The 55,123-nt window shown below is 72.0% G+C and carries 57 protein-coding genes and 2 tRNA genes (2 of these 59 only partly in view); 42 read left to right on the forward strand and 17 right to left on the reverse strand.

Going from position 1 to position 55,123, the window contains the following annotated elements; translation table 11 throughout:
• The 9 genes in view from GT358_RS05145 to GT358_RS05185 are tightly spaced (at most 22 nt apart) and all read right to left on the reverse strand, a layout consistent with a single transcriptional unit that may run on beyond the window.
• Window positions 1–300, reverse strand: the 5' end (the start) of a protein-coding gene (locus GT358_RS05145; protein WP_166581504.1) for a 3-methyl-2-oxobutanoate hydroxymethyltransferase. It extends 510 nt beyond the left edge of the window; 300 of the gene's 810 nt are visible here — the first part of the coding sequence; the start codon lies at window positions 298–300; its stop codon lies off the left edge, out of view.
• Window positions 297–608, reverse strand: a complete 312-nt coding sequence (locus tag GT358_RS05150) for a MocE family 2Fe-2S type ferredoxin (RefSeq protein WP_166581505.1) — start codon at window positions 606–608, stop codon at window positions 297–299. The genes GT358_RS05145 and GT358_RS05150 overlap by 4 nt, the downstream gene beginning before the upstream one ends.
• An 11-nt stretch (window positions 609–619) precedes the next feature.
• A complete protein-coding gene (locus GT358_RS05155; protein ID WP_166581506.1) occupies window positions 620–1,495 on the reverse strand; it encodes an aldose 1-epimerase in 876 nt (291 codons plus the stop codon).
• Entirely contained in the window at window positions 1,489–2,205 is a 717-nt protein-coding gene (locus GT358_RS05160) for an SDR family oxidoreductase (protein ID WP_371416220.1), read from the reverse strand. Before GT358_RS05160 ends, GT358_RS05155 begins: the two co-directional genes overlap by 7 nt.
• Window positions 2,202–2,954 carry an ATP-binding cassette domain-containing protein gene (locus tag GT358_RS05165; RefSeq protein WP_166581507.1) on the reverse strand — a complete coding sequence of 251 codons (753 nt, stop codon included), beginning with the start codon at window positions 2,952–2,954 and terminating at the stop codon, window positions 2,202–2,204. The genes GT358_RS05160 and GT358_RS05165 overlap by 4 nt, the downstream gene beginning before the upstream one ends.
• A 3-nt stretch (window positions 2,955–2,957) precedes the next feature.
• Window positions 2,958–4,019 (reverse strand): ABC transporter permease, encoded by a 1,062-nt coding sequence (locus GT358_RS05170; RefSeq protein WP_166581508.1) that lies wholly within the window; start codon window positions 4,017–4,019, stop codon window positions 2,958–2,960.
• The gene (locus GT358_RS05175) at window positions 4,019–5,008 is read right to left on the reverse strand and encodes a sugar ABC transporter substrate-binding protein (RefSeq protein WP_166581509.1); all 990 of its coding nucleotides are present in this window, start codon (window positions 5,006–5,008) and stop codon (window positions 4,019–4,021) included. The genes GT358_RS05170 and GT358_RS05175 overlap by 1 nt, the downstream gene beginning before the upstream one ends.
• Before the next feature lie 22 nt (window positions 5,009–5,030).
• Window positions 5,031–6,230: a mandelate racemase/muconate lactonizing enzyme family protein gene (locus GT358_RS05180; protein WP_166581510.1), complete on the reverse strand. Its 1,200-nt coding sequence runs from the start codon at window positions 6,228–6,230 to the stop codon at window positions 5,031–5,033.
• Entirely contained in the window at window positions 6,230–6,967 is a 738-nt protein-coding gene (locus GT358_RS05185; protein ID WP_166581511.1) for a FadR/GntR family transcriptional regulator, read from the reverse strand. Before GT358_RS05185 ends, GT358_RS05180 begins: the two co-directional genes overlap by 1 nt.
• Before the next feature lie 197 nt (window positions 6,968–7,164).
• Here GT358_RS05185 and GT358_RS05190 point away from each other — a divergent pair, with 197 nt between their 5' ends.
• Window positions 7,165–8,340 (forward strand): fatty acid desaturase family protein, encoded by a 1,176-nt coding sequence (locus tag GT358_RS05190; protein ID WP_243730707.1) that lies wholly within the window; start codon window positions 7,165–7,167, stop codon window positions 8,338–8,340.
• 7 nt (window positions 8,341–8,347) lie between these two features.
• Here the strand turns inward: GT358_RS05190 and GT358_RS05195 are convergent, their stop codons facing one another.
• Window positions 8,348–10,018 carry an alpha-amylase family protein gene (locus GT358_RS05195; protein WP_166581512.1) on the reverse strand — a complete coding sequence of 557 codons (1,671 nt, stop codon included), beginning with the start codon at window positions 10,016–10,018 and terminating at the stop codon, window positions 8,348–8,350.
• An 8-nt stretch (window positions 10,019–10,026) separates the two neighbouring features.
• The gene (locus GT358_RS05200; RefSeq protein WP_166581513.1) at window positions 10,027–11,052 is read right to left on the reverse strand and encodes an SDR family oxidoreductase; all 1,026 of its coding nucleotides are present in this window, start codon (window positions 11,050–11,052) and stop codon (window positions 10,027–10,029) included.
• 110 nt (window positions 11,053–11,162) lie between these two features.
• On the opposite strand from GT358_RS05200, the gene GT358_RS05205 reads away from it, so the two are divergent.
• Both GT358_RS05205 and GT358_RS05210 read left to right on the forward strand, forming a co-directional pair.
• Window positions 11,163–11,759 (forward strand): MOSC domain-containing protein, encoded by a 597-nt coding sequence (locus GT358_RS05205; RefSeq protein WP_166581514.1) that lies wholly within the window; start codon window positions 11,163–11,165, stop codon window positions 11,757–11,759.
• Window positions 11,760–11,892: 133 nt separating this feature from the next.
• Window positions 11,893–12,204 carry a hypothetical protein gene (locus GT358_RS05210; RefSeq protein WP_166581515.1) on the forward strand — a complete coding sequence of 104 codons (312 nt, stop codon included), beginning with the start codon at window positions 11,893–11,895 and terminating at the stop codon, window positions 12,202–12,204.
• Window positions 12,205–12,243: 39 nt separating this feature from the next.
• On the opposite strand, the gene GT358_RS05215 is transcribed toward GT358_RS05210, so the two are convergent.
• Entirely contained in the window at window positions 12,244–12,870 is a 627-nt protein-coding gene (locus GT358_RS05215) for a DUF882 domain-containing protein (RefSeq protein ID WP_166581516.1), read from the reverse strand.
• Window positions 12,871–13,163: 293 nt separating this feature from the next.
• On the opposite strand from GT358_RS05215, the gene GT358_RS05220 reads away from it, so the two are divergent.
• The 33 genes from GT358_RS05220 to GT358_RS05380 all read left to right on the forward strand — a co-directional run bounded on the left by GT358_RS05220 (window position 13,164) and on the right by GT358_RS05380 (window position 44,525).
• Complete coding sequence (locus GT358_RS05220; protein ID WP_166581517.1) at window positions 13,164–14,312, forward strand: TRAP transporter substrate-binding protein; 1,149 nt, start codon at window positions 13,164–13,166, stop codon at window positions 14,310–14,312.
• A gap of 57 nt (window positions 14,313–14,369) precedes the next feature.
• Entirely contained in the window at window positions 14,370–14,942 is a 573-nt protein-coding gene (locus GT358_RS05225) for a TRAP transporter small permease subunit (RefSeq protein ID WP_166581518.1), read from the forward strand.
• 27 nt (window positions 14,943–14,969) lie between these two features.
• Window positions 14,970–16,391, forward strand: coding sequence for a TRAP transporter large permease subunit (locus GT358_RS05230; RefSeq protein WP_166581519.1), 1,422 nt, complete (start codon window positions 14,970–14,972; stop codon window positions 16,389–16,391).
• Window positions 16,378–17,751 (forward strand): amidase, encoded by a 1,374-nt coding sequence (locus GT358_RS05235; protein ID WP_166581520.1) that lies wholly within the window; start codon window positions 16,378–16,380, stop codon window positions 17,749–17,751. Before GT358_RS05230 ends, GT358_RS05235 begins: the two co-directional genes overlap by 14 nt.
• Window positions 17,748–17,900: a hypothetical protein gene (locus GT358_RS05240; RefSeq protein ID WP_166581521.1), complete on the forward strand. Its 153-nt coding sequence runs from the start codon at window positions 17,748–17,750 to the stop codon at window positions 17,898–17,900. Before GT358_RS05235 ends, GT358_RS05240 begins: the two co-directional genes overlap by 4 nt.
• 110 nt (window positions 17,901–18,010) lie before the next feature.
• Entirely contained in the window at window positions 18,011–18,706 is a 696-nt protein-coding gene (locus tag GT358_RS05245) for an urease accessory protein UreD (protein ID WP_166581522.1), read from the forward strand.
• Window positions 18,706–19,008, forward strand: coding sequence for an urease subunit gamma (locus GT358_RS05250; protein ID WP_166581523.1), 303 nt, complete (start codon window positions 18,706–18,708; stop codon window positions 19,006–19,008). Before GT358_RS05245 ends, GT358_RS05250 begins: the two co-directional genes overlap by 1 nt.
• 20 nt (window positions 19,009–19,028) lie before the next feature.
• Window positions 19,029–19,334 carry an urease subunit beta gene (locus GT358_RS05255; RefSeq protein WP_166581627.1) on the forward strand — a complete coding sequence of 102 codons (306 nt, stop codon included), beginning with the start codon at window positions 19,029–19,031 and terminating at the stop codon, window positions 19,332–19,334.
• 141 nt (window positions 19,335–19,475) lie between these two features.
• On the forward strand, window positions 19,476–21,182 hold the full coding sequence (gene ureC, locus GT358_RS05260) for an urease subunit alpha (RefSeq protein ID WP_166581524.1): 1,707 nt from the start codon (window positions 19,476–19,478) through the stop codon (window positions 21,180–21,182).
• A gap of 8 nt (window positions 21,183–21,190) precedes the next feature.
• Window positions 21,191–21,643, forward strand: a complete 453-nt coding sequence (locus GT358_RS05265) for an urease accessory protein UreE (protein WP_371416221.1) — start codon at window positions 21,191–21,193, stop codon at window positions 21,641–21,643.
• Window positions 21,618–22,274: an urease accessory protein UreF gene (locus GT358_RS05270; RefSeq protein WP_166581525.1), complete on the forward strand. Its 657-nt coding sequence runs from the start codon at window positions 21,618–21,620 to the stop codon at window positions 22,272–22,274. Before GT358_RS05265 ends, GT358_RS05270 begins: the two co-directional genes overlap by 26 nt.
• 12 nt (window positions 22,275–22,286) lie before the next feature.
• Window positions 22,287–22,898, forward strand: coding sequence for an urease accessory protein UreG (gene ureG / locus GT358_RS05275; RefSeq protein WP_166581526.1), 612 nt, complete (start codon window positions 22,287–22,289; stop codon window positions 22,896–22,898).
• Window positions 22,899–22,965: 67 nt separating this feature from the next.
• Window positions 22,966–23,955 carry a Gfo/Idh/MocA family protein gene (locus GT358_RS05280; RefSeq protein WP_166581527.1) on the forward strand — a complete coding sequence of 330 codons (990 nt, stop codon included), beginning with the start codon at window positions 22,966–22,968 and terminating at the stop codon, window positions 23,953–23,955.
• 3 nt (window positions 23,956–23,958) lie between these two features.
• Window positions 23,959–25,530, forward strand: a complete 1,572-nt coding sequence (locus GT358_RS05285; RefSeq protein ID WP_166581528.1) for an acyl CoA:acetate/3-ketoacid CoA transferase — start codon at window positions 23,959–23,961, stop codon at window positions 25,528–25,530.
• Entirely contained in the window at window positions 25,518–26,297 is a 780-nt protein-coding gene (locus GT358_RS05290) for an enoyl-CoA hydratase/isomerase family protein (protein ID WP_371416222.1), read from the forward strand. Before GT358_RS05285 ends, GT358_RS05290 begins: the two co-directional genes overlap by 13 nt.
• Before the next feature lie 3 nt (window positions 26,298–26,300).
• Window positions 26,301–27,827, forward strand: a complete 1,527-nt coding sequence (locus tag GT358_RS05295) for an aldehyde dehydrogenase family protein (RefSeq protein ID WP_166581529.1) — start codon at window positions 26,301–26,303, stop codon at window positions 27,825–27,827.
• Between the two features lie 40 nt (window positions 27,828–27,867).
• The gene (locus GT358_RS05300) at window positions 27,868–29,127 is read left to right on the forward strand and encodes an ABC transporter substrate-binding protein (RefSeq protein ID WP_166581530.1); all 1,260 of its coding nucleotides are present in this window, start codon (window positions 27,868–27,870) and stop codon (window positions 29,125–29,127) included.
• A 55-nt stretch (window positions 29,128–29,182) separates the two neighbouring features.
• Window positions 29,183–30,088 carry a carbohydrate ABC transporter permease gene (locus GT358_RS05305; RefSeq protein WP_166581531.1) on the forward strand — a complete coding sequence of 302 codons (906 nt, stop codon included), beginning with the start codon at window positions 29,183–29,185 and terminating at the stop codon, window positions 30,086–30,088.
• Between the two features lie 50 nt (window positions 30,089–30,138).
• The gene (locus tag GT358_RS05310; RefSeq protein ID WP_166581630.1) at window positions 30,139–31,014 is read left to right on the forward strand and encodes a carbohydrate ABC transporter permease; all 876 of its coding nucleotides are present in this window, start codon (window positions 30,139–30,141) and stop codon (window positions 31,012–31,014) included.
• A 3-nt stretch (window positions 31,015–31,017) separates the two neighbouring features.
• Window positions 31,018–32,127: an ABC transporter ATP-binding protein gene (locus tag GT358_RS05315; RefSeq protein ID WP_166581532.1), complete on the forward strand. Its 1,110-nt coding sequence runs from the start codon at window positions 31,018–31,020 to the stop codon at window positions 32,125–32,127.
• Entirely contained in the window at window positions 32,124–33,623 is a 1,500-nt protein-coding gene (locus tag GT358_RS16900) for an FAD-dependent oxidoreductase (protein WP_371416223.1), read from the forward strand. The genes GT358_RS05315 and GT358_RS16900 overlap by 4 nt, the downstream gene beginning before the upstream one ends.
• Complete coding sequence (locus tag GT358_RS05325) at window positions 33,620–34,384, forward strand: 3-ketoacyl-ACP reductase (protein WP_166581533.1); 765 nt, start codon at window positions 33,620–33,622, stop codon at window positions 34,382–34,384. Before GT358_RS16900 ends, GT358_RS05325 begins: the two co-directional genes overlap by 4 nt.
• Window positions 34,384–35,964, forward strand: coding sequence for a GMC family oxidoreductase (locus GT358_RS05330; protein ID WP_166581534.1), 1,581 nt, complete (start codon window positions 34,384–34,386; stop codon window positions 35,962–35,964). Before GT358_RS05325 ends, GT358_RS05330 begins: the two co-directional genes overlap by 1 nt.
• A 3-nt stretch (window positions 35,965–35,967) precedes the next feature.
• Window positions 35,968–37,131 (forward strand): dihydrodipicolinate synthase family protein, encoded by a 1,164-nt coding sequence (locus GT358_RS05335; protein WP_166581535.1) that lies wholly within the window; start codon window positions 35,968–35,970, stop codon window positions 37,129–37,131.
• A 2-nt stretch (window positions 37,132–37,133) separates the two neighbouring features.
• Entirely contained in the window at window positions 37,134–38,135 is a 1,002-nt protein-coding gene (locus GT358_RS05340; RefSeq protein ID WP_166581536.1) for a LacI family DNA-binding transcriptional regulator, read from the forward strand.
• Complete coding sequence (locus GT358_RS05345) at window positions 38,132–39,460, forward strand: glycerate kinase (protein WP_166581537.1); 1,329 nt, start codon at window positions 38,132–38,134, stop codon at window positions 39,458–39,460. The genes GT358_RS05340 and GT358_RS05345 overlap by 4 nt, the downstream gene beginning before the upstream one ends.
• Window positions 39,461–39,472: 12 nt before the next feature.
• Window positions 39,473–39,546: transfer RNA gene (locus GT358_RS05350), tRNA-Cys, on the forward strand.
• A 269-nt stretch (window positions 39,547–39,815) separates the two neighbouring features.
• Window positions 39,816–39,890: transfer RNA gene (locus GT358_RS05355), tRNA-Phe, on the forward strand.
• A gap of 129 nt (window positions 39,891–40,019) precedes the next feature.
• A complete protein-coding gene (locus GT358_RS05360; RefSeq protein WP_166581538.1) occupies window positions 40,020–40,997 on the forward strand; it encodes a hypothetical protein in 978 nt (325 codons plus the stop codon).
• The gene (locus GT358_RS05365) at window positions 40,976–41,662 is read left to right on the forward strand and encodes a hypothetical protein (RefSeq protein ID WP_166581539.1); all 687 of its coding nucleotides are present in this window, start codon (window positions 40,976–40,978) and stop codon (window positions 41,660–41,662) included. Before GT358_RS05360 ends, GT358_RS05365 begins: the two co-directional genes overlap by 22 nt.
• A gap of 56 nt (window positions 41,663–41,718) precedes the next feature.
• A complete protein-coding gene (locus GT358_RS05370) occupies window positions 41,719–42,729 on the forward strand; it encodes a 2-hydroxyacid dehydrogenase (protein ID WP_166581540.1) in 1,011 nt (336 codons plus the stop codon).
• Window positions 42,730–44,208 carry an L-lactate permease gene (locus GT358_RS05375; RefSeq protein ID WP_371416224.1) on the forward strand — a complete coding sequence of 493 codons (1,479 nt, stop codon included), beginning with the start codon at window positions 42,730–42,732 and terminating at the stop codon, window positions 44,206–44,208.
• Window positions 44,209–44,219: 11 nt separating this feature from the next.
• Entirely contained in the window at window positions 44,220–44,525 is a 306-nt protein-coding gene (locus tag GT358_RS05380; protein WP_166581541.1) for a hypothetical protein, read from the forward strand.
• Here the strand turns inward: GT358_RS05380 and GT358_RS05385 are convergent.
• Window positions 44,522–44,860 carry a hypothetical protein gene (locus tag GT358_RS05385; RefSeq protein ID WP_166581542.1) on the reverse strand — a complete coding sequence of 113 codons (339 nt, stop codon included), beginning with the start codon at window positions 44,858–44,860 and terminating at the stop codon, window positions 44,522–44,524. The genes GT358_RS05380 and GT358_RS05385 overlap by 4 nt on opposite strands.
• Window positions 44,861–44,909: 49 nt before the next feature.
• Window positions 44,910–45,398, reverse strand: coding sequence for a metallophosphoesterase family protein (locus GT358_RS05390; RefSeq protein ID WP_208103328.1), 489 nt, complete (start codon window positions 45,396–45,398; stop codon window positions 44,910–44,912).
• Window positions 45,399–45,446: 48 nt separating this feature from the next.
• On the opposite strand from GT358_RS05390, the gene GT358_RS05395 reads away from it, so the two are divergent.
• Complete coding sequence (locus GT358_RS05395) at window positions 45,447–47,273, forward strand: ABC-F family ATP-binding cassette domain-containing protein (RefSeq protein ID WP_166581543.1); 1,827 nt, start codon at window positions 45,447–45,449, stop codon at window positions 47,271–47,273.
• 6 nt (window positions 47,274–47,279) lie between these two features.
• Here the strand turns inward: GT358_RS05395 and mazG are convergent, their stop codons facing one another.
• The gene (gene mazG, locus GT358_RS05400; RefSeq protein WP_166581544.1) at window positions 47,280–48,068 is read right to left on the reverse strand and encodes a nucleoside triphosphate pyrophosphohydrolase; all 789 of its coding nucleotides are present in this window, start codon (window positions 48,066–48,068) and stop codon (window positions 47,280–47,282) included.
• Between the two features lie 60 nt (window positions 48,069–48,128).
• Between mazG and GT358_RS05405 the strand changes: the two genes are divergently transcribed.
• From GT358_RS05405 to GT358_RS05415, 3 genes are read left to right on the forward strand one after another with little or no spacing between them, the layout of a single operon-like run.
• A complete protein-coding gene (locus GT358_RS05405; RefSeq protein WP_166581545.1) occupies window positions 48,129–49,289 on the forward strand; it encodes an amidohydrolase in 1,161 nt (386 codons plus the stop codon).
• A 3-nt stretch (window positions 49,290–49,292) separates the two neighbouring features.
• The gene (gene speB / locus GT358_RS05410) at window positions 49,293–50,258 is read left to right on the forward strand and encodes an agmatinase (protein ID WP_166581546.1); all 966 of its coding nucleotides are present in this window, start codon (window positions 49,293–49,295) and stop codon (window positions 50,256–50,258) included.
• A 3-nt stretch (window positions 50,259–50,261) separates the two neighbouring features.
• Window positions 50,262–50,864 (forward strand): cation transporter, encoded by a 603-nt coding sequence (locus GT358_RS05415; protein ID WP_166581547.1) that lies wholly within the window; start codon window positions 50,262–50,264, stop codon window positions 50,862–50,864.
• Window positions 50,865–50,909: 45 nt separating this feature from the next.
• On the opposite strand, the gene GT358_RS05420 is transcribed toward GT358_RS05415, so the two are convergent.
• Both GT358_RS05420 and GT358_RS05425 read right to left on the reverse strand, forming a co-directional pair.
• Entirely contained in the window at window positions 50,910–51,950 is a 1,041-nt protein-coding gene (locus GT358_RS05420; RefSeq protein WP_166581548.1) for an extracellular solute-binding protein, read from the reverse strand.
• A 220-nt stretch (window positions 51,951–52,170) separates the two neighbouring features.
• On the reverse strand, window positions 52,171–53,322 hold the full coding sequence (locus tag GT358_RS05425; protein WP_166581549.1) for a PQQ-dependent sugar dehydrogenase: 1,152 nt from the start codon (window positions 53,320–53,322) through the stop codon (window positions 52,171–52,173).
• A gap of 138 nt (window positions 53,323–53,460) precedes the next feature.
• Between GT358_RS05425 and GT358_RS05430 the strand changes: the two genes are divergently transcribed.
• Together GT358_RS05430 and GT358_RS05435 are read left to right on the forward strand one after the other, a co-directional pair.
• The gene (locus tag GT358_RS05430) at window positions 53,461–54,450 is read left to right on the forward strand and encodes an MDR family oxidoreductase (protein WP_166581550.1); all 990 of its coding nucleotides are present in this window, start codon (window positions 53,461–53,463) and stop codon (window positions 54,448–54,450) included.
• Between the two features lie 18 nt (window positions 54,451–54,468).
• A protein-coding gene (locus GT358_RS05435) for an aminotransferase class V-fold PLP-dependent enzyme (protein ID WP_166581551.1) crosses the window boundary here: on the forward strand, window positions 54,469–55,123 show its 5' portion. The gene runs 578 nt beyond the window's last position; the window shows 655 of its 1,233 coding nt (coding positions 1–655); it begins with the start codon at window positions 54,469–54,471; the stop codon falls past the right edge of the window.

Consider the following 55,123-nt stretch of genomic DNA (forward strand, 5'->3'; position numbering starts at 1 on the left):
GCGCAGGCTGGCCGAGCAGTAGACGGCGTCCGCCCCCCCGTCGAGCGCGCGGCCCGACCAGCGGAGGTAGTCGTCCGCGGTGCCGGCCTCGAGATGGGTCTGGCCGGTCATGGTGAAGATCCCGGGCGCGACCTCGCGGTAGCGGGGATGCGAGACGACCTCCCACGGGACGGAGGCGATGTCGATGCAGGCTGCTTCGGCGGCCGCGGCCTCGTCGAGGGAGAAGAAACGCAGCATGGTGAGCTGGCGGCGGCCCTTGAGCGCGCGCAGGTCGGCGATGGTGGGGCGGCGGCGGGTCATGGCAGGTCCACGAGCACGCGGGTGCCTTCGACCCGGACGGGGTAGGTACGCAGGGCGGTGCAGACGGGGGCGCGCAGCGGCGCACCGGTGCGGTAGTCGAACTGGCCGTTGTGCTTGGGGCATTCGATGATGTGGTCCATCACCAGCCCGTCGGCGAGGTGGACCTGCTCGTGGGTGCACAGCCCGTCGGTGCAGAAGAACTGGTCGTCCGGGGAGCGGTAGAGGGCATAGGTCCGCCCCCCGTGGTCCCAGCGGATCACGTCCTCCTCCTCGATGGCGTCGGTGGCGCAGGCGTCGGTCCAGGGCATGGGCGTCTCCGTCATGGCGTCCCGCTGGGGGACCAGTCGAGGGTCATCGCGGCCTCGAGCGTCTCGCCGGGGGCGAGGGGGACGAGGCCGGGGCGGTCGGGGAGGGAATGGGCGTCCACGGGGTGGGACACCGGCTCGAGGCAGAGAAAGGGGGCGCTGGCGCCGGGGGAATAGGCGAGAAGCGTGCCGAGGCCGCGGGCGGCGAGGCGGACGGAGACGGCGCGGCCGGAGGTCTGGAGCACCTCGGCCGTCCCGTCCCAGCCGTCGAAGGCGGCGTTGAGCCAGCCTTCGGGGAAGGGGCGGGGGGCGGAGAAGTCGAGCGTGGGGGGGAGCGGCTCGGGCGCGGGGCCGCGGGGCAGGTGGCGGTCGTCCTGCGGCCACCAGCCGGCGGCGGCGAAGCGCGCGCGGGTGCCCGCGTCGCGGGGAAACCACGGGTGGAAGCCGAGGCCCCAGGGCAGGGTCATGTCGGCGCGGCTGACGAGGCGGAGCGTGACGTGCAGCGCGTGGGGGGAGAGGTGCCAGGTCGCCTCGGCCTCGTAGCGCCAGGGGCCGAAGGCGCCGTCGGGCAGGCGCAGCACGGCCCGGGCGGTTTCGGCGGACGCGACCTGCCAGGGGCGCTGGAACGCGTCGCCGTGGATGGGGAAGGGCTCGCCCGCCAGGTTGGGGGGGAGGGGGTGGGTGCGACCGTCCCAGGCGAGGGGGCGGGAGATGCGGTTGGAGAAGGGCGCGAGCAGGTTGCAGGCGAGCGCGAAGGGGCCGGGGGGGCGCCCCTCTCCGGCCGAGAGGACGGGCAGGCCGCCCGCCGCGAGGGAGGCCAGCGCACCGCCGCGGGCGGGCGAAACGGCCGCGCGGGCGGGCCCTGAGGAGAGGACGAGGTCGTTCACCATCCCCCGTCCACCCCGATGTTCTGCCCCGAGATCAGGCCCGCGCGGTCCGAGCAGAGGAACAGCGCCAGTTCGGCCACGTCCTCGGGGCGGATGCGCTGCTTGACCGACTGGTGCTCGAGAACCCATGCCTCGTATTCGGCGAGGCGGTCGCCGAAGACGCGCCGCTCGGCCTCGGAGACGACAGCGCCGGGGGCGATGGCGTTGACGGTGATGCCCCAGGGGCCGAGTTCGCGGGCGAGCGCACGGGTCAGGCCGAGGAGCGCGCCCTTGGAGGCGACATAGGGCACGTAGCCCGTCCATTGCCCGTTCAGCGTGAGCGAGGTGAGCGAGACGATGCGGCCCCAGCCCCGCGCCTTCATGGCGGGCGCGAGCGCGCGGGCGAGCGCAAAGGCCGCGCCCGCGTTGACGCGCATCTGCTCCTCCCAGTCCTCGGGGGAGAAGTCCTCGAAGGGGCGGTTGAGGATCAGGGCGGCGTTGTTGACGAGAGCATCGAAGGGCCCGGCGGCGGCGGCCAGCGCGGCGGCCTCGGCCGGGCGGGAGAGGTCGGCAGCGAGGGGCTCGGTCCCCGGCGGGGCGGGCTGACCGGGCCGGTCGAGGGCCGTGACGCGCCAGCCCGCCCCGGCAAAGGCGGCCGCGAGGGCGCGTCCGATGCTGCCCGATGCGCCGGTGACGAGGACCCGCCGCCCCTCCATGCGCCCCCACGCCGTCACAGGACGGCGTGGACCTCCTCGATCGAGGTCCGGGACACGGGGCGGTCCAGCACGACCTGGCCCAGCGCCATCGCCACGATGCGGTCGCAGCAGGCGAAGACGTGGTGCATGTTGTGCGAGATGAAGATGGCCGTGATCCCCTGGTCGCGCAGGCCGCGCACGAAGCCGATGACCTTTTCCGTCTCCTTGACCGAGAGGTGGTTGGTGGGCTCGTCCAGGATCATGACCTTGGACTTGAAGTGCATGGCGCGCGCGATGGCGACGCCCTGCCGCTGGCCACCGGAGAGTTCGCCCACCAGCGCGTCGGGGCTGCGCAGGTGCAGGTCCACGTCGGCGATGGCACGCACCGATTCCGCGCGCATGCGCCGCTCGTCCAGCCAGCCGATGCCGCCGAATGACCATTTCAGCGGCTCGCGCCCGATGAAAAGGTTGCGGGCGATCGACATGGTGGGGACCATCGAGTTGTACTGGTAGATGGTCTCGATCCCGAGTTCCATCGCCGCGCGGGGAGAGCGGATGGAGACGGGGCGGCCCTCGACCAGCACCTCGCCCTCGTCGGGCTGGTGAAGGCCCGACAGGATGGAGATGAGGGTGGACTTGCCGGCGCCGTTGTCGCCGACGAGGCCCAGCGCCTGCCCCCGCGGGATGTCGAGCGAGACGCCCTTGAGCGCGTGCACGCCCGAGTACCACTTGTGGAGGTTGCGCACCGCGATGATGGCGTCGGCCGGGGGCGGAAGGGTTCCGTCCATCGCTCAGGTCTCCACCTTCATGGCGCGGCCGCGCCTGCGCAGCCAGGCGTTGCCCACCACGGCGAGGATCAGCAGGCCGCCGACGGCGAACTGGAACCAGTTGCTGTCCACGCGGCTGAGCACCATGCCGTTGTCGATCACGCGGATCAGCAGCGCGCCGATGACGCCGCCGAGGATCGAGCCCACGCCGCCGAACAGCGAGGTGCCCCCGATCACGGCGGCGGCGACGGCCTGAAGCTCCATGCCGACGCCGATGGAGGGGAGCGGCGAGCCGAGGCGCAGGACCTGAAGCATGCCGGCGAAGCCCGCGAGCAGCGAGCAGAGCATGAAGCACGCGATCTTGACCCGGGCGGTGGGGATGCCCATGGCCTGTGCGGCCGGCAGGAAGCCCCCCGTGGCGCGCACCCAGTTGCCGAAATTGGTGCGCCCCAGCAGCAGCGCCACCAGCACCGCGATGCCGAGAAACCACAGGAGCGAGGCGCGCACCAGGCTCCCCGGCCCCACATAGCCCACGAACAGCCAGGCGGGGATCGCGCTGGGGTCGAGCCGGGGCGGAAAGCCCCCGGAGATCACGACCGTGAGCGAGCGCGCCATGAACAGCATCCCCAGCGTGGTGATGAAGGAGGGGATGTTGAAGGCGATCGTGACCCAGCCGTTGATGAAGCCGATCAGGAGGCAGACGAGGAGCCCCGCCCCCATGGCGAACCAGAAGGGCCAACCCCCGACCATCAGCACGGCCATCGTCATCGGCATCAGCGCGAAGACCGAGCCCACGGAGAGGTCGAACTCGCCGCAGATCATCAGGAGCGTGACGCCGACGGCGACCAGCGCCACCTCGGGCAGGAGGCCCAGCATTCCGCGCAGGTTGGCGGCCGAGAGGAACACCCCGTCCGAGCGGATCTGGAAGGCGGCGACGAGGATCACGAGCAGCAGCACGGCCATCAGCTCGGGCTTCTGGAGCGCGAGCTTGAGAAGCCTCCGCCCCGGCGAGCGCGGGGCGGAAGGGGTGGCGGGCGCCCCGGCCGCAGAGTTCACCGGGGCCGCCGGCACCCGCCGCGCGGCCATCAGCGGAGCCCCTGGGCGGAGAGGTCCATGATCGCGTCCACCATGTCGGGCGTCACGACCCCTTGCCCGGTGTCGATGTCGGTGGGCGCGAGACCGACCCGCTCGCTCAGATAGACCATCATCACGGGCATGAAGCCCTGCATGTAGGGCTGCTGATCGATCTGGACCTGGACATAGCCCGCCTTCATCTGGTCGAGCACCTCGGGGACGAGGTCGAAGCCGCCCAGCAGGACGGTGCCCGGCTCCACCCCGCGGTCGGCGAGCACGCGCGCCACGCCGGCATGCCAGAAGCCCGTGTCGAAATAGGCGGTCGTGTCGGGGTTGGCGGCGAGATAGGCGCCCACGCGGTCGGAGACCACGGCAAGGTCGGTGCCCGAATCGATGCGCTCGTAGCTGAACTCCCGGTCCGGGTTCTGCGCGGCCCATTCCTCCAGGCCCTCGATGATGCCCTGGGCGCGCTGCTCGGACCAGTTCTGGCCGGGGGCGGAGACGCCGACGAGGACCTTGATCGGTCCCTCGGCGGGGAAGTTCTCGGCCTGGGCCTGGGCGAGCGTGCGGCCGGCGGGGATGAAGCCCTGCCCCACGAAGGCCTGCCGCGCGTTGCCGGACGCCCCTTCGAGATCGTCCACGTTGGAGCCGATGACGATGATGCCGGCGTCGCGGGCGCGCTGGATCACGTCGTCGAAGGCCGTGTTGTCCACGATGGAAGTGATGAGCGCGTCGGGCTCGCGCGCGAGCGCGGCCTCCATGTTGGCAAGCTGTTCCTGGATGGAGCCCTCGGTCTGGGTGAAGATCATCTGGCAGCTCGCCTCGATCCGCGCGCAGGCATCCTCGAATCCGCGCTGGACGGCCTGCCAGAAGGTGTTGGAGGCCGAGGAATGGTGCGTGAACACGATCTCGATGGGCGCGTCGTCCTGGGCGAGGACGCCGGTGGCGCAGCCTGCAAGCAGGGCTGCCGCGAGCAGGCGGGTCTTGGCGGTTCGGGTCATCCTGGGCTCCTCCCTGAGCGGTTCAGATGGTCTTGGCGTCCGAGACGCGTCGGGTGACGGTGAAGGCGCGGTCGAGGTCGGGGTGCAGGTCGAGACCGAGGCCGGGGCCGGGCGGAACGCCGATATGGCCGTCCCGGACTTCGGGCAGGGCAGTCACGCAGTCGCGATACCAGGTGCGCAGGAAGGCGCGCACGCTTTCCTGCACCAGCGCGTTGGGGGCGTTGAGCGCGAGATGCGTGGAGGCGGCGAGGACCACGGGCCCCGTGCAGTCGTGGGGCGCCACGGGCAGGTGCCAGGCCTCGGCCATGGCGGCGATCTTGCGCGCCTCGGACAGCCCGCCGCACCAGGAGAGGTCGAGCATGACGATGCCGGGCGCGCCCGTCTCGATGAGGTCGCGGAAACCCCAGCGGCCGGCCAGGGTCTCGGAGGCGCAGACGGGGGCGGGCGAGGCGTCGGCATAGCGGCGCAGGGAGGCGAGGCTGTCGAGGCGGATAGGGTCCTCGTGCCAGTAGGTATCGAAGGGTTCGAGCGCGCGGGCGATGCGGATGGCGGGGGTGAGGTGCCACAGGCCGTGGAACTCGACCATGATCTCCATGCGGTCGCCCACGGCGCGGCGGATCTTCTCGAAGGGGGAGAGGGCTGTGCGCAGCTCCTCGGGCGCGATGTCGAGACCCCCCGTCCGCTCGGCCGCGGCGTCGAAGGGCCAGATCTTCATGGCGGTGATCCCCTCCTCCAGCAGGGAAAGGGCCAGCTCGTCGGCGCGGTGGAGGAACGCGTCGAGATCGTCGAGATCGGTCGAGCCGAGGCCCCAGTTGCGGCTGGTCTGGCCGTCGGCGCGGGCGATGTAGCCGGGTCCGGCGCAGGTGTTGTAGGTGCGGATGCGCGACCGTGTGAATCCGCCGAGGAGCTGGGCGACGGGCTGGTCCGTGGCGCGGCCCCACAGGTCCCAGAGCGCGATGTCGAAGGCCGAGTTGCCCCGCATCTCGGCCCCCGCGGAGCGGAAGCCCAGATAGCCCCGGAGATCGCGCGAGAGCGCGTCGATGGCGAGCGGGTCGCGCCCGATGACGCGGGGCGCGATCCATTCGTGCACATGCGCCTCGACCGCGCCCGCTCCGAAGAAGGTCTCGCCCAGGCCCGACAGACCCTCGTCCGTGTGCACGAGGAGCCACAGGAGGTTGGGCCGCTCGGCCGCGCGGACGGTCTCGAGAGCGCGGATGCGCATCACGACACGCCGGCCGCAACGAGGGCCCGGAGGCTCTCGTCGAAATGGAGCGCCATGGCCTCGGCGGCGGCGGCGCTGTCGCCGCCCGCCACGGCGTCGGCGATGGCCTCGTGATTGGCGATCATGCGCTCGCGCAGGTCGGGCGTGGTCCTGCTGCGCCAGCCGATGGACCAGGTCTGGCGGGTGATGCCGCCGAAGGCGCCGATCAGGAGCGCGAAGACGGGATTGCGCGACGCTGCGGCGAGCAGCGTGTGGAAATCCAGATCGGCCTCCATCAGCACCGCAGGTTCGTCCATCGCGGCGCGCATGGCGGCGGCGGCCTCGCGGATGCGGATCGCTTCCTCGTCCGTGCGGCGCAGGGCGGCCAGGGTGACGATCCGTGTCTCGATGGTGCGGCGCACGTCATAGACCTGCTGGATGCCGATCTGATCCGTGTGGACCCCGTGCTCGAACATGAGACCCATGGCGCCGGGATCGAGCGCACCCACCCGCGCCCGCCGGCCGTTGCCCAGATCGAGGATCCGCATGGCGGCGAGCGCCCGGAACGCCTCCCGCACGACCGGGCGGGAGACACCGAGTTCGCGGGAGAGGGCCGTCTCGGAGGGCAGCCGATCGCCCGGCATCAGGTTGGTGTCCCGGATGTGACGGGTGATCGCGGAGATCGTGCCGCCCACGAGCCCGCCGACGGGGGGCGCCGTCGGGTCGCTCTCGGTCTCCCTGTCGCGGAGTTGCTCCATGCTCCCCCAACCTGTCCGACAGGTTTGGCTTGAACAAGTGTTAGTGCTGGCGCATATTGTCTGTCAACGTCTCGCATGGGAGGCATGGACGCCCACGGCCGTGCGCCGGAACGGCCTGTTTCGCGGACCCATCCGGCGCGGAGCGGCGGACCGCCATGCCTCCCGGGTGCGGCCGATCATCATCGGGAGGATGTCCCATGACGACCATGCCTTCGCCTGCTGCCGACGCGGACGGGGCCGGCTCTGCGCCCGGGCGGGCCGGCGCGGCGCCGGCTCGGGTCCGGGATTACTCCCTGACGGGGGAAAGCGCGCGCCGCGCGATCGAGTCAGGCCTCGCGGCGGCCGAGTGGTACCACACGGACGTGCCGCGCAAGACCATGAAGGAGCTGATGCAGCGCCGCGACGGACCGGCGATTCGCGACACGCTGATCTGGGCCGGCCTGCATGTGCTGTTCGCGGCCGGAGGCATCTGGTTCTGGGGCACGTGGTGGGCCGTGCCGTTCTGGCTCGCCTACGGGGTGATGTACGGCTCGGCCTGCGACTCGCGCTGGCACGAATGCGGGCACGGCACCGCCTTCCGCACCCGCTGGATGAACGACGTGGTCTATCACATCGCGAGCTTCCAGGTGATGCGCAACCCGGTCTCCTGGCGCTGGAGCCATGCGCGCCACCACACCGACACGATCATCGTCGGGCGCGACGCCGAGATCGCGTGGATGCTGCCCCCGAACATGCTCAAGAAGGTGCTGCACTTCGTGGGCGTCTGGGATGTCTGGGATTCGCTGAAGATCCTGGCGCGCAACGCGGCCGGGCATCTGTCGGACGACGAGCGCAACTACATCCCCGAAAGCGAGATTCCCAAGGCCATCTTCGCCGCGCGCGTGCACATGGCGATCTACGGGCTGACGGGCGTGGCGACGGTGGCGATGCTGCTGGGCGGCTGGGGCTGGGCCTCGGCGATCCCCTTCCTGCTGATCGGCGGGCCGCGCATCTACGGCTGCTGGCACTTCATCATGACGGGGCTGATCCAGCATGGCGGTCTGGCCGAGGACGTGACGGACCACCGCCTGAACTCCCGCACCTGCTACATGAACCCGATCTCGCGGTTCCTCTACTGGAACATGAACTACCACGTGGAGCACCACATGTTCCCGATGGTGCCCTACTACAACCTTCCCAAGCTGCACGACCTCATCAAGCACGACCTCCCGGCGCCCAACACCTCGATCTGGGACGCCTATCGCGAGATGATCCCGGCCGTGTGGCGGCAGCGGAAGGACCCCGACTACTACCTGCGGCGCGAGCTGCCGCCGACCGCCAAGCCCTATCGCGAGGACCTGCACCGCTGGGTGCCGGACCGGTCCATGGGCTGACGGGGCGTCAGGGCGCCTCCTCCACCTCGCGGCGGGCGAGCGGATAGTCCAGCCCGCCGATGCGGTACCAGCGGTAGCCCCATCCGGGCAGGATGAGCCGGTGCCGTCCGTCCGGCCCCGCCTCGCTGTGGTCGTGGGTGAAGAGGTTGACGAGGCGCCCGCCCTGCGGATCGTCGAGCCGCAGCGCGATCTCGCGCGGGGACCCTGCGAGATTGTGCAGCACGATCACGGCGTTGCCCAGCCAGTCGTAGCGCAGCGCCAGGATCGCGGGATCGCGCATCCTGAGGACCGTGACGCGACCCCAGCCGATCTCGGGGATCTCCTTGCGCATGCGGATGATCCTCTCGAGCCAGTTCATGAAGGAATCCGGCTCGCGGTGCTGACGGGCGACATTGACGCTGGGATAGCCGTAGGGCCCTTCGGCGATGACGGGCACGACGGGGCGTTCGGATCGCGTGAAGCCGCCTTGCGGCTCGCCCGACCACTGCATCGGGGTGCGGCCGCATTCCCGCTCGGGGAGGGAGAGGTCGTCACCCATGCCGATCTCGTCGCCGTAGCGCAGCACCGGGGTGCCGGGCAGGGTGAAGAGCAGGCTGTAGACCAGCTCCAGCCGACGCCGGTCGCCGTTCAGCATCGGTGCGAGCCGCCGGCGGATGCCTCGTTCGTAGAGCTGCATGTCTGGCTCGGGCGCGAAGGCGGCAAAGACGCGCCCGCGGTCCTCCGGCGACAGCCGGGCGAGATCGAGCTCGTCGTGGTTGCGCAGGAAATGGGCCCATTGGGACCTTGCCGGCTTGCGCGCGGTGTCCCGGATGGCGCGTCCGAGGGGGCGGGCATCCTCGGTCGCCAGCGCGAGAAAGAGCGCCTGGTTCACATGGAAGTCGAACAGCATCTGGAGGCGGTCGTCGGCCTTGCCGAAATAGTGCACGGCCTGGTCGGGGGTGATGTTGGCCTCGGCCAGGAACACCGATTCGCCCCGGCGCCATTGCAGGAAGCGGCGGAACTCACGCAGCATCCCGTATTGCGGCTCGGGATGCTCCACGTCGGGACCCTTCGTGCCGATCAGGAACGGCACGGCATCCATGCGGAAGCCATGCACCCCGAGCTGGATCCAGAACCCCATGATCTTGAGGATCTCGGCCTGGACTTCCGGATTGGCGGTGTTGAGGTCGGGCTGGAATTGGAAGAACCTGTGATGGTACCAGGCCCCGGCGACCTCGTCCCGCGTCCAGGTGGAGTCCTGCACGCCGGGAAAGATCATGCCCTTGTGCGCGTGGGGCGGCTTACGGTCGGACCAAACATACCAGTCGCGATAGGGCGAGCGGGGATCGGATCGCGCGCTCTGGAACCAGGGGTGCTGGTCCGACGTGTGGTTCACCACGAGGTCGATGATCACCCGGATGCCCCTCTGGTCCGCCCCGTGGGTGAATTCGGCAAAGTCGCCGAGCGTGCCGAAGCGGGGATCGACGGCGTAGTAGTCGCTGATGTCGTAGCCGTGGTCGCGGCGGGGCGAGGGCTGGAACGGCATCAGCCACACGGCCGTGACGCCCAGCCCCTGCAGATAGTCGAGCCGGCGCAGCAGGCCGCGGAAATCGCCGATGCCGTCTCCGTCCGAGTCCATGAAGGTCTCGACGTTCAGGCAGTAGATGACGGCGTTCTTGTACCACAGGTCGTTGGACATGCGGTCGCTCAGCCCCCGCCGCTGCCGCGGCGGCCGCGCCCCGCCAGCGCCGCCGCCAGTCCCGCCGCCAGTCCGACGCCGCCCGCCAGCGCGGCTGCGCGCAGCCGCGCAGGGTCGATGGCGGAGACGTGGCCGGACGACATCCCCCCGAAGCGACCGCGCGTTCCGTAATCCCGCGCCTCGTCCAGAGGGGCAAAGAGGTTGTCGGGCCGGGAGCGGGCCGGAAGGTCGTCCTGCTGGCTGCGGGCGCCCTGGCGGGCCAGAAACCGGTCGGTCAGGCCCGGCGCGGCGGTGCTGCCCATGATGGCGCGTGCGGCAGAGCCGCCCAGCCACAACTCGCGCGGGGCCTCAAGCGCGGCCCGCCAGACATGGGGGGCGACGGCTTCCGGCTCCACGATGGGGGGGACGGGCTGGGGTCGGCGCGGCATCCGGTTGCGGGCCCAGTCGAACTGGGGCGTGTTGACGGCCGGCAGGTGCACCTCGGTGACCCGGATGCGGCTGCCCTCGGCCAGCAGCTCGGCGCGCAGCGAGTCCAGAAACCCGCGGGTGGCGAACTTGGCCGCGCAATAGGGCGCCTGAAGCGGGATGCCGCGATAGGCCAGCGCCGAGCCGATGCTGACGAGCGTGCCCCGGTCGCGCGGGCGCATGTGGGCGAGCGCGGCGAGGATTCCATGGACCTGCCCGAGATAGGTGACCTCCGTGACCCGCCGCACTTCCTCCGGCGAGAGCCGGGAGACGGGCGACAGGACCGTGACCATGGCCGCGTTGATCCAGACGTCGATGCGGCTGAACCGCTGCGCGAAGCGGTCCGCACCCAAGCGCACGGCCGCGGCATCGGCCACGTCCGCCTGAAGGACGAAGGCGCGGCCTCCTGCGGCCTCGACCTCGGCCGCGGCGCCCTCGAGCCCGGCCCGTCCGCGGGCCATCAGCCCCACGGACCAGCCATGACGTGCGAACTCGACCGCGACCGCCCGGCCGATCCCGGCCGAGGCGCCCGTCACGATCACCGATCCCGATTGCGGCTCCTTCGGCATGGGGCCGGTCCTCCGATGCTGCCTGCCCGGGGGCAACGGGCTCCGCCAGCGATCGTTCCCCCGCTTGCGCCGCCGCGGGCCGGCTGCCACGCTGCGGGTGGAGGTGAACGATGCCCGCTCTCGTCGCGACCGGCCATGTCGGCACGATCCTGTGGCTCGGCCGCGTCGTGCGGCCGGTCGGGCCCGACCTGCTCATCGACGGGGAGGCGGTGGACGAGATGCCGCTGACCTTCGGGGGCTTTGCGGGCGAGGTCCATGCGGGCCTCACGCGTCCCGCCTGCTCGCGCGTGGCGGCGCTCTACCCGAAGGGCACGGAGATCCGCAACACGCGCCAGCTCAGTCTCGTCAGCGCCGAGGAGATGGCGGAGGTCGCGCAGGCGCTGGGCCTCGACCGGATGGACTATGCCTGGGTCGGGGCCTCGGTCGTGGTGGGCGGGATCCCCGACTTCACCCATCTGCCGCCCTCGAGCCGGCTTCAGGTGGAAGGGGGTGCGACGCTGGTGGTGGATCTGGAGAACGGCCCCTGCCTGGAGCCCGCCCGGACGATCGACAGGGCCCGGCCCGGCCACGGCAAGCGGTTCAAGGAGGTCGCGCGGGGCCGCCGCGGCATCACCGCCTGGGTGGAACGCGAGGGAGTGCTGCGCCGGGGCGACCGGCTGCGTCTGCACGTTCCGGCGCAGCGGGCCTGGAGAGGGACGGAGTCCTGAAACCGCGTCGGCGGATTTCCGCCACGGCAGTCCGGCCGGATCGCGAAGCGTCGCATGTCCTTCAACCGGGGGTGGCAAGGAGACCACGGGTCGCCTAACTGCGCCGGGTCACGCACGGCCGGGGAGGACGCGCATGAGACTGCACCTCCACAACCCGTCGAGTCTGGCTCACCTGTCCGACCTGCGGGCGCGCCTGCGCGTCCAGCTGGCCGTCACGGACCCGCCGGGCTACGGCCCGCGCGAGGGGGAGGCCTTGGTGGAGGCGCTGCTCGTCGTGGTGCGGCGCATGGACGAGGGGGCCATCTCGCCCCTCCAGGCGGCGCGGTTCTTCGCCCGCTATCATGTGCCGGGCTTCAGCTTCGGGCGGTGGCTGCGCGACATGGTGGACGAAGGCGTCTATGTCGGGGCGCCGCCGGACGCGGCGCCGCTCAACCACGCGGCCTGACGAAAGCGCGGCGCTGGGGACCGTCGCCGGGCCCCGCGCTCAGCCCGACCAGGTGCGGATGGGCCCGGAATCGATATGGGTGAAGCTGGACCGCGGGTAGCGCCCCACACCCCCCACACCCAGCCATTCCGCATAGGCCGCGACCTGTTCCATCTCGAGCCCGTCCACGCGGATGTCGGCCGCGCGCCGCCGCAGGTGGTAGCTGCCCGAGGCGACGCCGCTGCCCTCCGCGCGCAGCATCGAGTTGGTGCGCGGCGTCCGGAAGCCCGACAGCAGCGTCACCTGGCCGCTGCCGCCCTGTTGCCGGGCCGCCCCGCCGATGGCGGCGAGAGCCCAGTAGAGGCGCGGGTCGATCTCGGGCGACTGGTTCTGCCGCCAGTCCCGGAACACCCAGTCGAGCCGCCGCATGGCCCGGCGGTCGTGCCGCCCGCCGCGGTCGGCGAAGCGCAGGGCCACCCGCTCGCCCGTATGCGCGTTGGTCACGTCGAGATACGGCTCGAGCCGCGGCACCATCGCGTCGAGCTGGGTGCCGGGGCGCCAGGGGGAGGGCAGGGGCTCGAGCCGGTTGCGGGCGCAGCCTCCCAGAAGGACGAGACCGGCTCCACCGCTGAGAAGTCCTAGCATCCGTCGCCGCCCCACGAGGGCTGCCGCACGATCGTCCTGCATGTCGCGTCGTCCCTGCTCGAACCCGCCGGGCCCCTGTCGCGGCCGGGCGGGGCTGCTCCGCCGAATCTGCGGGGCCGTGTCCGCCCCTTGCCCCGAGGCTAGCGAGCCCGTCCGGCCGAGGGAAGCCGCCCCGGCCGCCGGGGGAGCGGACGGGCGGTCCTGTGACCTCGCGTCCACCACGCGAGCGGGAGCGACAGCGACGAAGTTCCGCTTGCCTCGGCAGGCGGGCGCAAGGCAGGGTCGCCACAGGGCCCGCAACGACGGGCCGTGTGGATGTTCAACGGGAGGAGACCATGTCGGACCAGACCAACAAGCCCGCCACGGCGGACCTGTCGCGACGGACGTTCCTGCGGCGGGGCATGCTGGGCGGCGGCGTTGCCGCAGGGGCGGCGCTGGCGGCCCCGGCCGTCCTCGCACAGTCGCCCATCGTGATGAAGATGCAGACCTCCTGGCCGGCTTCCGACATCTGGCAGGAGATGGCGCAGCACTACGCGAATCGTGTGGAGGCGATGTCCGCCGGCCGGCTGCGCGTGGACCTGCTGCCCGCCGGCGCGGTCGTCGGCGCGTTCCAGGTCATGGACGCGGTCAGCGACGGCGTGATCGACGCCATGCATTCGGTGCCCGTCTACTGGTACGGCAAGAGCAAGAACGCCTCGTTCTTCGGCACGGGGCCCGTGTTCGGCGGCTCGGCCACCACCATGCTGGGATGGTTCCACCAGGGCGGCGGGGCCGAACTCTACCGCGAGCTGACGCAGGACATCCTGGGTCTGAACGTGGTGGGCTTCATGGGCTTCCCCATGCCCGCGCAGCCCTTCGGCTGGTTCAAGACCGAGGTCAACACGGTCGCCGACATCCAGGGCTTCAAGTACCGGACCGTGGGCCTCGCGGCGGACCTGCTGCAGGCCATGGGCATGTCGGTCGCCCAGCTTCCGGGCGGCGAGATCGTGCCCGCCATGGAGCGCGGCGTGATCGACGCGTTCGAGTTCAACAACCCCTCCTCGGACCTGCGCTTCGGGGCGCCGGACGTGGCCAAGAACTACTATCTCTCGTCCTACCACCAGGCGTCCGAAAGCTTCGAGTTCGTGTTCAACCGCGACTTCTTCGAGGATCTCGAGCCCGACCTGCAGGCGATCCTCGAGCACGGGGTGGAGGCGGCCTCGACCGCCAACACCGCCTTCGCGCTCGACAACTACTCGTCGGACCTCCAGCGCATCCGCGACGAGTTCGGGGTGACGATCCACCGCACCTCGCAGGAGATCCTGTCAGCCCAGCTCGAGGCCTGGGACCAGCTCATCGCCGATCTGGAGAACGATCCCTTCGCCAAGCGCGTCATGGACAGCCAGCGCGAATGGGTGGAGCGCGTCACCTATTACGAGCTGATGAACGCGCCTGACTACCGGCTGGCCTACGAGCACTACTTCCCCGGCCGGCTCGCACTCTGAGCCTGCCTGCGGCGCCGGCCCGTCGCAGGGCCGGCTCCCTTCCGTCAGAGGCCGTCCATGCTCCGCTTCATCGCCTTTGCCGACACGCTGTCGTCGCTGGTCGGGCGCACCTTCGGCTGGCTCATCATGCTGATGACGCTGGGGATGAGCTATGAGGTGCTGGTGCGTTATGCCTTCAACCGGCCGACGCCCTGGGCGCTGGACATCTCGTTCATCATGTACGGAACGCTGTTCATGATGGGCGGCGCCTACACGCTGGCACGCGGCGGGCATGTGCGGGGGGACTTCCTCTACAGGCTCTGGCGGCCGCGCACGCAGGCCACCGTGGACCTGATCCTCTACATCCTGTTCTTCTACCCCGGCGTCCTGGCGCTGGTCTTTGCCGGCTGGCGCTATGCGGCACGCTCCTGGGGTTATGGCGAGGTCAGCGTCAACAGCCCGGCGGGGGTGCCGATCTACCAGTTCAAGACCGTGATCGCCGTGGCCGGCGCGCTGCTGGCGATCCAAGGCGCGGCCGAGATCTGCCGCTGCATCCTGTGCATCCGCACCGGGGTCTGGCCGCCGCGCGGCGAGGACGTGCAGGAGACCGAGACGGTCCTGCGCAACGAACGCATCCAGGGCGGCGCCTGAGCGCCAGCCCCGTTCCGAGGTTCATCCGTGACCGATCCGCAGATCGCCCTCCTGATGCTCGGCATCTTCATCCTGCTCGTGTTTCTGGGCTTTCCCATCGCGTTCACGCTGATGGCGCTCGGGATCGCGTTCGGCTACTACGCCTATTTCGACCCGTCGCGGCAATGGCGCGCCTTCAACCGGCTGGAGGAGGGGGCAGGCACCTGGGAGACCTGGAGCGCCTGGCTGGAGGGCTTCTACAACAACCGCGTCTTCGACCTGTTCGTGAACCAGACCTACACGGTCATGTCGAACGAGGTGCTGACGGCCGTGCCGCTGTTCCTGTTCATGGGCTATGTGGTCGAGCGCGCCAACATCGTGGACAAGCTGTTCGGCACGCTGGCCATCGCCACGCGCAACGTCCCCGGCTCTATGGGGGTGGCGGCGCTGGTGACCTGCGCGCTGTTCGCCACCGCCACGGGCATCGTGGGCGCGGTGGTGACGCTGATGGGGCTGCTGGCGCTGCCGCAGATGCTGAAGGCGCGCTACAACCCCTCCTTCGCGTCGGGGATCATCTGCGCGGGCGGCACGCTCGGCATCCTGATCCCGCCCTCGATCATGCTGATCGTCTATGCCGCGGCCTCGGGCGTGTCGATCGTGAGGCTCTATGCGGCGGCGCTGCTGCCGGGCCTCGTGCTGGTGGGGCTGTATCTGGTCTATGTCGTGGGCCGGGCGATCCTCCAGCCCTCGGTCGCGCCAAGGCTGTCGCGGGACGACGTGCCGGACGTGCCGTTCGGGCGGCTGATGTGGATGCTCGCCACCTCGTTCCTGCCGCTGGCGGTGCTGATCCTGGCGGTGCTGGGCTCGATCCTGTTCGGTCTGGCCACGCCGACCGAGGCGGCGTCCATCGGCGCGCTGGGGGGCCTCGTTCTCGCGCTGCTCTACCGCGCGCTGAGCTTCGAGCGGCTGCGCGAGAGCGTCTATCTGACCGTGCGCACGACGGCGATGGTGTGCTTCCTGTTCGTGGGCTCCTACACCTTCTCGTCGGTCTTCTCGTATCTGGGGGGCGAGCACGTCATCTCGGAATTCGTCCAGAGCCTGAACCTGACGCCGCTGACCTTCCTGCTGATGGCGCAGCTCATCATCTTCCTTCTGGGCTGGCCGCTGGAATGGTCCGAGATCATCATCATCTTCGTGCCGATCTTCCTGCCGCTGCTGCCGCTGTTCGGGATCGACCCGCTGTTCTTCGGCATCCTCGTGGCGCTCAACCTCCAGACCTCGTTCCTGACTCCGCCGATGGCGATGTCGGCCTATTACCTCAAGGGGATCGCACCGCCCGAGGTGCGGCTGACCCAGATCTTCTGGGGGGTGATGCCGTTCCTGGTCATGGTCTTCATCTCCATGGCGATGATGTATCTCTTCCCCGGCATCGTGTTCTCCCTGCCCGAGGCGATGTATGGCACCCGGTAGGACCGCCGCTGCGCCGGAGGCGCTTCTGGGCCTGTCAGCGGCCGATCTGCGCGACCGGATCGCGCGCGGAGCGCTGAGCGCGACGGAGCTGGCGCGCGCCTGCCTCGAGCGGGTCCGTGCCGTGGAGGCGCAGGTCCGGGCCTGGGCCTGGCTGGACGAGGGGCACATCCTGGCCGAAGCCGAGCGGCTCGACGCGCTGCGCCGATCGGGACGCCCCCTCGGCCCGCTGCACGGCCTGCCGGTCGGAATCAAGGACGTCATCGATACTCGCCGCATCCCGACGCAGAACGGCACCCCACTGGATGCCGGCCGGGTGCCGCAGGACGATGCGGCCGTGGTGCGAAGGCTGCTCGCCGCCGGGGCCTATGTGTTCGGCAAGACGGCGACCACGGAACTGGCCTTTCTTCATCCGGGACCGACGACAAACCCGCACGATCCAGCCCGCACGCCCGGCGGCTCCTCGCAGGGCTCGGCGGCGGCCGTGGCGGCCGGCATGGTGCCGCTGGCCGTGGGGACGCAGACCGCCGGCTCGGTGATCCGTCCCGCCGCCTTCTGCGGCGTGGTGGGGTTCAAGCCCACCTTCGGCAGCATCGCACGGACCGGCGTTCTCGCGCAGGCCCCGAGCCTCGATACGATCGGGGTGTTCGCCCGCGACGTGGCCGGGGCGGCGCTCCTGGCCGAGGCACTGGCCGGCGACGATCCGGCCGATCCGGCGACCGCGCCCGCTCCGCCGCCGCGCCTGCACGCCATCGCCTCCGAGGGTCCTCCGGTGCGTCCGACCCTCGCCGTGCTGCGCAACCTGCCCGGTGCGGAACTGCACCCGGACATGGCCGGCGCCATGGACGAGGTGGTGGACACCCTGGGCGAGGACGCCTTCACCTTCGACCTCCCGCCGCCCTTCGCCGAGGGCGCGCATGCGCAGGAGACGGTGCAGCTCGCCGAGATGGCCAAGACGTTGCACCCCTGGGAGCGGCGGGGCGGAGACATCCTGTCGCGGGGCTTGCGCGAGGCGCTGGCGCGGGGGCGCGCCGTGCCGGCCCGTGACTATCTCGCGGCCCTCGACTGGAGGGGCGTCCTGGTCGCCATGCTCGACGAGGTGTTCGACCGCTGCGACGCGATCCTGTCGCCCGCGGCACCCGGCCCGGCGCCGGTCGGGCTGGAGGCGACCGGATCGCCCGCCTGCAACCGGCTGTGGACGTTCTGCGGTCTGCCTGTGGCGACGCTGCCGCTGCTGTGGTCGGGCGAGGGCCTGCCGATGGGGCTTCAGGTCGTCGGGCGGCGCTGGGACGACGGGCGGCTGTTGCGGACGGCGCGCTGGCTGGAGACCCGCCTGGGCGGCAGAGGGGAGGATGAGTCGTGACCGCGCGCCTGATCGGGCTTCTTGCCCTGCTGACCCTGGCCGGCTTTCTGGGCATCCTCATCTGGAAGCTCCGCCGGCTGGATCTGGGCGTGCTGGTGGGGATCACCCTGGCACTGGCGCTGTGGGACTTCGTGGGGCGTCGCCGCTGAGGACCGGGCCGGCCCCCCCACGCGCCTCGGGTCGTGCGGCAATCTCGGTCGGGGCCGGGCCGGGGGGCGGAGGGCGGCTCGCGCGGCTCCGGCTCGAAGGATCGCTCAAGATGCTGTTTCCACGGCCCTCGGGGCCGTGGCTCGAGGCCGTGCTGCTCAACACGGCTGGCGGATGGACCGGCGGCGACCGGTCGGACACCGAGGCGGAGACTGTCGCCCGTGCCCGTCTCTGCCTCACCAGCCAGGCTTGCGAGCGCGCCTATCGCTCGGCCGGAGGCGCGGCCGAGGTCGGCGTCCGTCTCCGCGTGGGCGAAGGCGGCCGCATCGACTGGCTGCCGCAGGAGACGATCCTCTACGACGGGGCTGCCCTGCGGCGGCGGCTGGAGGCGGACGTGGCAGCGGGCGGCACGCTGATGGTCGCGGAGGCGCTGCTGTTCGGCCGTCTCGCCCATGGCGAGCAGGTCCGGCGCCTGTCGCTGCGCGACCGCTGGACCGTGCGGCGGGAGGGAGAGCTCGTCTTTGCGGATGCGCTGCGCATCGAGGGCGATGCGGCGGCGCTGCTCGATGGTCCTGCAGGGGGCGGCGCTCGAGCCGCGGCCTCCTTTCTTCTGGTCGGGTCGGGGGCCGAGGCGGCGCTGGAGCGCGTGCGTCCGCTTCTGCCCCCGAAGGGAGGAGCGGGCGTGGTGCGCGAGGGAGTGCTGTTCGGGCGGCTGCTCGCGGCTGATGGACACGCCTTGCGCCGGGCGTTGATCCCGCTCATCCTCGCGCTGGCCGAGGCCCCGCTGCCCAAGGTCTGGAGGCTCTGATGCTGCTGTCGCCGCGCGAAAGGGACAAGCTGTTGATCGCCATGGCAGCCGACGTGGCGCGCCGGCGTCTGGCGCGTGGCCTGCGTCTCAACCACCCCGAGGCGGTGGCGCTCATCAGCGATGCCGTGATGGAAGGCGCGCGCGACGGCCGCAGCGTGGCGGACCTGATGGAGGCGGGGGCGCAGGTCCTGTCGCGCGAGCAGGTGATGGAGGGCGTGGCGGAGATGATCGCCGAGGTGCAGGTGGAGGCGACCTTTCCCGACGGGACCAAGCTCGTCACCGTCCATCGCCCGATCCGGTGAGGTTCGCGATGGATCGACCGCTGGTCCCCGGAGAGGTGGACACGCCAGAGGGCGAGATCGTCTTCAACGCCGGGGCGGAGCCGGTGGTGCTGGAGGTCGCCAACACGGGCGACCGGCCGATCCAGGTGGGCTCCCACTACCATTTCGCGGAAGCCAATGCGGCGCTGGCCTTTGACCGGGCGGCCGCATGGGGTCGGCGGCTGGACATCGCCCCCGGCACGGCGGTTCGCTTCGAGCCGGGTCAGCGGCGCGAGGTCGCCCTGATCCCGTTCGGGGGCAGCCGGATCATCCACGGGTTCCAGGGCCGCGTCGGCGGCTCCCTCTGATCTGCCCGAACAGGAGGCGGACCGGGCAGGCGCCTGCCTGCGGTTTCGGCATTCCGCGGACGCCGCTCGTCCGGGCGCCTCGCCTGTTTGACAGGCGCTCGTCGCTCGTCTTCCGCTGGAGCCAGCCCGAGGAGCCTCGTCATGCCCGCCCGTCTCTCCCGCCGCGACTATGCCGCGATGTATGGTCCCACCGTCGGGGACCGGGTGCGTCTGGCCGACACCGACCTGTGGATCGAGCCCGAGCGCGACCTGACGATCCACGGCGAGGAGGTGAAGTTCGGGGGCGGCAAGGTGATCCGCGACGGGATGGGCCAGTCCCAGCGCAGCCGCGCCGAGGGGGCGGCAGACACCGTCATCACCAACGCGCTGATCCTCGACTGGACCGGCATCGTGAAGGCCGATGTGGGCCTGCGCGACGGGCGCATCGCGGGGGTCGGCAAGGCAGGCAATCCCGACACCCAGCCGGGCGTGACCATCGTGATCGGACCGGGCACCGAGATCATCGCCGGCGAGGGGCGCATCCTGACCGCCGGGGGCATCGACAGCCACATCCACTACATCTGCCCCCAGCAGGTCGAGGAGGCGCTCGCCTCGGGCATCACCACGCTGATCGGCGGCGGCACAGGCCCCGCGCACGGGACGCTGGCCACGACCTGCACGCCGGGACCCTGGCATCTGGGCCGGATGCTGCAGGCGGCGGACGCCTTTCCGGTCAACCTGATGTTCGCGGGCAAGGGCAATGCGAGCCTGCCTGCTGCGCTGGAGGAGCAGGTGCGCGCGGGTGCGGCCTGCCTCAAGCTGCACGAGGATTGGGGCACCACGCCCAAGGCCATCGACACCTGCCTGCGCGTGGCCGATGCCTGGGACGTGCAGGTGATGATCCACACCGACACGCTGAACGAGGCGGGATTCGTCGAGGACACGATCCGCGCCATCGGTGGGCGGACCATCCACGCCTTTCACACCGAGGGGGCGGGCGGGGGCCATGCCCCCGACATCATCCGCCTGTGCGGAGAGCCCCATGTCCTGCCCGCCTCGACCAACCCGACGCGTCCCTTCACCGTCAACACGGTGGACGAGCATCTCGACATGCTCATGGTCTGCCACCACCTCGACCGGTCGATCCCCGAGGACGTGGCCTTTGCCGAGAGCCGCATCCGGCGCGAGACGATCGCGGCCGAGGACATCCTGCACGACATGGGCGCCTTCTCGATCATCGCGTCCGACAGCCAGGCGATGGGGCGCGTGGGCGAGGTGATCACGCGCACCTGGCAGACGGCGCACAAGATGCGCGTCCAGCGCGGTGCGCTGCCCGGCGACGGGAGGGCCGATAACCTGCGCGCGCGGCGATACGTGGCCAAGTACACGATCAACCCCGCCATCGCCCACGGCATCGCGCACGAGACGGGCAGCGTCGAGGTGGGCAAGCGCGCGGACCTGGTCCTGTGGCATCCAGCCTTCTTCGGCGTCAAGCCCGAGATGGTGCTGGTCGGCGGCACGATCGCCATGGCGCAGATGGGCGATCCCAACGCCTCGATCCCGACGCCGCAACCGGTTGCCATGCGGCCGATGTGGGGCGCCTTCGGCCGCAGCCTCGAGCGGGGCGCGGTGACCTTTGTCAGCGCCGCGGCGGCCGAGGCGGGGGTGGCCGAGGCGCTGGGGCTGGCAAAGGACGTCGTGCCGGTGCGCGGAACGCGGGGGCTGAGCAAGGCGGACATGCGCCTCAACGACGCGCTGCCCCGCATCGAGGTGGACCCCGAGACCTACGAGGTGCGCGCCGACGGCGAGCCCCTGGTCTGCGAGCCGGCGGAGGTGCTGCCGCTCGCCCAGCGCTACTTCCTGTTTTGAGAGGGCTGGTGGCTAGCGATCTGCCTCCTGCCCGGACCGTCCGCTTCCCGCCGCTGGACAGCGCGCCTGCGGGGCGCGTCGTCCTGACGCACGAGGAGCGCCACCTGCGCCGCCGCCGCCTGGTGACCGAGGCGGGGCAGGGTTTCTTGGCCGACCTGCCGGAGGCGGTGCGCCTTGCGCCCGGATCGGCGCTGGTGCTGGAGGATGGCCGGCTGGTGGAGGTCGCGGCCGCGCCCGAACCGCTGCTCGAGGTGCGGGGAGGCGACCGGGCGCGCCTGGCCTGGCATATCGGCAACCGCCATGCGGCCTGCCGGATCGAGGCGGACCGGCTGCTGATCCGGCGCGACCACGTGCTGGCCGCCATGCTGCGGGGCCTGGGGGCGGAGCTGCGCGAGGTGGAGGAGCCCTTCGAGCCCGAGGGCGGGGCCTATGCGCATGCGCACGGGGATCACCGTGGATGACGGCGCGCTCTTGCTGGCGGCGCGCTGGCTCTCGCCGGCCTTTCCCACGGGGGCCTTCGCCTGGTCGCACGGTCTCGAGCAGGCGGTGGCCGAGGGCGCGGTGCGCGACGGCACGACGCTGCGCCTCTGGATCGCCGCCCTGTTGCGCCACGGGGCGGGCTGGACTGACGCGGTGCTGACCGCGGCCGCCTGGCGTGGGGAGGAGGACCTCGCGGAGCTGGCCGAGCTGGCGGCGGCGCTGGCTCCCTCGCCCGAGCGGCGGGAGGAGACGCTGGCGCAGGGTGCGGCGCTGGCCGCGACCTTGCGCGCGGTGCATGGCTGGGACCTGCCCGACGCGTCCTGGCCGGTGGCGCTGGGTCGGGCCGCGCGCTTGGCGGGCGTGCCGCTGTCCGTCCTGCTGCCGCTGGCGCTGCAGGCGTTTGCGACGAACCTCGTGGCGGCGGGGCAGCGGCTGATGCCCCTGGGCCAGACCGAGGGGCAACGGGCCTTGGTCGCGCTGGGCCCGCTCTGCACCGCGCTGGCGGTCGAGGCGGAGCGGACCACGCTTGAGGATCTTGGCGGCGCGGCCTTCTGGCCCGACATCCTCTCCCTGCGGCACGAAACGCTGGAGCCACGCCTGTTCCGGTCATGAGAAGGAGACGCCATGACCTCGCCCCACGGTCCTCTCAAGGTCGGCATCGGCGGACCCGTCGGTGCAGGCAAGACCACGCTGACCGCCTGTCTGGCGCGGCACCTGCGCGACGAGCTGTCGATGGCCGTGATCGCCAACGACATCTACACCCGCGAGGATGCGGAGGCGCTGATGCGCATGCAGGTTCTGCCCTCGGACCGGGTGATGGGGGTGGAGACGGGGGGCTGTCCGCACACGGCGATCCGGGAGGATGCCTCGATCAACCTGGCCGCCGTGGCCCAGATGCGGGCGCGGCACCCGGACCTGGACCTGATCCTGATCGAGTCGGGCGGCGACAACCTGTCGGCAACCTTTTCGCCCGAACTCGCCGACGTGACGATCTACGTGATTGACGTGGCCGCCGGGGAGGACATTCCGCGCAAAGGGGGGCCGGCGATCACGCGGTCCGACCTTCTCGTGATCAACAAGACCGACCTGGCGCCCCATGTCGGTGCCTCGCTCGAGATCATGGAGCGCGATGCCCGCCGCGTGCGCGAGGGCCGTCCCTTCCTGTTCGCGAGTCTGCGCCACGACCGGGGGACCGCGGAGATCGTCCGGACCCTGAAGCAGATCGGAGGCCTCTGACCGGCGGGCGGCCTTGACGGCGCTCGGCGGGGGCAGTAATCCTTTGGAACGATCCAAGGGAGGGCTCATGCGCTGGGGTCTCATCGGGGCCAGCACGATCGCGGCCGAGCACATGATCGCCGCGATCCGGTCGGAGGGCGGCGAGATCGCCTGTGTTCAGGGAGGGGACGCGGACCGGATCGGCGCCTATGCCGGGCGCCACGGCATTCCCCGGGCCGAGACGGACCTCGACGCCCTCCTGAAAGGTGGCGAGGTGCAGGCGGTCTATATCTCCTCCACCAACGAGAAGCACCGGGCGCAGGCGCTGGCGGCCGTCGCGGCGGGCTGTCACGTCCTGTGCGAGAAGCCGCTAGCGCTGACGGTCGCGGAGGCGCGCGAGATGGTCGGGGCGGCCGAGGCGGCGGGTCTCGTCTTCGCCACCAACCACCACCTGCGCAACGCCGCGACCCATCTCGCCCTGCGCGACGCCGTGAAGGCGGGCCGAGTGGGGCGCGTGCTCTCGGTGCGGGTGTTCCACGCCGTGCACCTGCCGCCGCACCTGCAGGGCTGGCGTATTGACGATCCGGCCGCAGGCGGTGGCGTGATCCCCGACATCACCGTGCACGATGCCGACACCGTGCGCCACATCCTGGACGAGACGCCCGAGACGGTCGTGGCCATGGCAGGCGAGAGCGGCATGGGAAGGGGGGTCGAGGATTCGGTGATGTCGGTCTGGTCCATGCCCTCGGGAGCCATGGTCATGGCGCACGAGAGCTTCACCCACCGTTTCGCGGAGACGGGGGTGGAGGTGCACGGCACGGACGGCTCGCTCTACGGACGCGGGATCATGACCCAGCGACCCCTGGGCACGGTCGAGCTGGTCACGGCGGAGGGACGCGAGACGCTGCCCGCCCCGCCGCACGACCTTTATGCGCGCGGCGTGCGGCTGTTCCACGAGGCGGTCGCGGGCCGCGGCCGACCGGCGGCGGACGGACGCGACGGGATCGCCTCGCTTGCAGTCGCGCTGGCGGTGCGGGAGGCGGCGCGGACGGGACGGCGCGTGGCGGTGGAGGTCTGAGGCATGGGCAAGCTCGTCTCTGCGGAGGAGGCTGTCGCCCGCATCCCGGACGGCGCGGTGGTCACCGTGTCCTCGTCCTCGGCGCTCGGCTGCCCGGACCGGGTGCTGCGCGCCCTGGGCGAGCGCTTCGCGGCGGAGGGGCGGCCGCGCGGCCTGACCGCGATCCATCCCATCGCTGCGGGCGACATGTACGGCGTGGGCGGCATGGAGCATCTGGCGCAGGACGGGCTGCTCGACCGGGTCATCGCGGGGTCCTATCCGTCGGGGCCGTCCTCGCTGCCCATGCCCGAGATCTGGCGGATGATCGTCGAGGATCGGGTGGCGGCGTGGAACGTCCCCTCGGGCATCCTGTTCGACATGCACCGCGAGGCGGCCGCCCGGCGGCCCGGCGTGCTGACGCGGGTGGGTCTCGAGACCTTCGTGGACCCGCGGCGGGAGGGCTGCGCCATGAACCCGCGCGCGGCCGCGCGGCCCATCGTGCGGCGGGTCGAGTTCGACGGGGGCGAGTGGCTGTTCTTTCCGAACATCCCGCCGGATGTCTGCATCCTGCGCGCCACCACCGCCGACGAGCGCGGCAACCTCACCTACGAGCACGAAGGGGCCTATCTCGGCGGTCTCGAACAGGCGATCGCGACGCGCTGCAACGGCGGCCTCGTCATCGCGCAGGTCAAGCGCCTGACCGCCGCGGGCAGCCTGCGGCCGCATGACGTGCGCGTACCGGGGCACCTCGTGGACCTGATCGTGCTCGACCCCGACCAGAAGCAGACCACCGAGACCCCGCACGATCCTGCCATCTCGGGCGAGATCATCCGCCCCTGGTCCTCCTTCTCGCTGCCTCCGCACGGGGTGGAAAAGGTGATCGCCCGCCGCGCGGCGCTGGAGCTGCGCGCGGGGATGACGGCGAATCTGGGCTTCGGTATCTCGGCGCTGGTGCCGCGCATCCTGCTCGAGGAGGGGCATCCGCAGGCCGTCACCTGGGCGATCGAACAGGGGGCAGTGGGGGGCATGCCGCTGGGCGGCTTCGCCTTCGGCTGCGCGTCGAATGCGGATGCCTTTGTCCCGTCGCCCCAGCAGTTCGTGTATTTCCAGGGCGCGGGTTTCGACATCGCCTTCCTGAGCTTTCTCGAGGTGGACCGGGATGGCAACGTCAACGTCTCGCGGCTGGCCAAGAAGCCCTATCTGACGGCCGGATGCGGCGGCTTCGTGGACATCACCGCGCATGCCCGGCGGATCGTCTTCTCGGGCTGGTTCGAGGCGGGGGCCGAGGTCGCGCTGGACGCGGAGGGGGTGCGGGTCGTCCGGCCGGGGCGGTTCCCCAAGATGGTGGACGCGGTCGAGCATGTGACCTTCTCGGGCGCCCGGGCGCGGGCCCAGGGGCAGGACGTCCTCTATGTCACCGAGCGCTGCGTGATCCGGCTCACCGGATCGGGCCTGCTCGCGACCGAGATCATGCCGGGCATCGACCCCGCGCGCGACATCGAGGAGGCCAGCGGCGGGCGCGTGCGGGTGGCGCCCGATGCGGCGCCCATGCCCCGGTCCCTGCTGGCCGAGGGACCGATGGGGTGGACGCCGTGAGCGGCGCGGCGCATCTGGAGATCCGCGGCCCCGTGGCGGAGATCCGGCTGGACCATCCGGCCAAGCTCAACGCGCTGACCGTGCCGATGCTGGAGGCGCTCGAGTCCCATTGCGCCGCGCTCGAGGCGGAGCGGGGCGTGCGGGCCCTGGTCCTGTCGGCCGAGGGGGAGCGGGCCTTCTGCACGGGCGCGGACATCGCGGCCTGGGGTGCGCTCTCGGCGGAGGAGTTCGCGCGCGGCTGGGTGCGGATGGGGCACCGGGTCTTCGACCGTCTCGCGCGGCTCCCGTTGCCGACCGTCGCGGCGATCCAGGGCCCGGCCTTCGGCGGGGGGCTGGAGCTTGCGGCAGCCTGCGACATCCGCGTGATGGGCCCCGCCGCGCGCATCGCCCTGCCGGAGGCGGGGGTGGGCATCGTGCCCGGCTGGTCGGGGACACAGCGCCTGCTGCGCCTGCTGCCCGAGGGGGTCGTCAAGGAGATGGCCCTGTTCGGCCGGCGGATCGACGCGGCCCGTGCGGCCGCGCTGGGATTCGCCGCGGAGGTGGCCGAAGACCCCCGCGCCCGCGCGATCGAGATCGCCGAAGGGATGTCGGCCCTGTCGCCGCGGGCTGTGGAGGCCGCGAAGTGGATGATCCATGCCGCTGCGGGCGAGGACCGGGCGGCCTCGGTCGAGGCGCTGGGCGCTGCGGCCATGGGCGCGACCGCGGACCGCGAGGAGGGCGTGCGCGCCTTTCTCGAGAAGCGGCGCGCGCGCTTCGGGGGAGACTAGGCCATGCGCGACCTGTCCATCCTGCCGGCCGCCGGCGCCCCGCTGCCCGAGCCGTTCGAAGGGCGCCACCTGATCGACGGCTCCTGGCGCCCGAGCGCAGACGGCCGCACGCTCGACCGGCTGTCGCCGGCGCATGGCGCGCTGGTCAGCCGCTCGGCCCTCGGGGGCGAGGCGGAGGCGGAGGCCGCGATCCGGGCTGCCCGTGCGGCCTTCGACGACGGGCGCTGGAGCGCGCGGCCAGGGCGCGAGCGCGCGGCGATCCTTCTGCGCGTGGCCGACCTGATCGAGCGCGACCACGAACGCATGGCCCTGTGGGAGACGCTGGAATCGGGCAAGCCGATCACGCAGGCCCGCGGCGAGGTGAAGAGGGCCGCGGACCTGTGGCGCTTCGCCGCGGGGCTCGCCCGCGGGATCGTGGGCGAGACGCACAACGCGCTGGGCCCCGACATGCTGGGCGCCGTGCTGAAGGAGCCGGTGGGCGTGGTGTCGATCATCACGCCTTGGAACTTCCCCTTCTGGATCCTGTCGCAGAAGCTGCCCTTTGCCTTGGCTGCGGGTTGCACCTGCGTCGTCAAGCCCTCGGAGATGACGCCGACCACCACGGTCATGCTGGGTGCGCTGCTGCTCGAGGCGGGTCTGCCGGAGGGGGTGGTCAACATCGTCCTAGGCGAGGGGCGCCCCGTGGGCGAAGTCCTGGCCGCTCACCCCGCCGTGGACATGGTCTCGTTCACGGGCTCGACCGCGGTGGGCAAGGGGATCGTGCGGGCGGCGGCCGGGACGCTCAAGAAGGTGGCGCTGGAGCTGGGCGGCAAGAACCCGCAGGCCGTGTTTCCTGATGCGGATCTGGAGGCGGCGGCCGACGCCGTGACCTTCGGGGTGTATTTCAACGTGGGTCAGTGCTGCAACTCGGGCAGCCGGGTGCTGGTGCACCGCGCCATCGCCGAGGAGTTCACGGCCCGCGTCGTGGATCTGTCCCGCCATGTGCGGTTCGGCGATCCGCTCGACCCCCGCACGCAGGTCGGCGCGCTCGTCTCCGAGGCGCACGGGCGCAAGATCCACGGTCACGTCCAAGCCGCGCTGGCGGATGGCGCTACCCTCCGCCTGGGTGGCGGACCGCTGGAGGTGCCCGGCCTGCCGGGACCGTTCTACCAGCCCACGGTGGTGGAGGGGGTCCGCCCCGATATGGCACTGGCGCGCGAAGAGGTGTTCGGCCCCGTCCTGTCGGTGCTCGCCTTCGACACCCTCGAGGAGGCGATCGCGCTGGCCAACGACGCGAGCTATGGTCTGTCGGCCGGTGTCTGGAGCGAGAACGTCCACACCTGCCTCGCCTTCGCACGCGGCGTCCGGGCCGGGACGATCTGGACGAACACCTGGATGGACGGCTTCCCCGAGATGACCTTCGGCGGTTATCGTGAAAGCGGCCAGGGACGGGAGATCGGCCGTCAGGGGCTGGAGGAGTTTCTGGAGACCAAGACCGTGGCCATGCGTCTGGGGCGCACCTGGCCGCGGTGGGTGGAGACGGCCCCCTGACCCCGGAAGGGCAGGGGATGGCAAAGCTGGGAGGACCATGATGCGAACGACGAGAACCTGGACCGCCGCCATGGCGCTGGCCTGCGCGGGCACGCTGGCCGCAGCGCAGGAGGGCGCGCCTGTCGAGGTGCTGCACTGGTGGACGTCCGGCGGCGAGGCCGCGGCGCTCAACGTGCTCAAGGAAGCGCTGGGCGAGCAGGGAATCGGCTGGAACGACATGCCGGTGGCCGGCGGCGGCGGCGAGGCGGCCATGACCGCCCTGCGCGCCCGGGTGACGGCGGGCAACCCGCCCACGGCCGTGCAGATGCTGGGCTTCGACATCCAGGACTGGGCGGCCGAGGGAGCCTTGGGCAACCTCAACGACGTGGCCGAGGCCGAGGGCTGGGACGAGGTGGTGCCCGAGGCCATTCAGGAATTCTCCAAGTATGAGGGCAACTGGATCGCCGCGCCGGTGAATGTCCACTCGACCAACTGGGTCTGGGCCAACGCGGCCGTCCTCGAGGAGGCGGGCGTGACGGAACAGCCCGAGACCTGGGACGAGTTCATCGCCGCGCTGCAGGCGGTGCAGGATTCGGGCAAGATCGCGCTGGCCCATGGCGGTCAGGCCTGGCAGGAGGCCACGATCTTCGACGGCGTGGTGCTGTCCACGGGCGGACCGGACTTCTACCGGGCGGCCTTCATCGACCTCGATCCCGAGGCGCTGGGCTCCGAGACGATGGTGGAGGCGTTCGACCGGATGGCGCAACTCCGGGAATTCGTGGACCCCAACTTTTCGGGCCGCGACTGGAACCTCGCCTCGGCCATGGTCGCCAACGGAGAGGCCGGGTTCCAGATCATGGGCGACTGGGCCAAGGGCGAGTTCATCAATGCCGGCCTGACGCCGGGCGAGGACATCCTGTGCTTCCGCGTCCCCGGCACGGAGGGTGCCGTGACCTTCAACTCGGACCAGTTCGCGATGTTCGACGTGGCCTCCGAGGAGGCGCGCGCCTCGCAGGCGGCCATGGCCTCGAACATCATGAGCCCCGAGTTCCAGATCGCCTTCAACACGGTCAAGGGCTCGGTCCCCGCGCGGACCGACATCTCGGATGAGGCGTTCGATGCCTGCGGCAAGAAGGGGATGGCCGACCTTGCCGCCGCGTCCGAGGCGGGCACCCTGCTCGGCTCGATGGCGCACGGGCACGCCAATCCGGCCGCCGTCAAGAACGCGATCTACGACGTCGTGACCGCGCATTTCAACGGCGAATACGACTCGGCTACCGCGGCCGAGGAACTGGTCAACGCCGTCGAAGCGGCGATGTGATCCGATCCGGCGGGGAGGGTGCGCCCTCCCCGCTGCCACAGGGAGGAGGGGAGACATGGCCGTTGCCACAGTGCGACCGGGCGTGGACTGGCGCACGCGATTGCAGGACGTGCTGCCCAAGCTGGTCCTGTCCCCCTCGCTCGCGCTGATCCTGTTCTTCGTCTACGGGTTCATCCTCTACACGGTCTTCCTGAGCTTCACGAACTCGCGGATGCTGCCCAGCCACGACTGGGTCGGACTCGCGAACTACCGCACGCTCTGGGGCCTGTCGCACTGGCACACGGCGCTGGCCAACCTGGCGATCTTCGCCTCGCTCTACATCGTCATCTGCACCGCGATCGGCCTGATGCTGGCCATCTTCCTCGACCAGAAGATCCGGGGCGAGGGGGTGCTGCGGCCCATCTACCTCTATCCCATGGCGCTCTCCTTCATCGTCACGGGGACCGCGTGGAAGTGGTTCCTCGACCCCGGCATCGGACTCGAGAACACGATGCGGCTGTGGGGCTGGGAGACGTTCACCTTCGGCTGGATCAAGGATCGCGACATGGCGATCTACACGATCGTCATCGCCGCGGTGTGGCAGACGTCCGGCTTCGTGATGGCGATGTTCCTCGCCGGCCTCCGGGGCATCGACAACGAGATCCTCAAGGCGGCGCAGATCGACGGCGCCTCGACCTGGAACCTCTACCGGCGGATCGTCATCCCGCTGCTGCGGCCGGCCTTCCTGTCGGCCTTTGTCATCCTGAGCCACCTTGCCATCAAGAGCTACGACCTCGTCATCGCGCTGACGGGCGGCGGGCCGGGCCGGGCGACCGAGCTGCCCGCGACCTTCATGTATTCCTACACCTTCACCCGCAACCAGATGGGGGTGGGCGCCTCCTCGGCCGTCATCATGCTGATGACCATCGCGGCCATCATGGTGCCCTACCTCTATGCCGAGCTGAGGGAGCGCGACCGGTGAGCACGCTGTCGCAGAACCCCCTCGCCGGGCCGGCTTTGCGCGCGGCCCCCGTGCCCTCGCAGGAGACGGCGGTGCGCACCGGGCGCGTCACGCGCGTGTTCATCTACCTCGTGCTGCTGCTCTTCGCGCTGTTCTACCTGCTGCCGTTCTTCATCATGCTCATCAACTCGGTAAAGCCCCTGGGCGAGATCACCGGGGGCAACATGATGGCGCTGCCGCGGGAATGGACCGTCGAGCCATGGATGGCTGCCTGGTCCACGGCGCAGATCGGCGTGCAACCCACGGGTCTCCGGCCCTATTTCATCAACTCGATCCTCATGGTCGTGCCGGCGGTGGCGATCTCGACCCTGCTCGGTGCGCTCAACGGCTACATCCTGACCAAGTGGCGCTTTCGCGGCGACACGATCCTGTTCGGGCTGATGCTGTTCGCCTGCTTCATTCCGTTCCAGATCGTGCTGATCCCGATGGCCCGCACGCTGGGAATCCTCGGGCTGGCGGGCACAACCTGGGGACTCGTGCTGGTCCACGTGGTCTACGGCTTGGGCTTCACCACGCTCTACTTCCGCAACTACTACGCGGCCTTCCCGACCGAGCTGGTGCGCGCGGCGCAGATCGACGGGGCAGGGTTCTTCCGCATCTTCTGGCGCATCATGCTGCCCGTGTCTGGGCCCATCGCCGTCGTCTCGATCATCTGGCAGTTCACCAACATCTGGAACGACTTCCTGTTCGGCGCCTCGTTCGCGGCGGGCTCGGGGGCGCCCGTGACGGTGGCGCTCAACAACCTCGTCAACTCCTCCACGGGCGTGCGCGAATACAACGTGCATTTCGCGGGCGCGATCCTCGCCGCGCTGCCCACCCTCCTCGTCTACATCGTCGCCGGCCGCTACTTCGTGCGCGGCCTGATGGCGGGCTCGGTCAAGGGCTGACCCATGGGCTTTCTCGACATCCGCAACGTCACCAAGTCCTATGGCTCGGTCGAGGTGCTCCACCGCGTGGACCTCGAGGCCGAGGAGGGCGAGTTCCTCGTCCTCGTCGGCCCGTCGGGCTGCGGCAAGAGCACGCTGCTGAACATGATCGCGGGGCTCGAGAGCATCACCTCGGGCGAGATCGCGATCGCCGGGCAGGTGGTCAACCACGTCCACCCCTCCAAGCGCAACATCGCCATGGTGTTCCAGAGCTACGCGCTCTACCCCAACATGACCGTGGCCGGAAACATCACCTTCGGCCTCGAGATGCACGGCGTGCCCCGTCCCGAGCGCGAGCGCGCCCTGCGCGACGTGGCCCGCCTGCTGCAGATCGAGCATCTGCTGGACCGCAAGCCCTCGCAGCTCTCGGGCGGGCAGAGGCAGCGCGTCGCGATGGGCCGGGCGCTGGTGCGCGACCCGGCCGTGTTCCTGTTCGACGAGCCGCTCTCGAACCTGGACGCCAAGCTGCGCGTGGACATGCGGACCGAGATCAAGAAGCTCCACCAGCGGCTGGGCCGCACGATCGTCTATGTCACCCACGACCAGATCGAGGCGATGACGTTGTCCACCCGCATCGCGGTGATGAATGCGGGGCACGTCCAGCAGTTCGGCACGCCCAAGGAGATCTACGACCGCCCCGCCAACCTGTTCGTGGCGGGATTCATGGGCAGCCCGTCGATGAACCTGATCCCCGCGACCGTCGCGGTGGAGGACGGCACGCCCGTGGCCCTGATCCGGGACGAGGGTGGCGAGGCGCACCGGCTGCGCCTGTCGCAGCCGTCGCTTGCGGCCTGGGCGGGACGGGAGATCGTGCTTGGCATCCGCCCCGAGGCAATCACCGACCCCGACGGCGCGGACCGCCAGTCCCGCAACATCCAGCCGCTGCGGGCGCGCGTCTCGGTGATCGAGCCGGCCGGCTCGGACACGTTCGTGGCCACCCCGCTCGGAGGACGCGAGGTCATCGCTCGGATGCGCGCCGACGCCACGGCCCGGCCGGGAGAGGTCTTCGACTTCGCCGTGAACATGGACAAGGCCGTGGCGTTCGACCCGGTTACGGAGGCGCGGATTCCGTGACCGCCCCTGACTGCGTCATCATCGGCTCCGGCATGGGCGGGGCGACCCTGGCTGCCGCCCTCGCTCCCACGGGCCGGCGCATCCTCATCCTGGAGCGCGGCCCGCGCCTGGCGCACGGGGCCGAGGCACGGTCGGACGAGGCGATCTTCGTGCGCGGGATCTTCAGGCCGCAGGAGGAGTGGCTCGATGCGGAGGGCCGACCGTTCAATCCCGGCAACTACTACCAGGTCGGAGGCAATTCCAAGTTCTATGGCGCCGTCCTGATCCGCTACCGCGCCGAGGATTTCCGGCCGCTGCGGCACATGGACGGCACCACCCCCGGCTGGCCCATCGCCTACGAGGACCTGGAGCCCTTCTACAGCCAGGCCGAGCAGCTCTACAGGGTGCGTGGCAGCTTGGGCGAGGACCCGACCGAGCCGCCTCACTCGGCGCCTTATCCCTTCCCGCCGGTGCCGGACGAGCCGCCCATCGCGGACCTGCGACGGCGCCTCAGGGCGCAGGGGCTGCATCCGGCCTCTCTGCCGCTCGGGGTGGATATCGAGGAATGGCTGCGCGGCGGCCGCACCCCCTTCGACGCCTTCCCGAACACGGCGGGCGGCAAGATGGATGCCGAGACCTGCGGGCTGGCCGAGGCCTTGCGCCACCCCAACGTCACTCTCCTGACGGGAGCCCGTGCCCGTCGCCTCCTGGCAGGCGCGGATGGCCGGATCGCGGCCGTCGAGGTGGAGCGCGACGGCCGGGGGGAACGGATCGAGGCTCCGCTTGTCGCGCTCTGCGCGGGCGCGGTCCAGAGCGCCGCCCTGTTGCTGGGCTCGGCCGGGGAACGGCATCCGCGCGGACTTGCCAATCGCTCCGATCAGGTGGGGCGCAACTTCATGAACCACAACGCCTCGGCCGTGCTGGCGCTGCATCCCGCGCGGATCAACGACTCGGTCTATCAGAAATCCCTGGGCTTCAACGACTTCTATCTGACGGGCGGACCGAACGGCGAGCCTCTGGGCAATGTCCAGCTTCTCGGCAAGATCTCCGGGCCGATCCTGGCCTCGCAGACCCGTCTGCCGCGCAGCGCAGCCACGTGGATCGCCCGGCATTCGGTGGATCTCTATGCCATGAGCGAGGATCTGCCCCATCCCGACAGCCGCGTGTCCCTGCGCGACGGGCGGATCGTTCTGGACTGGCGACGCTCCAACTGGGCGGCCCATGAAACGCTGGTTGCCCGGTTGCGCCGCGTCATGCGACGGGCAGGCTATCCGGTCGTCCTCTCGCGCGCGTTCGACCGACGCACGCCGTCGCACCAATGCGGCACCGCCCGGATGGGCGCCGATCCCGACCGCAGCGTGGTGGATATCTGGGGACGCAGCCATGACCACCCGAACCTGTTCATTGCGGATGCCTCCGTCCTGCCCACCTCCGCGGCCGTGAACCCCGCCCTGACGGTGGCCGCCCTGGCCTTGCGGACGGGCTCCCACATCCGGCGAACGGACTGGGCCACATGACTGCCCCCGTCGCCCTTGTGACCGGAGGCCAGCAGGGCATCGGCCTCGGCATCGCGGAGGCGCTCGCGCGGGCGGGGTTCCGTGTGGCGATCGCCTCGCGCTCCGATCCGGAGGCCGGGAGCGTGCAGGAGGCGCTTCGCCGTCTGGGGCCGGGGGCGCGCTTCCTTCGCCACGACCTCGCGGAGATCGGCACCGTCCCGGCCCTGTTCGACCGCGTGGAGACCGAGATGGGCGCGCCGGTCTGCACCCTGGTGCAGAATGCCGGAATCGGGGCTCCGGTGCGCGGCGACCTGCTGGACCTCAGGCCCGAGAACTTCGATCTGGTGCTCGACGTGAACCTGCGCGGGGCGTTCTTCCTCGCGCAGGAGGCGGCGCGCCGGATGGTCCGGCAGCCGCCCGAGCCCTACCGCTCCATCATCCTCGTCACCTCGGTCAGCGCCGTGATGGCCAGCCCCGAGCGCGCGGAATACTGCATCTCCAAGGCCGGCGCGGCCATGGCGGCGCAGGTCCTGGCGCTGCGGCTCGCACCGGAGGGGATCGGGGTGTTCGAGCTGCGCCCCGGCATCATCGCCACTGCCATGACCGAGGGCGTGCGCGACCGCTACGACGCCCGCATCGCGCAGGGCCTCGTGCCGATGGGGCGCTGGGGTCAGCCCGCCGACATCGGCTCGGTCGTGGTGCCGCTTGCGCGCGGGGACTTCGCCTTTGCCACCGGCGCAGCGATCCCGGTGGACGGCGGCCTTTCGGTTCCGAGGCTCTGATGGGCTACGATTTCATCATCGTCGGAGGCGGGTCGGCGGGTTGCGTTCTGGCCGCCCGCCTGTCGGAGAACCCCGCCGCGCGGGTCCTCCTGCTCGAGGCCGGGGGTCGGGACCGGCACCCGTTCTACCATCTCCCCGCGGGCTTCGCGAAGATGACCAAGGGCATCGGGTCCTGGGGCTGGCACACCGTTCCGCAGCGGCATCTGGGCGGCCGGGTGCTCAAGTTCACGCAGGCCAGGGTGATCGGTGGCGGCTCCACCATCAACGCGCAGATCTATACCCGCGGCCACCCCCTCGATTACGAGGAATGGCGCCAGAAGGGTTGCGAGGGCTGGGGGTGGGACGATGTCCTGCCCTTCTTCAAGCGCGCCGAGGACAACGACACCTGGGGCGAGCCGCTGCACGGCAAGGGCGGACCCCTGGGGGTCTCGCGCCCGCGTGCACCGCTGCCCATCTGCAAGGCCTATTTCGAGGCCGCCGCGGCGCTGGGCATTCCCCGCAACCCCGACCTCGCCTCCGACCGGCCCGACGGGGTGGGGTTCTACCAGCTCACCCAGCGCGATGCGCGGCGCTCCTCGGCGGCGCGCGCCTATCTGGGTCCGGCCGAGGGGCGACCCAACCTCGCCGTGCGCACGGGCGTGCAGGTGCGGCGCCTCGTGGTCGAGCGTGGCCGGGCCTGCGGGGTGGAGCTGGCGGGGGGAGAGCGGATCGAGGCCGGAACGGAGGTGATCGTCAGCGCGGGCGCCATCGGCTCGCCCTGGCTGCTGATGCTGTCGGGGATCGGCCCGGCCGACCACCTGCACGAGGCGGGCATCGAACCCGTCCTCGACGCACCGGAGGTCGGCGCCAACCTGCAGGACCATCTGGACCTGTTCGTGATCTGCGAGGTGACGGGACCCCACACCTACGACCGTTATGCCAAGCCGCACTGGTCCGTTCTTGCGGGCCTCCGCTACCTTCTCACGCGCTCGGGTCCCGTGGCGTCCTCTCTGTTCGAGACGGGGGGGTTCTGGTACGCCGAGGAGGGCGCTCGCTCGCCCGACATCCAGCTTCATCTCGGCCTCGGCTCGGGCATCGAGGCCGGCGTGGCGGCGATGCCCAACGGGGGCGTCACGCTGAACTCGGCCTATCTGCGGCCGCGCTCGCGCGGGACGGTGCGGCTGGACCCGGCGGACCCGTGGCGGGCACCGCTGATCGATCCGAACTACTGGGCCGAGGGGCACGACCGGACCATGGCGATCCGGGGGCTGAAACTCGCGCAGGAGATCATGCGCCAGCCGCCGCTCCGCCCCTTCATCCTTGCCGAGCGGCTGCCGGGGCCGGACGTCCGCACCGATGAGGACTACGCCGCCTATGCGGCCCGCCATGCGAAGACGGATCACCATCCCGCCGGCACCTGCCGGATGGGGGTCGATGCCGGCGCCGTGCTGGACCCGCGGCTTCGCCTCAGGGGCGTGGACGGGCTTCGCGTCGCCGATGCCTCGGTCATGCCCACGCTGGTGTCGTCCAACACGAACGCGCCGACCATCATGATCGCCGAAAAGGCGGCCGCCATGATCCGCGCCGAACAGGGGCTCTGAGCCATGCTGCATCTTCCGACACCAGAGGGCCGGCTGGAGCCGTTCCGCTTCTCCCCCGATCCGCTGGTGCCGCGCCCGCCGCGCGGCGCGCTCGCCCGCACGGCCTTTGCGGCCGCGCATGTCGTCTCGGACCCCCTGCGCGAGCGCGATCCCTGGGTCGGTCCCCCGGCCGTGGACTGGGAGGCGACGCTGCGCTTCCGTCACCACCTCTGGGATCAGGGCCTCCATCTGGCCGAGGCGATGGACACCGCGCAGCGCGGGATGGGGGTGGACTGGCCCACGGCGCGCGAGCTGATCGAGCGCACGATGCGCGAGGCGCGCGGCCATCCTCTGCGGCCGCGGGTCGCGGCGGGGGCGGGGACCGACGGGGCCGAGCCCGACGCACTCCGCGACGCGGCCGCGATCCGCGCGGCCTACGAGGCGCAGATGGAGGCCATCGAGCGGGCGGGGGCGCAGGTCATCCTGATGGCCACCCGGGCGCTGCCGCGCCTCGGCGCCGACGCCGAGACCTATCGCGCGGTCTATCGGCCGCTGATCGACGGGGCGGCGCAGCCGGTCATCCTGCACTGGCTGGGCGAGATGTTCGACCCCGCACTGGCCGGATACTGGGGCAGCCGCGACCTCGCCGAGGCGACGGAGACCGTCCTCACTCTGATCGCAGAGAACCCCGCCCAGGTGGACGGCATCAAGATCAGCCTGCTCGACGCCGCCCACGAGGAGGCGTTCCGGGCACGCCTGCCCGATGGCGTGCGGCTCTATACGGGGGACGACTTCAACTATCCGGACCTGATCCGGGGCGACGGCCGGTTCCACAGCCATGCCCTGCTGGGCATCTTCGCCGCCATCGCGCCGGCGGCCGCGCAGGCGCTCGAGGCGCTGGGGCAGGGGGACGCGGCCCGGTATGACGCCCTGCTCGGGCCGACCGTTCCCCTCTCGCGCGAGATCTTCCGCGTGCCCACACGGTTCTACAAGGCCGGCATCGCCTTCCTGGCTTGGCTCAACGGTCATCAGGACCACTTCGTCATGCCCGGCGGCCTCCAGTCGTCGCGCCCGATCCTGCACTATGCGGAGGTGCTGCGCCTGGCCGACCGGGCACGGCTGATCGCGCGGCCCGATCTGGCGGAAGCCCGGATGCGGTCGCTTCTCGCGCTTCACGGGATCGGCTGACGGTGCGGCGCCGGCCGACCATCGTGGACGTGGCGCGCCGGGCGGGCGTGTCCAAGTCCACGGTGAGCCTGGTGCTGCGCCAGAGCCCGCTCGTGCGGGAGGACACGCGCCGTGCGGTCCGCGCGGCGATGGAGGCCTTGGGCTACGTCTACAACCGCGCGGCTGCGGGGCTGCGGGGGTCCGGGGCGGGGCTCGTGGGGCTTGTCATCAACGACCTGCGCAATCCCTTCTTCACGGAGTTCGCCACGACCGTGCAGATGGCGCTGGCGGCCCGCGGCTATGCCACCGTGGTGGCCAATACGGACGAGGATCCGGGCCTGCAGGCCCAGGTCGTGGGCTCCATGATCGAGCACGGGGTGGCGGCGCTCGTCATCTCGCCCACCTATGGCGAGCCGGAGGCGACCTTTGCGCCCGCCGCGCGGGCGGATCTGCCGGTGCTGCAGGTGCTGCGCCGGGTCGGCCCGCCGGATGTCCCTTTCGCATCCCTCGACTACGCCCGGGGCGGGCGGCTGGCGACCGAGCATCTTCTCGATCTGGGAGCCCGCCGGATCGCCTTTGTCGGCGGGCGCGAGGGATGGCCCATCACCGAGGAGCGGCGGGCGGGCTACCGGGCCGTCCTGCGCGAGCGGAGCATGGAGCCGATCCTGCTGCCCGGGCCGAGCACCCGTGCCTTCGGCCGCGAGGCGGCCGGTCTTCTGGCCCGCCACCACCCCGAGGCGGATGCGGCCATCGCCTTCAACGACCTCGTGGCGCTCGGCCTGCTGGCCGGCCTGCCGGCCACGGGGCGGCGCGCGGGCGGCGGAGGGCTTCGGCTGGTCGGGTTCGACGACATCGAGGAGGCTCGGCTCTCCGTCCCGCCGCTGTCGTCCGTGCGCTGCGATGTGGCGGGTCTCGGGCGCTGGACGGCCAGGGCGTTGCTCGCCTGGCTCGAGGAGGGAACGAGACCGCCCCCCGAGACGCGCCTTCCCGTCTCGCTCGTCGCCCGGGAGTCGAGCCTGTCATGACGCATCCCGATCCTCCGGTCCTGCTCCGGGCCCTGTTCGACCGCGCCGTGGCGGTGGCCGATCCGATGCGGGTGGTGCCGGAGCACCTGCCCCCGCGTCCGCCCGGCCGCGTCGTCGTGGTGGGCGCGGGCAAGGCGTCGGCCCGGATGGCGGAGGCGGTGGAGTCGGTCTGGGGTCCCTGCGAGGGGCTGGTCATCACGCGCTACGGTCATGCCCGTCCCTGCCGGGGCATCGAGATCGTCGAGGCGGCCCACCCTGTTCCCGACGCCGCCGGTGCCGCAGCGACCGAGCGGATGCTCCGGCTTCTCGGCAGCCTGGGCGAGGGCGATTTCGCGCTCGCGCTGATCTCCGGCGGGGCGTCGTCGCTTCTGGTGGCTCCGGCCGAAGGGGTGAGCCTGGCCGACAAGCAGGCCGTCGGGGCGGCGCTTCTCGCCTCGGGGGCGCCGATCGGCGAGATGAACCTCGTCCGCAAGCACCTGAGCCGGGTCAAGGGCGGCCAGCTCGCCGCGGCAGCCTTTCCCGCCGCGATGCTGGCGCTTCTGATTTCCGACGTGCCGGGCGACGATCCGGCCGTGATCGGATCGGGGCCGACCGTGGGCGAGCCCTCGTCAGCCGGGGAGGCCCGACAGGTGCTCGAGCGGTGGGGGATCGTGCCGCCGCCCGCTGTCGAGGCTGCCCTGGCGCGACCGAGCGGAGTGGTCCGGCCGGGCGACCCCCGCCTGTCGCGCGCCACCACGCTGGTCGCCGCCGCGCCCTCCCTCTCGCTCGGGGCAGCGGCAGAGATGGCCAGGGAAGCCGGCTGCGCGGTGCGCCTGCTCGGCGACGCGATCGAGGGCGAGGCCCGCGAGACGGCGGCCAGCATGGCGCGGACCGCGCTCGCCGTTCAGGCCGGTCTGGCGCCCGACGCGGCGCCGGTCGTCCTTCTCTCGGGCGGGGAGCTGACCGTGACGCGGCGCGGCGGCGCGGACGGGGTCGGGGGACCCAATGCGGAGTTCGCCCTCGCGCTCGCCCTCGCACTCGACGGGGCGCCGGGCATCCATGCGATCGCCTGCGACACCGACGGGGTGGATGGAGCGGCCGAGATCGCCGGGGCGCTGATCGGTCCGCACAGCCTCGCCCATGCGCGCGGGCAGGGCGTCGATCCGTTGGCCGCGCTGAACGGCCACGATGCGCACAGCTTCTTTGCCCGGCTCGGCGACGGGGTGACGACGGGCCCCACCCTGACCAATGTCAACGATTTCCGCGCGATCCTGGTCGAGCCGCCCCGCACCCGACCGACGGGCCCGCCCCTTGCGCCCCTTGACCCGCGCCCCCCGAGCCCCTAAGCGGAAGGCGCCGGCGGGTTGGCGGAGAGGTTACGCAGCGGATTGCAAATCCGTGTAGACCGGTTCGATTCCGGTACCCGCCTCCAGACGCCTCCCTCCCGTCCTTGTCTCCGCACGCGCCCCTCTCTGCGCGCCGATGCCATGCCCCTGCCGCCCGCGGCATGCGCGCCCGTCCGCCGGTCGGTGCTGCCCCCGCGCAGCATGGCGGCGCGCGGCCCGAATCGACCCTGGGGACGGTTGTGCCACAACATCGTTAAGATCCGGTTAACGCGGCACGGAGGGCCGCCGAGCCCTCTGGACACCGCATCGCGCCTCCCCTAGAAGGCGCCCACCCGATGGGTCCTCCCATCCCCGTGCCCGGGTAGCTCAGGGGTAGAGCAGTCGACTGAAAATCGACGTGTCGGTGGTTCAAATCCGCCCCCGGGCACCACGATCTCCCAGACGCACGACGATCCCTGACGGCCGCTGTCCGCCGAGCGCCCCGGCACCCGCGAGGGGGGCTTGCGATGGCGACTCCGGCAGGACAAGACGCCGCCGGGGACAGCAGGCACCGGGGATCATGCGCTACGTCTTTGTCCATGCGAGCGGCCAGGGGACCAGCCACCGCGACGTGTCGTTCGTGCGCGTGGCGCTGCGGCAGGCCGTCCATGTGGCGGGCGAGGGGCGCGTGGCCATCCTGACGGATCTGCGCGAGCCGCTGGAGGAGCAGGGCGTGGAGGAAATTCCCCTCGGCCGGTTCCGCGAGCAGATCGCCTGGATCGACGAACATTTCGTCAACCTCAGCCCCAATCCGCGCTGGTACGAGCTGGTCTGCTTCCAGCGCTGGTTCGCGGTGCGCGCCCTTCTGGACCATCTGGGCGGCGGGCCGGTGGCGGTCCTCGACTCGGACGTGATGCTCTACCATCCCCTCGAGACGATCGACCGTCCCGAGGCGCTCTGGCAATGCGACCGCGGCCACCCGCACGTGACGGTCATCCGGCGGCCGGAGGTCCTCGATGCCTATCTGGACCTCGTGCGCGAGGTGTATTCGGTCGGCGCCGCCCATCCCCTGATCGCCGGCTACCACGACCCGGCCCGCCGCATCGGCGTGTCCGACATGCTGTTCTGGTGGCGCCTGCAGGAGCGGATGGGCCCCGACGTGCTCCTGCTCGACCGGCCGTTTCCGGTGCCGGCGCTCGGACGCCGCGCGGTGGTGGACGACCGGATGACGGAACCGGACGGCTATGCCATGGCCGGAACCGGCGCGATCAAGCACGTCCGGTTCGACGGAGACCTGCCGCTTCTGAGGCGTGAGGACGGCGAGGAGATCGCGGCCCTCGCCCTGCACTTCCAGAAGAACACCAAGGGCTGGATGTACGACCACGCCACCTATCTGCGCCCCGCCTGGGAGCGCTTCAGACAGGACGGACCGGACGCCGAGGCGCCGCCGCGCCTGCTGGGCGGCGGGTGCCCGTCCGCCCCGGCGGACCGGACCGGATGGGCGCGTGCGCGCCGCCGCATCGAGGGAGCGTTTCCATGGCTTTTGCGCGAAACCTGACCCAGACCGGCTCCACGGATCGTGGCGCCCGGCTGGACGCGGCCCTGGCCGATCTCTGGTCCCGGTTCGAGGCCCCGCGATTCGTCCAGATCGGGCTCGGGCCGACCCCACGGACGGACCGGCTGCGGGCGCTGCTGGACCGGGGGGGCAGCTTCGCGGGCTTCGACCTCGTGCAGACCTGCGAGAAGCACAAGGCGATCCTGACCCGGGAGGGTCTCGGCACCTCCGACCGGCTGCGCTTTCTCGGCCACGGGCGGGGCAGCTACGTGTTCAACCTCGTCACCTGGTTCCGGGAGGGCGGACGCGCGGATGTCATCCTGCTCGACGGGCACCGGACGCTCTATGTGGACCTGCCGGCGCTCTATGTCGGCTGGTGTGCCCTAGCGGAAGGCGGGTTCCTGGTCATCGACCGGCCGGACTGGAAGCTCGCCACCGCGGCAAGCAACATGCATGCGAGCTTCGACGTCTGGAAGGCGCTGGCGCCGCACTACGATTTCGGCCTCTACGAGCGCGAGGAACTGAACCTGCCCCATCTGGCACTGATCCGGGACGTCTTTCTCCGGGGCGTCCACGGCATGGAGCCCGTCCCCGAGGCCGAGGGACCGGACTGGAGCGTCCTGCGCAAGCCGGGCAGCGGGAGCGGCACGTCCCCCCGACCCTTCTGAGCCCGGCCGCTCTGCCCTATCCTGCACCGGCCAGCATCCCTGCCCGAGGAGGCCCCATGCGCGTCGCCGTCTTCAGCGCCAAGCCCCACGACGAACACTTCCTGCGTCTGGCCAACGAGGCGGCGGGCCACGACCTGCGCTTTCTCGAGCCGCGCCTGTCGCCCGAGACCGCGCCGCTCGCCGACGGGCACGATGCCGTCTGCGCCTTCGTCAACGACGACCTCGGGGCGGCGACGATCGAGCGGCTGGCGGCGGCGGGCGTGCGGATGATCGCCCTGCGCTCGGCGGGCTTCAACCATGTGGACCTCGAGGCGGCGCAGGCCGCCGGGCTGGCCGTGGGACGGGTGCCCGCCTACTCGCCCCATGCGGTGGCCGAGCACACGATGGCGCTGATCCTCGCGCTCAACCGGCGCATCCACCGTGCCTATAACCGCGTGCGCGAGGGGAACTTCGCGCTCGACGGCCTTCTGGGCTTCGACATCCACGGCAAGACGGTCGGGATCGTGGGAACGGGGCTGATCGGCTCGATCCTGGCGCGGATCCTGCACGGCTTCGGCTGCCGCATCCTCGCCCACGACCCGCGCCAGAACCCCGACTGCCTCGCCCTCGGGGTGCGCTACGTGGACCTGCCCACCCTCCTGGGCGAGAGCGACATCGTCACGCTCCAGTGCCCGCTGACGCCGCAGACGCACCACATGATCAACGCCGACACGATCCGCCTGATGCGACGCGGCGCCATGCTGATCAACACCTCGCGCGGGGCGGTGGTGGACACGCCCGCGCTCATCGAGGGGCTCAAGGACGGCACGATCGGCAGCCTCGGCCTCGACGTCTACGAGGAGGAGGAGGGTCTGTTCTTCGAGGACCTGTCGAACACGATCATCCCCGACGACACCTTCGCGCGCCTGCTGACCTTTCCCAACGTCCTCATTACCGGCCATCAGGCCTTCTTCACGCGCGAGGCGCTGACCGCCATCGCGGAGACGACGATCGCGAACCTCTCGGCGTTCGAGCGCGACGGCCGCCCGGTCCATCCGGTGCCGCCCCCACCGGCCGGGGCGGGCTGAGTGCCGCCCGCGCTTCTGGCCGCGGCGCCGCTGCTCGTGGTGCTCGCGGGCATGGTCGGCCTCGGCCGCTCGGCCGCCGTGGCGGGGGCGGCGGGCCTTGCCGTGGCGGCGGCGCTGACCGCCCTCGCCTTCGGGGTGCCGGCCGCTCCCGGTCCTGGGGCCGCCGCCCTCGGCATCGGGGCCGAGGCGCTCCACTCCACCGCCGTGATCCTGTGGATCATCCTGCCAGCCCTCGCCATCCACGAGTTCGGCCAGCGCTCGGGCGCGGTGGACCGCATCCGCGACGCGCTCGCCCACCTGACATCCGAGCGGCGGATGCAGGCCGTGCTGATCGCCTGGTTCTTCGGCCTGTTCATGGAGGGGGCGGCGGGCTTCGGCACCCCCGTCGCGCTGGCCGCGCCGCTGCTGGTGGGGCTGGGCTTCGCGCCCGTGCGCGCGGTGATCCTAGCGCTCCTCGGCCACGCGGCGGGGGTGTCCTTCGGCGCCGTGGGCACGCCCACGCTCACCCAAGCCGAGATCGCGGGCCTTCCCGCCCGCGACATCGCTCTGGGCATCGCCGCGCTCCACGCAGCATTGGGGACTGGCCTCCTCCTTGCCGTGGTCTGGCTCGCGGGCGAGGGGGCGCCGTCCCCGCGCGACCTGCGGCGGACCCTCGCCGCGGCGGCGTTGTTCCTTGTCCCCTCGGTCGGGCTCGCCGCGCTGGTGGGGCCGGAACTGCCGACGCTGGGGGGCGGGCTCGTGGGACTCGGCCTCTTCGCCTGGCTCCTGCGGCGCGGAGAGGCGGGGCAGGGGGGCGGGCCGGACCTGCGCCGGCTCCTGCCGGATCTCGCGCCCTACCTCCTCGTCCTCGTCCTCGTGCTGCTCACCCGCCTCGTGCCGCCCCTGCGCGACGGCCTCTCCGCCCCCAGCTGGGGCTGGACGCTGCCCGGGGGGTTCCACGGGTCGTTCCAGCCGCTCTTCCATCCGGGCACGCTGCTGGTCCTGGGCCTCGTCGGGGGCGCGGCGCTGACGGGGCGGCTCGGCCTCCTTCCGGCCGCGCTGGGGGCGGCGCTCGGGCGGCTCGGCCCCGTGGCGCTCGCGCTCCTGGTGATGCTGGCGCTGTCGCGGCTCATGGTCCATTCCGGCATGATCGCCGCGCTGGCCGAGGCGGCGGCCCGGACGGGCGCCCTCTGGCCGCTCCTCGCCCCCCTCGTGGGTGTGCTCGGCACCTTCGTCACCGGGTCGGCCACCGCCTCCAACATCCTGTTCACCGAGTTCCAGTCTGAGACCGCCGCCGCGCTCGGCCTCGCCCCGGTCCCGCTTCTCGCCGCGCAGGGCTTCGGCGCGGCCATCGGCAACGTGGTGGCCCCCCACAACATCATCGCGGGCTCCGCCACCGTGGGCCTCCATGCGCGCGAGGGCGAGATCCTGCGTCGCACCGCGCCTGCGGGCCTCGCCTATGCGCTGGCCGGGGGGCTGCTGCTCATCCTGTGGACCTGAGGAGGACCCGCTTGCATCTCGTCCAGATCCTTCTGCCGCTGGCCGACAACGAGGGCCGCCCGTTCCCGCGCGCCGCCATCGAGGCGCTGCGCCGCGAACTGGCCGAGCGCTTCGGCGGCGTCACCCTCTATTCGCGCGGGCCCGCCGAGGGCGTCTGGCGGGCCGAGGGCTGGACCGCCCACGACGACATCGTGGTGGCCGAGGTGATGTGCGACCCGCTCGACGAGGGCTGGTGGCGCGGTTTCCGCGAACGGCTCGAGCGCGACTTCCGGCAGGAGGAGGTGGTCGTCCGCGCCCTGCCGCTGCGGCGTCTCTAGAGCGGGTCCGGCAGCCCGAACCGGTGCACCCGCCCGTCCGCGGCGATCCGGCGCACCGTCCTGAGATCCACCGAGCGCGGGGCCCGCGCCCGCACGTCCCAGACCGGCAGGAGGTGCGGATGCCGCGCCGCCCGGGTGGCGGCCGCGCGGCGCGCATGGGGCAGGGCGCGCTCGCCCTTCTCGCGCAGGCGCAGTGCGGCAGGCTGCACCTGCATCGTCCGCAAGCTGCCGTCCTTCTTGAGAAAGGTCACCGTGCAGAACCGCCCGCCGCAGCCGGCGATCAGGTCGCGCCTGCGGGCGAGGTCGGGGGGCAGGGCTGGTGCCGACGGGCGCATGGATCACCTGTGGGCAGAGTTGTGGATATGGGAACCGGACCCATCATCTTCAACGTCTTGCGGCCTGAACCTGCAGCTCCGTCACACCCGCCTTCGCCCGCCCGTCCCGCAGCAGCAGCCAGCCGACCGAGACCGGCAGCCGGAACCGCCGCGGCCCCGCCGCGCCCGGATTGACGAGCAGCATCGCCCCCCGCCGCCCCACCTCCGGCCGGTGGGAATGGCCGACCACCGCCACGTCCCACCCTGCGCCGTCCGGCAGGTCCGCCTCGCGATGGACCATCCCCACCGTGACGCCCGCCCCGCGCAGGACGACCCGCCCGGGCAGCGCCCCGGCCTCGCCGGTCCGTTCCACGTTGCCCCGCACCGCCCAGACCGGTGCCAGCGCGCGCAGCCCCTCCAGCACGGACGGCTCTCCCACGTCGCCCGCATGCAGGATCGCGTCCGCCCCCCGCAGCAGGGCCACCGCCTCGGGTCGCAGAAGACCGTGCGTGTCCGCGATCAGGCCCAGCCGCAGCGGCCCCGGCCCCAGATCCACCATCCCGCGCCCCCGATTGACCCCGCCCGCCCCGGACCCTAGGTCGCGGCCATGGCGCGCGCACCCCTTCTCCAGCTTTCGGACATCTCGCTGACCTTCGGCGGCACACCGCTGTTCGAGGGCGTCTCGGTGCAGGTCCAGCCCGGCGACCGGATCGCGCTTGTGGGGCGCAACGGGTCGGGCAAGTCCACGCTCCTGCGGATCATGGCGGGCCTCGTCGAGCCCGATCGGGGCGAGCGCATCCTGGGCCCCGGCGTCTCCGCGGGCTACATGGAGCAGGACCCGGACCTGTCTGCCTTTCCCACGCTGGGCGCCTTCGCCGCCGCGGGTCTCTCCCCCGGCGAGGAATGGCGCGTGGCCGCGGCGGCCGAGGGGCTGGGCTTCGACCCGGATCGGCCCGTCGCCACCGCCTCGGGGGGCGAGCGGCGGCGTGCCGCGCTCGCGCGGCTCCTGGCCGAGGCGCCGGACCTCCTGCTCCTCGACGAGCCCACGAACCACCTCGACATCGCCGCCATCGCCTGGCTCGAGGAGCGGCTCCTCGCCCATTCCGGCGCCGTGGTCCTGATCTCGCACGACCGGGCGGTGCTGCGCGCCGTGACGGGGGCGACGCTCTGGCTCGACCGCGGCACGCTGCGGCGGCAGGACAGGGGCTTTGCCGCCTTCGAGGAATGGCGAGACCGCGTCTGGGCCGAGGAGGACGCGGCCCGCCACAAGCTCGACCGCCTGATCCGCGCCGAGAGCCGCTGGGCGGTCGAGGGGATCAGCGCCCGGCGCAAGCGCAACATGGGTCGCGTCCGCGCGCTCGAGGCGCTGCGGGCCGAGCGGCGCGAGCAGATCCGCCGGACGGGCGCCGCCGCCCTCGCGCTCGACGCAGGCCCCCTCTCGGGCCGCCGGGTGATCGAGGCGCGGGGCCTCGCCAAGCGCTTCGGCGACCGCACGATCGTCGAGGGGCTCGACCTCGTCGTGGCGCGCGGGGACCGGCTGGCGATCGTGGGGCCGAACGGCGCGGGCAAGACCACGCTCGTGAACCTGCTGCTCGGCCGCCTCCGTCCCGATGCGGGCACCGTGATCCACGGCACCAATCTCGAGGTCGCGGTGCTCGACCAGTCCCGCGCCGCGCTCGACCCCGACGCGACCCTCTGGGACAGCCTTGCCGGAGACCCCGAGATCGGGGCGGGCCGGTCCGATCAGGTGATGGTCCGCGGAGAGCCGCGCCACGTCGTGGGCTACCTCAAGGACTTCCTGTTCGCCGAGGCGCAGGCCCGCGCGCCCGTCCGCTCGCTCTCGGGGGGCGAGAAGGCGCGGCTCCTGCTCGCGCGGATCATGGCCCGCCCCTCCAACCTCCTCGTCCTCGACGAGCCCACCAACGACCTCGACATCGAGACGCTGGACCTCCTGCAGGAGGTGCTGGACGGCTATGACGGCACCGTGCTGCTGGTCAGCCACGACCGCGACTTCCTCGACCGCGTGGCGACCGCGACCCTCGTGCTGGAGGGGGACGGCCGCGCCACCCTGTTCGCGGGCGGCTGGAGCGACGCAATGGCCCAGCGCGGCGGCCACCCCCTCGGCGCGCCGCCCGCCGCGCCCGCCCGCTCCGGGCGCTCCGCCTCTGCCGCCCCGCCCGCGCGCTCCGCAAGGCCGACCGACCGCCCCCGCCTCACCTTCACGGAGCGGCACCGCCTCGACGCGCTTCCGGCCGAGATCGACCGCCTCTCGGCCGAGGTGACACGGCTCGCCGACCTTCTCTCCGACGCCACCCTGTTCGAGCGCGACCCCGCCCGCGCCGCTCGCGCGGCCGAGCTTCTGGCCGACCGCCAGTCCGCGCTGGCCCGGGCCGAGGAGGAATGGTTCGCCCTCGCCGAGAAGGCCGAGGGCTGAGGCCCGTCACCCCCCCGCGGCGCGGTCCTGCCGCCGCACCTCGTCCCAGAGCGCGTCCATCTCGGCCAGCGTGCTGTCCTGCGGCCTCCGGCCCCGCTCGGCCAGCCGGTCCTCCACGGCGGCGAAGCGGCGCTCGAACTTGTCGCAGGCCCGCCGCAGCGCGGCTTCCGGGTCCACGCCCAGATGCCGGGCGAGGTTGGCCAGCACGAACAGGAGGTCCCCCACCTCCTCCTCGCGCGCGTCCGGCCCCTCGGCCGCGGCGACCTCGCGCGCCTCCTCGGCGACCTTCTCCAGCACCGGCCCCGCATCGGGCCAGTCGAAGCCCACCCGCGCCGCCCGGGCCTGCAGCTTCTCCGCGCGCTTCAGCGCGGGCAGCGCGCGCGCCACGCCGTCCAGCACGCGCCCCGCGCCCCGCTCGAGCGCCTTCTGCGCCTCCCAGGCGCGGGTCTGCTCGGCCGCCGTCCGCACGGCGCCCTCGCCGAAGACATGCGGATGGCGGGCCACCATCTTGTCGGCCACCGCCGCCGCCACGTCGGCAAAGTCGAACAGCCCCGCCTCCTCTGCCATGCGCGCGTGATAGACCGCCTGCAGCAGCAGATCCCCCAGCTCGCCGCGCAGCCCGTCCCAGTCCTCGCGCGCGATCGCGTCGGCGACCTCGTAGGCCTCCTCGATCGTGTAGGGCGCGATCGTGGCAAAGGTCTGCTCGAGGTCCCACGGGCACCCCCCGTCCGGGTCGCGCAGGCGCGCCATGATGTCCAGCAGGCGGGCGGTCTCGTCGCGGGGGTCGCGAGGCATTGCTCTCCTCCGGGGGGGCGGCTAGGCCGGGGCATCCCACAGGCCCCGGCCGGAGTCCACATGCCCGTCCTCAACCGCATCGCCGCCTTCGCCGACGACATGGCCGCCTGGCGCCGCCACCTGCACCGCCACCCGGAACTGGGGCTCGACTGCCCCGAGACGGCCGCCTTCGCCGCCGCCCTCCTGCGCGGGTTCGGCGTGGACGCGCTCCACGAGGGGCTGGGCCGCACCGGCCTTGTCGCGCTGATCCACGGCCGCGCGCCGGGCCCCGCCGTGCTCCTGCGCGCCGACATGGACGCCCTGCCCATCGAGGAGGCGACCGGCGCCCCCCACGCCTCCGCGGTGCCGGGCCGGATGCATGCCTGCGGCCATGACGGCCACACGGCCATGCTGCTCGGCGCCGCGCGCTACCTCTGCGAGACGCGCGCCTTCGCGGGCACCGCCGTCATCATGATCCAGCCCGGAGAGGAAACCTCCGCCGGCTGCCTGCGGATGATCGAGGACGGCCTTCTGGACCTCGCCCCCGTGCGCGAGGCCTATGCGCTCCACTCGCTGCCCGGCGCGCCGGTGGGGGCCTTCGTCACCGCGCCCGGCCCCGTCATGGCCGCCTGCGACACCTTCACGATCCGCTTCCGGGGGCAGGGGGGCCACGCCGCCTACCCGCACGAGACGCGCGACCCGATCCTGCCCGCCGCCGCCTGCGTGACCGCGCTCCAGTCCGTCCCCGCGCGCGACCGCGACCCGCTGCGCGGCTGCGTCCTGGGCGTGAGCCAGATCCACGGCGGCACGACCGACAACGTCGTGCCCGACACGGCCTGGATCAACGGCACGATCCGCACCTTCGACAAGGCCGTGCGCGCCCGTGTGCACGCCCGCATCGCCGAGGTGGCGCAGGGCATCGCCGCCTCCTTCGGCACCGCGGCCGAGGTCGAGATCGAGACGGGCTATCCCGCCACCGTCAACGACCCCGCCCGCACCGCCTTTGCCGTCTCCGTCGCGCGCGAGGTGTCGGGCCTCGTCGTGGACGACGCCCCGCCCGAGATGGGGGCCGAGGACTTCGCCTTCCTGCTCGACCGCGTGCCGGGCTGCTACCTGTTCGTCGGCAACGGCGACACGGCCGGGCTGCACCAGGCCGGCTACGACTTCGACGACGAGGCCGCCCCCGCCGGCGCCTCGCTTCTCGCGCGCCTCGTCGAGCGCGCGCTGCCGCTGGAGGGCTGAGCCATGGCGCTGGAGGATGCGGGCCGCGAGATCGACCGCGCGCTGACCGGGGACCTGCGCGGCCTCGCCTACGAGAACGCCTTTGCCGGGGCCACGTCCTTTCTGCGGCGGCGCTACGCCAAGGACCCCGCAGGGGCGGACGTGGCGGTGATCGGCGTGCCCTTCGACGCGGCCGTGACGCACCGGCCCGGCACCCGCTTCGGCCCCCGCGCGCTGCGCGAGGCCTCGACGCTCCAGCCCTTCGACCCGCCCTGGGGCTGGCCCTTCGACCCGCTCTCGGACCTGGCGGTGGTGGATGCGGGCGACATCGCCTTCGACTATGCCCGCACCGACAGCCTGCCCCCCGCCGTCACCGCCCGGATCGCCGAGGTGCTGGACGCGGGCGCGGCTCCCCTCGTGCTCGGGGGCGATCATTCGATCACCCTGCCGGTGCTGCGCGCGATGGCCGCGCGCCACGGCCCCGTCGCGGTGGTCCAGTTCGACGCGCACAGCGACCTGTGGCCCGACGACGACCCCGCCCGGATCGACCACGGCACCTTCCTCTACAAGGCCGTGCGCGAGGGGCTCGTGGATGTCGCCCGCTCGGTCCAGATCGGCATCCGCACCGTGACGGCGGACCGGCTCGGCGTCCCCATGATCGACGCGCGCGAGGTCCACGAGGAGGGCCCCGCGGCCGTCGCGCGCAAGGCGCGCGCCATCGTGGGCGACGCACCCGCCTATCTCACCTTCGACATCGACGCGCTCGATCCCGCCTTCGCGCCGGGGACCGGCACGCCGGTCTGGGGCGGGCTCGCCTCGTGGCAGGCCCAGGGCATCCTGCGCGACCTCGCGGGCCTGCGCGTGCTCGGCGGCGACGTGGTCGAGGTCTCGCCCCCCTACGACCCGACGGGCGCCACCGCGATCGCCGGCGCCCATGCGGCGACCGAGATCCTGTGCCTGATCGGCTGGCACAGGCTGGGGCGCGGCTGAGCGATGCCCGCGGCCGCCGATGCCGCCGGGGCCGCCCTGCGCCGCGCCGTGGCGGTCGTGGCAGGGCTGAACCTCGGCTATTTCGGTATCGAGGCGTCGGTGGCGCTGGCGATCGGTTCGGTGGCGCTGCTTGCCGACAGCGTGGACTTTCTCGAGGATGCGAGCGTCAACCTGCTGATCCTGCTGGGTCTGAGATGGTCGCTCGCAGCGCGCGCCCGGCTCGGCATGGGTCTCGCCGTGCTGCTGCTCGTGCCGGCGCTGGCGACGCTCTGGATGGCGTGGGACAAGCTGCAGCAGCCCGTCGCGCCCCCGCCGCTGCCGCTGATGCTGGCCGGGGCGGGGGCGCTGGCGGTGAACCTCGCCTCGGCGGTGCTGCTCGCGCGGGTGCGCGGCCACGGCGGCAGCCTGGGCCGAGCGGCCTTCCTGTCGGCGCGCAACGACGCGCTGGCCAATCTGGGGATCGTCGCCGCCGGTCTCGTGACAGCGGTCCTGTGGCGCTCGGCCTGGCCCGATCTCGTCGTGGGCCTCGGCATTGCGGCGCTCAACGCCGACGCTGCGCGCCAGGTCTGGACGGCCGCGCGGCGCGAAGCGTCCGGTGCGCCCTGAGGCGCTGGCGGAGGCGGCGCGACCGCCGCCCCCGCCCGGTCGGGCTCAGAACCCGGCCTTGATCTGCTCGAACACCTCGGCATGGCGGATGCGCTGCTCTGGCGAGATCGGAAGCTGCGCGAACACGGGCGCGTCGATCGGACCCAGACCGGCGGCGGTCAGATCCTCCTCGCCGACCAGCTCCTCCATGGCCGGCGCGTTGGGGCTGCCCCAGCCCGCCTCGACCAGCGGGCGAACCGATTCGGGGCTGTGGAAGGCGTTGACGTAGTCGTACATCTTGTCCTCGGAGCCCGGCCCGTTCGCCAGGTTCACGAAACCGCAGAGCCACACGGACGAGCCCTCGGCCGGTTCGCGCTGGAAGCCGATGGGACGGCCTTCCTCGCGCATGGTCGGGTAGGTCTCGTTCCAGGCCCAGGCGATCAGGACCTCGCCCGTGCTCAGAAGCTGGGCGAGTTCGGCCGGATCGGTCCAGTAGGTGCGGATGTTGGGATGGGCCGCGCGCAGCCAGGCGGCCGCGGCCTCGAACTGCTCGTCCGTGACCTCGGTCCAGTCCGTCACGCCGGTGGCGAGATAGGCCAGCGCCCAGGCATCGTCCACGTTGTCGGGGATCGTCATGCGCCCCGCATAGGCCGGATTGTGGAACACCGCGAGCGAGGCGACGTCCTCCTCGGGGACCTGCTCGGGATTGTAGGCGATGGCGGTGGAGCCCCAGTCCGACGGGATGAAATACACGTCCTCGCCGGTGCCGATCTCCGTGCCCATCAGGTTCCGGTCGAGGTCGTCGGCCGCCTCGATCCGCGACATGTCCCAAGGCTCCAGCAGGCCGCTCTCCTGCCACTTGAGCACGGAGCCCGCGCAGATATGGGCCATGTCGGCGCGGAAGCCCGCGCGCACCTTCTGGAACGCTTCCTCCTCGTCGCCGAAGAACGAGAAGGTGGGAGAGGCGCCGTGCTTCTCGATGAACGGCTGGTGGAAGGCCGGGTTCTCGAACCCGGCATATTCGAGGATCAGAAGATCGGCGGTCTGCGCGGACGCCGCGCCGGCAAGGGCAACGGACGCGGCACCGAGGAGAAGGGCGGTCTTCATCTGGGATGGTCTCCGATGGCTGAGGGGGAAGGGGACCGGCCCGACGGGCGGACCGGGCGCCGCGCGGGCTCGCCTCGTGGTCCGTCGCTGGCGCCCATGGGCTCGGCCTCCGCTCGCATGGCCGGATTCCTGCGGCCTGGCGCAGAGATTGGGGCAAAGACCACGGGATGCAAGCCGCCCCCGCGCCGGCGTGACCCGCGCGGGGGCGCGGCCCGCGCCGTCAGCTGTCGCTGCCGCCGGGGACCAGCCGCACCAGTTCCCCGTCCTCGTGGTCCGTGATGACCCAGATGGCGCCGTCCGCCACGGCCACGTCGCGCACGCGGCGGTCCAGGGCGATCACCTCCTCGGCCGCGACGCGGCCCTCCTCCAGCGTCACGCGCACGATCCCCCCGGTCTGCAGGCCGCCCACCAGCATGTCGCCCTGCCAGGCCTCGAATGCGGGCTCGTTCCACACGAAGGTCAGACCCGACGGGGCGACCGTCTCCTCGAAGATGTGGACGGGCGGGGTCATGCCCTCCATCGTGGGGCCGACCCCGATCGGCGCGCCGGAATAATCCACGCCGCCCGTGGTCCAGGGCCAGCCGTAATTATTGCCGCCCACCAGCAGGTTGATCTCGTCGCCGCCCTGCGGCCCGTGATCGACGGCCCAGACCTCGCCCGTGGACGGGTGCACCGTCAGCGCCTGGATGTTGCGGTTGCCGGCGGTGAACAGGAACTCGTTGGCGTCCTCGTCCCAGGACGGATTGTCCTCGGGCGCCTCGCCCGCGTCGGTCATCCGCAGCACGCTGCCGGCTTGATCCTCCAGGTCCTGCGCCCGCTCGATGTTGCGCCGCTCCCCGATCGAGAGGTAGAGCGACCCGTCCAGCCCCCAGGCCATGCGGCCGCCGAAATGCAGGCCGCTCGAATCCTGATCGGCCTCCTGCATCACCCAGACGTCCTCGGCCTCGCCGAAGCCCTCGCCGTCCCACTCCGCGCGCTGGACGACCACCGCCGCGCCGCGCTCGGTCTCGCGCGAATAGGACCAGTAGACGAGGCCGTTCTCCTCGAAGTCCGGGTGCAGCAGGATGTCGAACAGCCCCGCCTGGCTGCGCCCGGTCTCGCCCTCGTAGCGGAACAGGTCCCCGAGCGTCACGAGCGGCTCCGACAGCTCCCCCCCGGCCGGGACGCGGCGGATCGTGCCCGCATTGCGCTCGGTCACCAGAACCGATCCGTCGGGCAGCACCGCCATCCCCCAGGGATGCTCGAGCGGGGCGGCCACCGTCTCCACGGTCAGGGTCAGCCCGCCGCTCTCCACGGTCTCGGGCAAGGCGAGGGCAGGGGCGGCCAGAAGGGCCATGGCCGAGGCGGCCCCGAGGCATCGTGCACGGGTCATCGGGTCTCTCCACTCTGTTCGCATTCACGGACCCAACCCCCCCGGCCCCCCCGCCGTTCCCCCCCGCGCCCGTCGGTCCCCCTTGCGGCGCGCGCCCGCGGCTGTCACCCAAGGATGACCCCCCTCCCGGAGGCGCCCATGTTCACCGCCCTTCTGACCGACCGCGAGGACGGCCGCACCCGCTCCGCCGTCACGCACCTCTCCGACGACCGCCTGCCCGCGGGCGACGTCACGGTGGCCGTCCGCCACAGCACGGTGAACTACAAGGACGGGCTCTGCCTCGCGGGGCAAGGGGGGCTCGTGCGCGACTGGCCCCATGTGGCGGGCATCGACTTCGCGGGCGTGGTCGAGGCCTCAGACGACCCCGCCTGGCGCCCCGGCGACGAGGTCGTGCTGACCGGCTGGCGCGTGGGCGAGACGCGCTGGGGCGGCTACGCCACCCGCGCCCGCGTGCGGGGCGCCTGGCTCGTCCGCCGCCCCGAGGGGCTCACCCTGCGCGAGACGATGGCGATCGGCACCGCCGGGCTGACCGCCGCGCTCGCGCTGCTGCGGCTCGAGGAGGAGGGTCTCGCGCCCGGTCAGGGGCCGGTCCTCGTCACCGGCGCCTCGGGGGGCGTGGGCTCCGTCGCGCTCGCCCTCCTGGCCGCCGCGGGGCACGAGGCCGTCGCCGTCACCGGCCGCCCCGAGCACGAGGATTATCTGCGCAGCCTCGGCGCCGCCCGCATCGTCCCCCGCGCCGACCTGTCCGCCGCGCCGGCGAAGCCCCTCGAATCCGAGACCTGGGCCGGCTGCATCGACGCCGTGGGCGGCGCCATGCTCGCCCGCGTCCTCGCGCAGCTGCGCTACGGCGCCTGCGCCGCCGCCGTGGGGCTCGCGGGCGGCGCGGCCCTGCCTGCGACCGTCATCCCGTTCCTGCTGCGCGGGGTGAGCCTTCTCGGCATCGATTCGGTCATGGCCCCCATCCCCCGGCGAGAGGCCGCCTGGGCCCGCCTCGCGCGCGACCTCGACCGCGACCGCCTCGCCGCCATGACCGTGTCCGCCACGCTCGACGACGTGCCCGCCCTGGGCCGGCAGATCCTCGCCGGACAGGTGCGCGGCCGCGTCGTCGTGGACCTTCCCCAGACCTGAAGCCCCGGACCCCCCACCATGACCCCGCTCGACACCGCCTGGGTGCGTGCCCAGTTCCCCGCCTTCTCCGTGCCCGCCCTGCAGGGTCAGGCCTTCTTCGAGAATGCCGGCGGCTCCTATCCCTGCCGGGCGGTGGTGGACCGCCTCACCCGCTTCTACACCGAGCGCAAGGTCCAGCCCTACGCCCCCTACGAGGCCTCGCGCCTCGCCGGCGAGGAGATGGACGAGGCGCGCGCCCGCCTGTCGGCCCTGCTCGGCATCGCACCCGAGGAGCTGTCATTCGGCCCCTCCACCTCGGCCAACACCTATGTGCTCGCCTCGGCCGTCCGCCGCACGCTGCGCCCCGGCGACGCGATCGTGGTCACCGACCAGGACCACGAGGCCAATCAGGGCGCCTGGCGCCGCCTGGCCGAGGACGGGGCCGAGATCCGCGAATGGCGCATGGACCCCGCGACGGGGCATCTCGATCCCGACGCGCTCGCCCCCCTTCTCGCCGACGGACGGGTGCGCGTCGTGGCCTTCACCCACTGCTCGAACGTGGTGGCCGAGATCCACGACGTTCCGCGCATCTGCGCGATGGCCCGCGCGGCGGGGGCGCGCACGGTCGTGGACGGGGTCAGCTACGCCCCCCACGGCCTGCCGGACGTGGGCGCGCTCGGCTGCGACGCCTATC

It is taken from the genome of Rubellimicrobium sp. CFH 75288 (genome assembly GCF_009904055.1).
Taxonomy (GTDB): domain Bacteria; phylum Pseudomonadota; class Alphaproteobacteria; order Rhodobacterales; family Rhodobacteraceae; genus Rubellimicrobium.

What these genes read in the sequence shown, in the direction of transcription:
- GT358_RS05150 (WP_166581505.1), bottom strand. Translation starts at nt 608, where the DNA reads ATGCCCTGGACCGACGCCTGCGCCACCGACGCCATCGAGGAGGAGGAC.
- GT358_RS05155 (WP_166581506.1), bottom strand. Translation starts at nt 1,495, where the DNA reads ATGGTGAACGACCTCGTCCTCTCCTCAGGGCCCGCCCGCGCGGCCGTT.
- GT358_RS05165 (WP_166581507.1), bottom strand. Translation starts at nt 2,954, where the DNA reads ATGGACGGAACCCTTCCGCCCCCGGCCGACGCCATCATCGCGGTGCGC.
- GT358_RS05170 (WP_166581508.1), bottom strand. Translation starts at nt 4,019, where the DNA reads ATGGCCGCGCGGCGGGTGCCGGCGGCCCCGGTGAACTCTGCGGCCGGG.
- GT358_RS05175 (WP_166581509.1), bottom strand. Translation starts at nt 5,008, where the DNA reads ATGACCCGAACCGCCAAGACCCGCCTGCTCGCGGCAGCCCTGCTTGCA.
- GT358_RS05180 (WP_166581510.1), bottom strand. Translation starts at nt 6,230, where the DNA reads ATGCGCATCCGCGCTCTCGAGACCGTCCGCGCGGCCGAGCGGCCCAAC.
- GT358_RS05185 (WP_166581511.1), bottom strand. Translation starts at nt 6,967, where the DNA reads ATGGAGCAACTCCGCGACAGGGAGACCGAGAGCGACCCGACGGCGCCC.
- GT358_RS05190 (WP_243730707.1), top strand. Translation starts at nt 7,165, where the DNA reads ATGACGACCATGCCTTCGCCTGCTGCCGACGCGGACGGGGCCGGCTCT.
- GT358_RS05195 (WP_166581512.1), bottom strand. Translation starts at nt 10,018, where the DNA reads ATGTCCAACGACCTGTGGTACAAGAACGCCGTCATCTACTGCCTGAAC.
- GT358_RS05200 (WP_166581513.1), bottom strand. Translation starts at nt 11,052, where the DNA reads ATGCCGAAGGAGCCGCAATCGGGATCGGTGATCGTGACGGGCGCCTCG.
- GT358_RS05205 (WP_166581514.1), top strand. Translation starts at nt 11,163, where the DNA reads ATGCCCGCTCTCGTCGCGACCGGCCATGTCGGCACGATCCTGTGGCTC.
- GT358_RS05210 (WP_166581515.1), top strand. Translation starts at nt 11,893, where the DNA reads ATGAGACTGCACCTCCACAACCCGTCGAGTCTGGCTCACCTGTCCGAC.
- GT358_RS05215 (WP_166581516.1), bottom strand. Translation starts at nt 12,870, where the DNA reads ATGCAGGACGATCGTGCGGCAGCCCTCGTGGGGCGGCGACGGATGCTA.
- GT358_RS05220 (WP_166581517.1), top strand. Translation starts at nt 13,164, where the DNA reads ATGTCGGACCAGACCAACAAGCCCGCCACGGCGGACCTGTCGCGACGG.
- GT358_RS05225 (WP_166581518.1), top strand. Translation starts at nt 14,370, where the DNA reads ATGCTCCGCTTCATCGCCTTTGCCGACACGCTGTCGTCGCTGGTCGGG.
- GT358_RS05235 (WP_166581520.1), top strand. Translation starts at nt 16,378, where the DNA reads ATGGCACCCGGTAGGACCGCCGCTGCGCCGGAGGCGCTTCTGGGCCTG.
- GT358_RS05245 (WP_166581522.1), top strand. Translation starts at nt 18,011, where the DNA reads ATGCTGTTTCCACGGCCCTCGGGGCCGTGGCTCGAGGCCGTGCTGCTC.
- GT358_RS05250 (WP_166581523.1), top strand. Translation starts at nt 18,706, where the DNA reads ATGCTGCTGTCGCCGCGCGAAAGGGACAAGCTGTTGATCGCCATGGCA.
- ureC (WP_166581524.1), top strand. Translation starts at nt 19,476, where the DNA reads ATGCCCGCCCGTCTCTCCCGCCGCGACTATGCCGCGATGTATGGTCCC.
- GT358_RS05270 (WP_166581525.1), top strand. Translation starts at nt 21,618, where the DNA reads ATGCGCACGGGGATCACCGTGGATGACGGCGCGCTCTTGCTGGCGGCG.
- ureG (WP_166581526.1), top strand. Translation starts at nt 22,287, where the DNA reads ATGACCTCGCCCCACGGTCCTCTCAAGGTCGGCATCGGCGGACCCGTC.
- GT358_RS05280 (WP_166581527.1), top strand. Translation starts at nt 22,966, where the DNA reads ATGCGCTGGGGTCTCATCGGGGCCAGCACGATCGCGGCCGAGCACATG.
- GT358_RS05285 (WP_166581528.1), top strand. Translation starts at nt 23,959, where the DNA reads ATGGGCAAGCTCGTCTCTGCGGAGGAGGCTGTCGCCCGCATCCCGGAC.
- GT358_RS05295 (WP_166581529.1), top strand. Translation starts at nt 26,301, where the DNA reads ATGCGCGACCTGTCCATCCTGCCGGCCGCCGGCGCCCCGCTGCCCGAG.
- GT358_RS05300 (WP_166581530.1), top strand. Translation starts at nt 27,868, where the DNA reads ATGCGAACGACGAGAACCTGGACCGCCGCCATGGCGCTGGCCTGCGCG.
- GT358_RS05305 (WP_166581531.1), top strand. Translation starts at nt 29,183, where the DNA reads ATGGCCGTTGCCACAGTGCGACCGGGCGTGGACTGGCGCACGCGATTG.
- GT358_RS05315 (WP_166581532.1), top strand. Translation starts at nt 31,018, where the DNA reads ATGGGCTTTCTCGACATCCGCAACGTCACCAAGTCCTATGGCTCGGTC.
- GT358_RS05325 (WP_166581533.1), top strand. Translation starts at nt 33,620, where the DNA reads ATGACTGCCCCCGTCGCCCTTGTGACCGGAGGCCAGCAGGGCATCGGC.
- GT358_RS05330 (WP_166581534.1), top strand. Translation starts at nt 34,384, where the DNA reads ATGGGCTACGATTTCATCATCGTCGGAGGCGGGTCGGCGGGTTGCGTT.
- GT358_RS05335 (WP_166581535.1), top strand. Translation starts at nt 35,968, where the DNA reads ATGCTGCATCTTCCGACACCAGAGGGCCGGCTGGAGCCGTTCCGCTTC.
- GT358_RS05345 (WP_166581537.1), top strand. Translation starts at nt 38,132, where the DNA reads ATGACGCATCCCGATCCTCCGGTCCTGCTCCGGGCCCTGTTCGACCGC.
- GT358_RS05360 (WP_166581538.1), top strand. Translation starts at nt 40,020, where the DNA reads ATGCGCTACGTCTTTGTCCATGCGAGCGGCCAGGGGACCAGCCACCGC.
- GT358_RS05365 (WP_166581539.1), top strand. Translation starts at nt 40,976, where the DNA reads ATGGCTTTTGCGCGAAACCTGACCCAGACCGGCTCCACGGATCGTGGC.
- GT358_RS05370 (WP_166581540.1), top strand. Translation starts at nt 41,719, where the DNA reads ATGCGCGTCGCCGTCTTCAGCGCCAAGCCCCACGACGAACACTTCCTG.
- GT358_RS05385 (WP_166581542.1), bottom strand. Translation starts at nt 44,860, where the DNA reads ATGCGCCCGTCGGCACCAGCCCTGCCCCCCGACCTCGCCCGCAGGCGC.
- GT358_RS05390 (WP_208103328.1), bottom strand. Translation starts at nt 45,398, where the DNA reads ATGGTGGATCTGGGGCCGGGGCCGCTGCGGCTGGGCCTGATCGCGGAC.
- GT358_RS05395 (WP_166581543.1), top strand. Translation starts at nt 45,447, where the DNA reads ATGGCGCGCGCACCCCTTCTCCAGCTTTCGGACATCTCGCTGACCTTC.
- mazG (WP_166581544.1), bottom strand. Translation starts at nt 48,068, where the DNA reads ATGCCTCGCGACCCCCGCGACGAGACCGCCCGCCTGCTGGACATCATG.
- GT358_RS05405 (WP_166581545.1), top strand. Translation starts at nt 48,129, where the DNA reads ATGCCCGTCCTCAACCGCATCGCCGCCTTCGCCGACGACATGGCCGCC.
- speB (WP_166581546.1), top strand. Translation starts at nt 49,293, where the DNA reads ATGGCGCTGGAGGATGCGGGCCGCGAGATCGACCGCGCGCTGACCGGG.
- GT358_RS05415 (WP_166581547.1), top strand. Translation starts at nt 50,262, where the DNA reads ATGCCCGCGGCCGCCGATGCCGCCGGGGCCGCCCTGCGCCGCGCCGTG.
- GT358_RS05420 (WP_166581548.1), bottom strand. Translation starts at nt 51,950, where the DNA reads ATGAAGACCGCCCTTCTCCTCGGTGCCGCGTCCGTTGCCCTTGCCGGC.
- GT358_RS05425 (WP_166581549.1), bottom strand. Translation starts at nt 53,322, where the DNA reads ATGACCCGTGCACGATGCCTCGGGGCCGCCTCGGCCATGGCCCTTCTG.
- GT358_RS05430 (WP_166581550.1), top strand. Translation starts at nt 53,461, where the DNA reads ATGTTCACCGCCCTTCTGACCGACCGCGAGGACGGCCGCACCCGCTCC.